Raw genomic sequence first — 41,077 nt, forward strand, 5'->3', positions numbered from 1 at the left:
CGGTGGGGGGGGGGCTGGGGGGGGGCCCGCGGGGCGGGGCCCCCCCCCCCCCCACGGCTCCTCAGCCCTCCGCGGGACCGGCCTGTGCGCCGTCCGCCCGCTCCAGCAGGGCCACCGGCAGCCGTTCGAACAGGTCCGCCACGGGCACGTGACCCTCGAACTCCCGGCCCGGCGTCAGCGCGTCCGTCCAGCGACCCGGCGGCAGCGGGAGCCGCGTGTCTCCCCAGCCGCCCGCCTCCGCGAGCCGCAGCGACAGCCGGGTCACCGCCGTGACCACCTCTCCGGAGCGGGCGAACGCCAGGCAGTGCTCCGCCGCCGGGCCCCGCGCCTCCAGCGGGGCGTACGACGCCTCGGCACCGAAGGCCCGGGGCCGCCGGGCGCGCACCCGCAGGGCCGCAGCCGTCACCGCGCCCTTGTCCGCGGGGTCCACGGGCGGGAACCGCACGGGCCGCCGGTTGTCCGGGTCCACCAGGGCCCGGTACTCGGCCTCCGTGCCCTGGTAGAGGTCCGGGACACCCGGCATCGTCAGATGGACCAGGGCCGTCCCCAGCACGTTCGCCCGGATGTGCGGCTCCAGCGCGGTGCGGAGGGCGGCCACCGCCTCGCCCGGCGCCCCGCACGGCCCCTCGGCGACGAACCGCGCCACCGCCTCCTCGTACGCGGGCTGCTGCTCGGTCCAGGTCGTGTGCAGACCCGCCTCGCGCACGTGCTTCAGCAGCGACTCCCGCACCCGCTCCTCGCCCGCCGGGCCGAGCCCGAACACCGTCTGCCAGGCCGCCCACGCCACCTGCGCGTCGGGCACGTCCCGCACGGCACCGCTCACCTCGGCCAGGACGTCCGCCCAGCGCCACGGGCACTCGCTGAGCACGGCCAGCGCCGCCCGCACGTCGGCGCTGCGCTTGGTGTCGTGCGTCGAGAGCACGGTCCCGGTCAGGGGCCAGTCGCGCTGCACCCGCGCGCAGTACGCGTGGAAGTCCTCCGGCGACACCGCCGGGCTGCCCGGGTCGCCGCCGACCTCGTTCGCCGACAGCAGCGGCATGTAGCGGTAGAAGGCGGTGTCCTCGACCGACTTGGCCCGCAGCGCGGACGCGGCCTGCGCGAACCGGGTGCGGAACTCCACGTGGCCGGGATCGTCGCCGTACCTGCCGAGGACGAGGTCGCGCACCACGCCGACGGCCTCGCCCTCCTCGGGCACGACGAACGCGCCCCGGGCCTCCCGGGCGGCCTCGTCGGTGACGACACGCGCGGCGTCGACGGACTCGTAGGGCCGGTAGACCTCCATGCGGACGAGCAGCTCCCGCAGCGCGGTGCGCAGCGCCCACGGTGCCCGGTCGCGCAGCGCCGGGTCCTGCGACGTGGCGCACACATGGTTCGCGACCCGGGTCAGCCGCTCCGTCTCGGCGGCCAGCTCGTGCGAGATCACCTCGTACGCGGCGCTGCGCACCGTCGCCTGCCAGTCGCCGCCGCGGTCCGCCTGCGGGGCCGCGAACTCCCGGTAGGCGTCGAGCAGGTCCCGCGCCCCGGCGGGGTCGGCGAAGAGGCCGTCGACGTGGCGCAGGGCGTCGTAGCCGGTGGTGCCGGCGACCGGCCAGGCCGGCGGCAGGTGCTCACCGTCGGCGAGGATCTTCTCGACGACCGTCCAGCGGCCGCCGGTGGCCGCGTGCAGCCGGGCCAGGTAGGTGTCGGGGTCGGCCAGCCCGTCGGGGTGGTCGACGCGCAGGCCGTCGACCACCCCCTCGTGGAGCAGTTCCAGGATCTTGGCGTGGGTGGCGTCGAAGACCTCAGGGTCCTCCACCCGCACCCCGATCAGCTCGGAGATGCTGAAGAAGCGCCGGTAGTTCAGCTCTGTGCGGGCGAGCCGCCACCACCCGAGGCGGTACCACTGCGCGTCCAGCAGTTCCGGCAGCGGCAGCGTCGCGGTGCCCTCACGCAGCGGGAAGACGTGGTCGTGGTAGCGCAGGACGTCGCCGTCGACCTTCAGATGGTCGAGCTCCTTGCCGAGCGGACCGCCGAGCACCGGCAGCAGCACCCGGTCGTCCTGCGCCTTCCAGTCGATGTCGAACCACCGCGCGTACGGCGACTCGGGACCCTCCCGCAGCACCTCCCACAGGGCGTGGTTGTGGCGGGGGGCCATGGCCATGTGGTTCGGCACGATGTCCAGCACCAGGCCGAGCCCGTGCTCCCGCGCGGTCCGCGCCAGCGCGCGCAGACCCTCCTCGCCGCCGAGCTCGCCGCGCACGCGCGCGGGGTCCACGATGTCGTAGCCGTGCAGGGAGCCCGGGACGGCCTCCAGGACGGGGGAGAGGTGCAGGTGCGAGACCCCGAGCGACGCCAGGTACGGGACGGCGGCCGCCGCGGCCGCGAAGGTGAAGCCGGGCTGGAGCTGGAGCCGGTAGGTGGCCGTCGGCACGACGGGGGCGGGTCGCTCACGTGTCATGGGAAGCTACGTACCCGCCCGGCGGCTTTTCGTGTCATCGGCTTCCCGGGAGCCGTCGGCGTCCGGCCGCCTGGGCCTCCCGGGAGCTGCGAGCGCCTGGCCGTCTGGGCTTCTCGGGGGCCGTGAGCGCCTGGCCGTCTGGGCTTCTCGGAGCCGCGCGTCCCCGGCTGCCTCGGCCTCTCGGAAGCCGTCAGCCGCAGTCCCGTCGGCCCCTCCGGAGCCGCGCGCCAGAGCCCCCTCGGCCCCGCCGGAGCCGCGCGCCTCGACCCTCCGCGATGCAGTGAGGCGCCCGCCCGGGCCCACCCGGACGGGCGCCTCACTCACCCGGCCGGGGTGAACGCCGCTCAGGCCGGGCGCCGCAGCACCACCAGGCTCCTGTCCCGCAGCGTCAGCCGCTCCCCGCCGGCCACCTCCGGTCCCGCGTCAGGATCGACCCCGTCCGTGCGGGCGGTGTCGACGACCACCTCCCACTGGCGCCCCTGATCGATCGGCACGACGAACTCGAGCGGCTCCGGCGAGGCGTTGAACATCAGCAGGAACGAGTCGTCGGTGATCCGCTCCCCTCGCGGGCCCGGTTCGGAGATCGCGTTGCCGTTCAGGAACACCGTCAGCGCGGACGCCTGGGCGGAGTCCCAGTCCTGCTGCGTCATCTCCTGGCCCTCCGGGGTGAACCAGCCGATGTCGGACAGCTCGTCGTGCGTGCCCTCCACCGGCCGCCCGTGGAAGAAGCGGCGGCGGCGGAAGACCGGGTGCTGCCGGCGCAGCTCGGCCATCGCCCGGACGAAGTCGGGCAGCTCGCCGCCGTCCTTCCCGTCGTCCGGCCAGCGCACCCAGGACAGCTCGTTGTCCTGGCAGTAGGCGTTGTTGTTGCCCTGCTGGGTCCGCGCGAACTCGTCGCCGTGACTGATCATGGGCACGCCCTGCGACAGCATCAGCGTCGCGAAGAAGTTCTTCATCTGGCGGACCCGCAGCCCGAGGACCTCCGGATCGTCCGTCTCGCCCTCGACCCCGCCGTTCCAGGACCGGTTGTGGCTCTCGCCGTCCCGGTTGTCCTCGCCGTTGGCCTCGTTGTGCTTCTCGTTGTACGACACCAGGTCGTGCAGCGTGAAGCCGTCGTGGCAGGTCACGAAGTTGATCGAGGCCAGCGGCCGGCGGCCGTCGTCCTGGTACAGGTCGGACGAGCCGGTCAGCCGGGAGGCGAACTCGGCGAGTGCCCGCGGTTCGCCCCGCCACAGGTCGCGGACGGTGTCGCGGTACTTGCCGTTCCACTCGGTCCACAGCGGCGGGAAGTTGCCCACCTGGTAGCCGCCCTCGCCGACGTCCCACGGTTCGGCGATCAGCTTCACCTGGGAGACCACCGGGTCCTGCTGCACCAGGTCGAAGAACGACGACAGCCGGTCCACCTCGTGGAACTGCCGGGCCAGGGTCGCCGCGAGGTCGAAGCGGAAGCCGTCGACGTGCATCTCGGTGACCCAGTACCGCAGCGAGTCCATGATCATCTGCAGCACGTGCGGGGACCGCATGAGCAGCGAGTTCCCGGTGCCGGTGGTGTCCATGTAGTACTGCGGGTCGTCCGTGAGGCGGTAGTACCGAGGGTTGTCGATGCCCTTGAAGGACAGCGTCGGCCCCAGGTGGTTGCCCTCGGCGGTGTGGTTGTAGACGACGTCGAGGATGACCTCGATGCCGGCCTCGTGCAGCGCCCGGACCGCCGACTTGAACTCCAGCACCTGCTGGCCGCGGTCGCCCCAGGAGGCGTACGCGTTGTGCGGGGCGAAGAAGCCGACCGTGTTGTAGCCCCAGTAGTTGTTCAGCCCCATGTCGACCAAGCGGTGGTCGTTCACGAACTGGTGCACCGGCATCAGCTCCAGCGCGGTGACTCCGAGCTCCGTCAGGTGCTCGATGATCGCCGGGTGGGCGAGCGCCGCGTAGGTCCCGCGCAGTTCGTCGGGCAGCCCCGGGTGCCGCATGGTCAGGCCCTTCACATGGGCCTCGTAGATCACCGTCTCGTGGTACCCGTGGCGCGGTGGCCGGTCGTCGCCCCAGTCGAAGTACGGGTTGACCACGACCGACGTCATGGTGTGGGGGGCCGAGTCGAGGTCGTTGCGCCTGTCCGGGTCGTCGAAGTGGTAGCCGTACACCTCCTCGCCCCACCGGATGTCACCGCTGATCGCCCGCGCGTACGGGTCGAGCAGCAGCTTCGCGGAGTTGCAGCGCAGCCCGCGCTCCGGGGCGTACGGACCGTGCACCCGGAATCCGTACCGTTGTCCCGGCATGATGCCCGGCACGTACGCGTGCCGGACGAACGCGTCGCTCTCCCGCATCTCCACGGCCGTCTCCGAGCCGTCGTCGTGCAGCAGACACAGCTCTACTCGGTCCGCGGCTTCCGTGAAGACCGCGAAGTTGGTGCCGGCGCCGTCGTACGTGGCACCGAGTGGATATGCCTCTCCAGGCCAGACCTGCATGGACACGACTCTTTCAGGTGAGTGGCGCCCCTGGTGGCACCTTCGTTCCGAGTGTTCCCGCGAGTGAGGGAACCACCTCTGACCTACCTCCCTCTTACCGCTCGACCAGTGCATACACGCTATGCCGAACCAGTGGGGCGAAACGTACTCCCGTGACCACGGGTGGTAGAGGGAAATGTGCGCACAGTTGTGCATCGACATCTGGGCAAGGTGGTGGCCGGTGCGGCCGTCGCGGTCGTGGCGACGGCCGCGATGGTCGCCGTCACCCTGCCGGGCACGGCGGGGGCCGGTGAGACAGGGAGGGCCGGGGGTCGCCCGGCGGCGGGTGCGGCGGCCGGGGGACAGGACACGCCGGCACCCGGCGTCGTCGCGCCGGCGCCGGCCGAGGGGACGAGGGGAGCGGGGCGCGACCCGCTGACCGACGACGAGATCGAGCGGGCCCGGGCGCTGGCCGTGCACCGCCGGCCGGCCGCCGGCGGTGAGAACGTCACGGGCGGGCGCGGCCCGCAGCGTCTCGGCGTCGAGCTCTCGCCGCCCGAGACGGCCGAGCTCGACGACCCGCGCGCGCCCCGGCGCGCCGACGTCACCTTCTACGACTACCAGGACGACGCCGTCGTCACCGCGACCGTCGACCTCGGCACCGGGGAGGTCGAGCACACCGGCAGGCAGCACGGGGTGCAGCCGCCGCTGAGCCGCGACGAGAGCGCCGAGGCCGCCCGCATCCTGATCGCCGACCCGCTGGGGGCCGGCCTGCGCGCGGACTACCACGACGCCACCGGCGGCAGGCTCACCTCGCCGGACCAGTTGCTGCTCGACAGCATGGTCTACCGGGCCGCCCCGGGCGCCCAGCCGGCGCTGCTCGACCGGTGCGGCGAGCACCGCTGCGCCCGGCTCTTCCCGAAGATCAGGAACGGGGCGTGGATCGACGCGCGCGCCTTCGTGATCGACCTCAGTGCACGCAAGGTCGGCCGCCTCGGCGCCTGAGCGGCCCCGCGAGCGGTCCGCCGACCCGTCGCTCGCCCTTCCACATGCTCCTTCCGACTTGATGCTCCTTCCGACTTGCTCCTTCCGACAGGGAGTCGCTTCCTCATGCCCGTGAACAGCAAGCCCGTGAACAGCGCGCCGTTGAACGGCGCGTCCAGGACCAGAACCGGCCGCGCCCGCAGGCGGGTGGCGCTCGGTCTCTGTCTGGCCGCCCTCGTCGCCGTCACGACCACCGGCGCCGGGCCGGCCACCGCGCAGCCGGGGACCACCGTGGCGCGGGCGGCGGCCGCCGCGGCCGCCGACTGCGGCGCGGCCCACCGCATCGAACAGAAGCTCGCCACCGGCACCGTCTGGCGGATGTGCTGGCGCTACGAGGGGACCGCCGGGCTCGTCCTCGAGCACGTCTCCTACCAGCCCCCCGGCGAGACCCGGCCGGTCAAGGTGCTGGCCACCGCCAAGCTCGCCCAGATCCACGTGCCCTACGACGACGGCGGGAACGAGTACAGCGACCTCACCCAGGCCGGCTTCGGCCAGGGGCTGATGGACCTGGCGCCCGCCGAGTGCCCCGGCGGCACCATAAGGACCGTCAAGGTGCCCGACCCCTACGACCCGCAGCACCAGAAGGGCAGGGGGCTGTGCGTCACGACCCGCTCCCGCGGCCACGCCTACCGCATGCAGACCGACGACCTGGCCGGAGTCCACCAGGCCCAGGGCAAGGACCTGCTGGTGTACACCGTGAACAAGGTGGGCTGGTACGAGTACATCACCGAGTGGCGGTTCCAGGACGACGGCACGATGCACATGAACGTCGGCGCCACCGGCAGCCTCTCGCCCTTCGACTACGACGCCGGTGACGGCCGGGGCTGGCCGCTCGGCAAGGGCGCCAAGGGGTACGCCACCAGCCACAGCCACAACGTCTTCTGGCGGCTCGACTTCGACCTGGACGGTTCCTCCAAGGGGCGGATCGAGCAGTACGACTCCGTCGCCGCCGCGCCCGGGCGCGGACAGCAGGGCCCGAGCGAGCGGACCACGCGCACCAAGGTCACCAGGGAACTCGCGGGCGACGCCAGGAACGGCCGCTGGTGGCGGATCGTCAGCGCCACCGGGAAGAACACGGACGGACACGCCCGTTCCTACGAGTTCGTCCCCGGCGCCACGACCACCTACGCCGGCCGGCCCTTCACGCGGCACGACATCTACTTCACCGAATACGCCAAGTGTGAGCAGTTCGCCAGCGACAACCTGCTCGACTGCGGTGCCGGGCACGGCACGTCCGTCGACCGGTGGGTCAACGGGCAGAACCTCACTCACCCTGTCGTGTGGGTGAACGTCGGATTCCACCATGTCGCGCGGGACGAGGACCAGCAGCCCATGCCCGTCCACTGGCAGGGATTCTCCCTGGTCCCACGCGACGTCACGGCCATGAATCCGCTCACGCCGTCCGCCCTCCGGGGGCAGAACGGACGGCCGAGAGAAGGTAGTTGAGTAGTGAGCTGCCCATCCGGCTGCACTGCGGACCGCTCCCGGAGTAGTCTTCCTTGATCGTTGGGACGGGGAGTGCTCGGGGGAGCGGAAGGCGGTGCACGGGTGGGCTCGGGAGGCCTGGAGCTGCCCCCTGGCGACGAGAGTCGCGAGGGGGACTCCACAGACGTCCCGCCCGGCGCGGTGTCCCTGGCCCGGCCGATGAACGCGGGTTCCATCGGGCCGGAGCTGGACTGGGGCGCGGACGCCTGGCACGAGGTGCGCACCCGGGCGCAGCGGGCGGGCCGGGCCTACATCTGGCTGAACCTCGTCGAGCAGCGGCTGCGCGCCGTCGTCTCCGCCGTGCTGCGCCCCGTCTACGAACCCGTCCACGGCGACGAGTGGGTGGTCGCCGCGGCCGGGCCCGCCGGCCAGGAGTGGGTGCAGCGCGCCGTCGCCGTCCGCGAAGTCAGCCGCCGCAAGGGCTACTTGCTCGATCCGGCCGACGACAACGTGATCAGCTTCCTGACGCTGCCGCAGCTGCGGGAGCTGATGGTGCAGCACTGGCCCTGCTTCGAGCCGTACGTCGACGAGCGCCGGGACCTCGAACTCGCCCTGGACGAGCTGGAGGTCACCCGGAACGTCGTCTCGCGCAACCGGGCTCTGTCCGAGGCCGTGCTGAACCAGGCCGAGCGGGCCTCCGCGCGGCTGCTGGGGATCCTCGGTGCCGACGGCGACGTGCCCTCGGCGCGGCGGCTGCCGATCGACGCGGTCGAGGACCTGGTCGGCGACCGGTACGCGGACGTGGTCGCCGTGCACCCCGACCGGGTGCGGCTGCTGCGCCGGTTCCCGGCCGAGGACATCTTCGGCGGCGCCCGGCGCCTGGACGCCATCGGCATCGGCCTGAACCTGCTGGTGCAGAACTTCTCCGGCCGCCGCCTGGTGCGTCTTGCCGAGTCGGGCAGCCGGGTGCGGCTGCTGTTCCTGAACCCGGCCTCCGGCGCGGTCAAGCGGCGCGAGCGCGAACTCGGGCTCAAGCGCGGCGAGCTCAGCCGCTCGGTGGAGATGAACATCCTGCACATGCGCCGGGTCCGCTCCCGGCTGCGCGACCCGGGCGCCTTCGAGATCCAGGTCTACGACGAGACACCCCGCGTGGCGGCGTACCTGGTCAACGGCGACGGCTCCGACGGCATCGCGGTCGTGCAGTCCTATCTGCGGCGCAGCCGGGGCATGGAGGCACCGGTGTTCGTCCTGCGGAACGGCACGCGTGTGGTCAAGTCGGACGAGGTGGACGAAGGGGGACTCTTCGGCACGTACCGCGAGGAGTTCGAAGTGATGTGGGCGGACGCGCGGCCCGTGTCCTGACCCGCCCGAGTCTGTCCGGACCCGTCTCGGACCGGTCCTGGACTCCCCTGACGTGTCGTGAGCCGACGGGACAGTCTCTCGCCGGCGGCGCGTCGGCGGGGCCACGAGGGGGCCGCGGCCCGAAGCGGATCGCGATCTGCTGATTGTCAGTGGCGCGTGCGAGGGTGAGGAGCACCGGGGGAGAGCATCACCGAGAAGGGGGGCCGCCATGGGCTGGTACCGGGAACTGCTGACCGGCTTCGACCTGGAGACGACCGGGACGGATCCGCGCGAGGCGCGCATCGTCACGGCAGCCGTGATCGAGGTCAGGGACGGGCAGCCGTTGGGACGCCGGGAGTGGCTGGCGGACCCGGGAGTGGAGATCCCGGCGGACGCGGTGGCCGTGCACGGCATCACCAACGAACGCGCGGTCGCCGAGGGAAGCCCGGCCGACCGCGTCGCGGACGCGATCGCCGACGTCCTGGTGGCGTACTGGCAGACGGGCGTGCCGGTCGTCGCGTACAACGCCGCCTTCGACCTGAGCCTGCTGGCCGCGGAACTGCGCCGCCACGGACTGCCGTCGCTCCGGGACCGTCTCGGCGGCGCGCCGCCGGGCCCGGTCGTCGACCCGTACACCATCGACCGCTGGGCCGACCGCTACCGCCGGGGCAAGCGCACGCTGGAGGCGGTCTGTGCGGAGTACGGCGTCGTGCTCGGCTCCGCCCACGACGCCTCGGCCGACGCCCTCGCCGCGGCGCGGCTGGCCTGTGCGATAGCCGCCCGCCACCCGAAGGTGGCGGCCCTCGGCGCGGCGGAGCTGCACAGCCGCCAGATCGAGTGGTACGCGGCCTGGGCGGCGGACTTCCAGGCCTTCCTGCGCGGCAAGGGCGACGCGGCCGCGGTGGTCGACGGGGCCTGGCCACTGCGCGAGCCCGCCGGCGAGACGGTCTGAGCGGCCGGGGGCGGTCCGAGGCGCGGCCGCCCGCGTCGAGCCCCCGGCCGGGCCTTGAGTCCTGTCACGCCGGCGTCGCGGGGTCTGTCCAAAGGCACCGCGCCGCACAGCCGGCCTGGTCCGCACGACAGGACCAGGACCTGCCCGACGGCGGGTCGGGCGGCCCAGTGGCCGGCCCCGTCGTCGGTCTCGTGCGGGCGCCACACGGTTCCTCGTCCTGGGGGTCATCCCTCGCGCCGGCGCCGCTCCCACCGCCCCGCCGAGGGGTTTCGGTCTGCCGTTCCACCCGAGCGGTTCGCCGGCATTCCGCTGCGGCGCTCCGGGCAGCGCTTCGCCGGCGGTTCGGTCAGAACGGGTACCAGCGCACCGTCTCGTCGCCGTCCCGCAGTGAGGCGACGCGGCGCTCGAACTCGGCGAGCGCCTTCGGGTTGCTGGGGGCGTGCTGGGCGACCCAGGCGCAGCTGGCCGTCTCCCGGGCGCCGCGCAGCACCGCGCAGCCCTCCCACTCGCGCACGTCCCAGCCGTAGGCCGCGGTGAAGGCCTCGTACGCCTCGGCGGGCAGGCCGTAGCGGTCGCGCGAGAGGGCCATCACCACCAGGTCGTGCTCGCGCAGATCGGCGGAGAAGGTCTCCAGGTCGACCAGGACCGGACCGTCCGGGCCGATGTGCACGTTGCGCGGCAGCGCGTCGCCGTGGATGGGGCCCGGCGGCAGGTGCGGGGTCAGCGCGGCCGCGGCCGCCGCGAAGCCGTCGCGCCGCTCGCGCAGGTACGCCGCGTCCGCGAGGTCGATCGCGTCGCCCGCGAGCCGCAGCCAGCGCTCCACGCCGCCCAGCAGCTCGCGCGGCGGCAGTCCGAAGGGAGGATGGGGCAGTGCGTGAACGACCCGCAGCAGGTCGGCCAGGTCCTGGGGCCCGGCCGGACGGACCGGGTCGGCCAGCCGGTGCCAGACGGTCACCGGGTGCCCGTCGACCAGCAGCGCCTCGGGGTCGGCCGCACGTACGGCGGGCACGCCCGCCTCGGCCAGCCACACCGCGGTCCGCAGCTCGCGCCGGGCCCGGTCCAGCAGTTCGGCGTCCCGGCCCACCTTGACGACCAGGTCCCCGGCGGCGAACACGGCGTTCTCGCCCAGGGCGAGGAGCCGCGCGTCCGGGGCCCGGCCGGGCAGCACTCCCGCAGCGGCCAGTACGTCCCGCGCCCGTGCCTCGTCCATCGCCCGCCTCCGTGTCCGTGTCCGTTCGGTACCTCGTGCCGGCCGGGCCGCCGTGGACGGGTCGCGCGTCCGTGGCGGCTCCACGCCCTGCCGTGCGCACGCCGGCGCGGCATCGCCATGCGACGGCCAGTCTCGCATCAGCACAGGCCGGAGCCGGTGGGCGGTCCTGGCGAGGCCGATGGTCGGCGGCTGCAGACTGCCGACTGCGCACCGCCGGCTGCCGACGGGGTGCACCGCCCACCAGGCGCCGGTCATCGCGTTGCACGAGACGTATCGTCTCGTTGGCGTCAGTGTCATGACCGCGCCCGCTCACATCGCCATCTTCTCCTTCGCCGCCCACGGCCACGTCAACCCCAGCCTGGAGGTGATCCGCGAGCTCGTCGCGCGCGGACACCGGGTCACGTACGCCATCCCGCCCGCCTTCGCCGACAAGGTCGCCCGGACCGGTGCCGAGGTGAAGCCGTGGCACTCCACCCTTCCCACGCCCGACGACGGCCCGTCGGCCTGGGGGACCACACTGCTCGACCACGTCGAACCGTGGCGCATGAGTGGTGGCGTGCCCGGCGCCGGGCTGCCGGAGCCGGGCCGGCCGCGTCCGGACGGCCACCGCGGCACGGCGCCGGTCCCCGCGGCCGCCCCTGCCGGGACACGTCACCCGGCGTGCGCCGGCTCGTTGAACACGTCACCACGTCAGTGGACAATGGGGGAAGCGCCGTGAGGGGCCGGGAGGGCGTGCGTCCGGCCGCACGGCCGGCGGCCGTCGTGCCCGCCCCCACGGGGCACGACGGCCGCTCTATGGTGTGGGCATGACGATGTACGCGGCGCTGCTGCGCGGGATCAACGTGGGCGGCAGCCGGAAGATGCCGATGGCCGGGCTGCGCACGCTCCTGGAGGACCTCGGTCACGACGGCGTCCGCACCTACCTGCAGAGCGGGCAGGCCGTCTTCGCCGCCCGCGGCGGCGACGAGGAGTCGCTGGCGGCGCGACTGACCGAGGCGATCGAGGAGCGGTTCGGCTTCGCGGTGGACGTGATCGTCCGTGACCACGCCTATCTGCGGGCGGTCGCCGAGGCGTGCCCGTTCCCGGCAGCCGAGCTGGAGGGCAGGCAGCTGCACGTCACCTACTTCTCCGCGCCGGTCGACGCCTCGCGCTTCGCGGAGATCGACCCGGCCGCACGTCTCCCCGAGGAGTTCCGCCTCGGCGACCGGGCGCTGTACCTGTACGCGCCGGACGGCCTCGGCCGCTCCCAGCTCGCCGCGGACCTGGCCGGGCGCCGGCTGACCAAGGGGCTGATCGCCACCACGCGCAACTGGAACACCGTCGTCAAGCTCGTCGAGCTGACGCGGGAGTGAGCTCGGGCGCGCGAGCGGCGGGGCAAGCGGACGGCTGACCAGCGCGTCGATCGGACCGTGGGCCCTGAGCCCGGGTCCGCGGCGCCGACGGCATGACCAATTTCGGCCACGATCACGGCGCGCCCACCGGACCGGCCGCGCGGCCACGAGGCCGGTGCCGGGCAGGGATCCGGCGGCTGTACGGCCACGCCCACCCTCCATGCCGAGCGCACGGTGCGGTCCGGACGCGTGCCGTCGGCTGCTGCCACGGGCCGCCCGCGCCGCCGGGCTCTTCGACGGCTTCCGGGCCCAGGCCACGTACCAGGACTGCTCCGCGCTCGAGCGGACCCGCACGGGAGCCCTCCGTTTCGGCTGACCGAATCACGACCCTCGAAGCCGGCGGCGAGTGACACGAGCGCCGCAGGCGGCGCAGAAGCAAGTGGCCGGCCCACGGCGGGTGGTGGGACGAGTGTCCCGCCGCGTGGGACCGCCCCGTGTCCGCGGTCCGGCATCGCAGGGGAGTGCCGGACCGCGGACACGGGTGCCCCGGCAACCAGGGCTCGCCTGCCCGCCACGGGGCCCCGGCCGCGGAGCTTCGTCCGCCCGCCGGCACGGGACAACCCGACCCGCACCGCGCCCCCTTCGGACCCTTCGGATTCCTCAGGCCCCGACGGCCCGGAGAGCCGGTGTCCGTGCGGCGTCGTAGCGCTCCAGCACCACCCGGGCCACCTCGGGCGCCGGGCCGAGCACGTCGGCGAGGAGGTCGGCTGCGGCCGCGCCCCGGGCGATGCGGTCCGGCAGGAAACCGGGGGCCAGCACGTACGGGGCGACCGCGACCCTCGCGCAGCCCAGCGCCCGCAGTGCGCGCACCGCGTCCTCGGTGCTCGGGAAGCCCTCGGCGGACACGGCGGAGGCGAACGCAGGCCGCACGGCGCACCAACCGGTGTGCCGCCACTCCCGCGCGATGTCAGCGATCACTGCGCCCGCCTCCGGATCGGTGGACCCCGCCGAGGCCAGCACGACCCCGGTCGAGGACTTGTCGGCGGGCGACAGTCCCGCCTCGTTCAGGCGCCGTTCCAGCGCCCGCATCAGCAGCGGCGAGGGACCGAGGACCTCCGCCTGTGTGATCCGCAGCCGCGACGGCGCCTCCCGCAGCACCGCGGGGATGTCCGCCTTCGCGTGGAAGGCGCGCGTCAGCAGCAGCGGCAGCGCCACCACGTCCCGCACGCCCCGCGCGGCCAGCGACTCCAGTACCCCGGGCACGGACGGGACGTTGAAGTCCAGGAAGCCGGTCTCCACGCGCAGCCCGGGCCGCAGCGACCGCACCCGCCCGACGAGGGCGTGCACGGTCGCGGCGTGCCGCGGGTCACGGCTGCCGTGGGCGACGACGACAAGCACCGGTTCAGGCATGGGCCCTCAGCTCCGCGCCAGCAGACCGCGGCTGCGCAGCACCCACCGCTCCAGCGGGCTGAAGATCAGCAGGTCGATCGCGATGCCGACGGCCAGGATGAGCAGGATGGCCTCGAAGACCATGGCCATGTCGCTGGCGTTGCGGCCGTTCTCCAGGAGCTGGCCGAGTCCCACCCCGAGGTCGGGGAACGACGCGATGATCTCCGCGGCCATCAGCGACCGCCACGAGAACGCCCAGCCCTGCTTCAGGCCCGCCACATAGCCGGGCAGCGCGGCCGGCAGCGTGATGTGCCAGGTGCCCTTCAGGCCGGTCGCGCCCATGGTGCGGCCCGCCCGCAGGAACAGCGGCGGCACCTGGTCGACGCCGGACACCAGCCCGTTGGCGATCGACGGGACCGCGCCGAGCAGGATCACCGCGTACATCATCGAGTTGTCCAGGCCCAGCCAGATCACGGCCGGGGGCACCCACGCCACCGACGGCAGCGACTGCAGCCCGGACAGGATCGGTCCGATCGCCGCGCGCACGAACTTCACCCGGGCCACCAGCAGACCCAGCGGAGTGCCGATCAGCAGCGCGAAGAGGAAGCCGAGCAGACCGCGCGAGACGCTCGTCCAGATGTAGCCGAGCAGCGTGCCCTGCAGCCACGCCTCACGCACCGTGTCCCAGACCGCGGCGGGCGGGGGCAGCTTGGTCGGGTCGGTGACGACCCCGAACGACACCAGCCCCTGCCACACCACCAGCACGACCGCGACGGCGACGACCGGCGGCAGGATCTTGTTCACGAGGGTCTGCCGGAAGGACGGACGGCTGACCGTCCCGGCCTCCAGCGCGTCGAGGCCCGCCTCGACGCTCCCGGCGTCCTGTGGCGTCTTCGTCTCAGTGCTGGCCATGGCGCCGGATCTCTCCCCGCAGTACTTCGGTGATCTCGATGGACAGTTCCGCCACGGGCGCGTCCTCGATGCGACGCGGCTGGGGGATGTCGACCGTCCACTCGCGCGCCACCCGGCCCGGGCGGGAGGACAGCAGGACGACCCGCTGCGCGAGACGCACCGCCTCGCGCACGTTGTGCGTGACGAACAGCACCGACACTCCGGTCTCCGCCCAGATCCGGGTCAGCTCGTCGTGCAGCACGTCCCGGGTGATCGCGTCCAGGGCCGCGAACGGCTCGTCCATCAGCAGCAGGCCGCTCTCCTGCGCCAGCGCCCGGGCCATGGCCACGCGCTGCCGCATACCGCCCGACAGTTCGTGCACCCGCTTGCCGTAGGCGCCCTTCAGCCGCACGAGTTCGAGCAGTTCCTCGGCCTTGCCGCGCCGGTCGGCCTTGGGCACGCCCCGCAGCCTCAGGGCCAGTTCGATGTTCTTGCCCGCGGTCAGCCACGGGAACAGGGCGTGCTCCTGGAACATCAGCGCCGGCCGGCCGTCCGTGGTGATGGAGCCGGTGGTGGGCCTGTCCAGGCCCGCCACGAGGTTCAGCAGCGTCGACTTGCCGCAGCCCGAGGCCCCCAGGAGGGTCACGAACTCGCCCGGCGCGACGTCGAGACTGACGTCGTCCAGGACGAGCTGCCGCCCACCCGGTCCTGCGAAGGACTTCGAGACGTGCTCGAGGCGGGCCGCCTGATCGAGCGACTCGCCGGCCTTGGCGAGGATCGTGGTGGCCATGGTCGTCACCTCCTGGGGACTGATCGGGATCGTGGGTCAGCCGACGCCGAGACCGGCGTCGGACACCGGACCCCGGCCGGCGGCCTTGAGCACCTTGTTGAGGATCGTGAGGTCGTAGATCCCCTTGAGGTCGGGCTTCTCCAGCAGTCCGGCCTTGACCGCGTGGTCCGCCTGGGTGCCGAGGGTGACGGCCAGCGGGTCGTCGGTGATCTGGATCGACTCCCACGCCGGGTCCAGCACCTGCGCGGGCAGCGCCTTGCCGGAGCCGGCCCGCAGCTGCTCGTTGGCCGCGGCCTTCGCCTCGGCGGGGTGGGCGTTGATCCACTCGTTCGTCGCGACCGAGGCCCTCAGCACCGCCTCGACGGCCTTCGGGTGGGCCTCGAGGAACTGCCGGCGCACGACGACGTTCGTGATCACGAACTTCTTGCCCGGCCACAGCGAGGCCTCGTCGAGCAGCACCTTGCCGCCCTCGGCGACCAGCTTGGACGCCGTCGGCTCCGGCACCCACGCGCCGTCGATCGAACCGGCCCTGAAGGCGTCCGGCGTGACCTTGTTGTCGCTGCGGACGACCGTGACGTCGCCCTTGCCGCTCTGCGGGTCGACCTTCCAGCCCTGCTCGGCGATCCAGTTCAGGAACGCCACGTCCTGGGTGTTGCCGAGCTGTGGAGTGGCGATCCGCTTGCCTTTGACGTCCTCCGGGGACGTGATTTTCCTGGGGTCGACGACCAGCTTCACCCCGCCGGACGCCGAACCGCCGATGATCCTCAGGCCCTTGCCGTCGGACCTGGTGTAGCCGTTGACTGCCGGGGACGGGCCGATCCAGCCGATGTCGATGGAGCCGGAGTTGAGTGCCTCGATCTCCGACGGGCCCGCGTTGAAGGTCGCGTACCGCGCCTTGGTGGCGCCGAGCTCCTTCTGGAAGAAACCCTTCCGGTTGCCGACGAGCGCGGTCGCGTGTGTCAGGTTGCCGAAGTAGCCGATCGTGACGGTGTCGAGGCCGTCGGTCTTCTCGGCGCCGGCCGCCACCTTGGCGGTGCCGTCGTCCTTGGCCTCGGAGCCGTAACCACAGGCGGCGAGGGAGAGCAGCGGGAGCGCGGCCAGCACCGCGGCGGCGCGGCGCAGGAAGGGTGTGGAAGGCACGGGAGGTCATTCCTCTCGGAGGCCCGGCGGTCACGATCTCTCAGGTCGTGGCCGGGAGGTCGGCATGTCTTCGGTGCCGCGGACGGTGGCGGACCCGGGCACGCGGGGCGTGCGCGCGCCCCCGGCCCGCCGGCGGCGTCAGACGGCACATCGCGCCACTCCGCCCTGTCCTCCGCCGACCCCCGTTCGGGGGGACCCCCAGCCGAGGGCGCCGCTGCCGACCCGGCCGCCCTCCGTGGCGAACGTCGCGTACGCGTCGGTGCGGTTCACGTCAGAAGTCCCATCCGTCGTCCTGCGCCTCGTCCTTGACGGGCTCCGGGGCGGCGAACGACTCGCCGACCATGCCCGCGGTCAGCGTGGTGCCGTCGTTCGGGTCGATGAGGATGAACGAGCCGGTGCGGCGCGAGTCGGCGTAGGAGTCGGCCGGCAGCGGCTGGGCGGTGCGGATCTTCACCCGGCCGATGTCGTTGGCGGCCAGCCGGCCCGGGTGCGGGTGCAGGGACAGGTCGTCCAGGGTCAGCCGGGAGGGGATGTCCTTGACGATCGCCTTGACCGTGCGGGTGCCGTGCTTGAGCAGTACCCGGTGTCCGACGGTCAGCGGCTGGTCGGCGACGTGGCACACCGTCGCCTCCACGTCCTGCGTGGTGGCGGGCGCGTCCTTGGCCGGCACGATCAGGTCGCCGCGCGAGATGTCGATGTCGTCCTCGAGCAGCAGCGTCACCGACTGCGGCGTCCAGGCCGCGTCGACCGGCTCCCCGAGCAGGTCGATCCCGGTGACCTTCGTGGTCCGTCCCGACGGCAGGACGGTGACCTCGTCGCCGACCCGGAAGGTGCCGGCGGCGATCTGGCCTGCGTAGCCGCGGTAGTCCGGGTGCTCGGCGGTCTGCGGACGGATCACGTACTGCACGGGCAGCCGGGCGTGGCAGTGCGCCAGGTCGTGGCTGACCGGCACCGTCTCCAGGTGCTCCAGCACCGTCGGGCCGCCGTACCAGTCCATGTGCGCGGACGGCTCCACGACGTTGTCGCCGAGGAGCGCCGAGATGGGGATCGCGGTGACCTCCGGGACGCCCAGCTCGGTCGCGTACGCCGTGAACTCCTCGGCGATCGCGGCGAACACGGGCTCCCGGTAGTCCACCAGGTCCATCTTGTTGACGGCCAGGACCACGTGCGGCACACGCAGCAGCGCGGCGATCGCCGCGTGCCGGCGGGTCTGCTCGACGACGCCGTTGCGGGCGTCGACGAGGACCACCGTCAGCTCGGCGGTCGAGGCGCCGGTGACCATGTTCCGGGTGTACTGCACATGGCCCGGGGTGTCGGCGAGGATGAACCGGCGGCGGGGCGTGGCGAAGTAGCGGTAGGCCACGTCGATGGTGATGCCCTGCTCGCGCTCGGCACGCAGGCCGTCCGTCAGCAGCGCCAGGTCGGGGCCCTCCTGGCCGCGGCCGGCCGAGGCGCGTTCCACGGCCTCCAGCTGGTCGGTGAGGACCGACTTGGAGTCGTGCAGCAGGCGGCCCACCAGGGTGGACTTGCCGTCGTCGACGGAGCCGGCGGTGGCGAACCGCAGCAGGGTCGTGGCCGACAGTTGGTCGACCGACAGCGGCTCGGCGGGTTCGGTGGTGCTGGTCATGGCTAGAAGTACCCCTCGCGCTTGCGGTCTTCCATCGCGGCCTCGGAGAGCTTGTCGTCGGCGCGGGTCGCGCCCCGCTCGGTCAGCCGGGAGGCGGTGATCTCGGCGATCACCTGCTCCAGCGTCACCGCCTCGGAGTCGACGGCACCGGTGCAGGACATGTCGCCGACGGTGCGGTAGCGCACGAGCCGCTTCTCCACGGACTCGTCGTCGCGGGGGCCGCCCCAGTCGCCGGCCGTCAGCCACATGCCGCCCCGCCGGAAGACCTCGCGCTCGTGCGCGAAGTAGATCTCCGGCAGCTCTATGCCCTCGCGGGCGATGTACTGCCACACGTCCAGCTCGGTCCAGTTGGACAGCGGGAAGACCCGCACGTGCTCACCGGGGGCGTGCCGCCCGTTGTACAGGTTCCACAGCTCGGGCCGCTGCCGGCGCGGGTCCCACTGGGAGAACTCGTCGCGCAGGGAGAACACCCGCTCCTTGGCCCGCGCCTTCTCCTCGTCGCGGCGTCCGCCGCCGAACACCGCGTCGAACCGCTCCGAGGCGATCTTCTCCGTCAGGGGGAGGGTCTGCAGCGGGTTGCGGGTGCCGTCCGGGCGCTCCTTCAGCACCCCGCGGTCGATGTAGTCCTGCACGGACGCCACGTGGAGGCGCAGTCCGTGCCGGGCCACCGCGCGGTCGCGGTGGTCGAGGACCTCGGGGAAGTTGTGCCCGGTGTCCACGTGCAGCAGCGCGAACGGCACCGCCGCCGGCGCGAACGCCTTCAGCGCCAGGTGCAGCATGACGATGGAGTCCTTGCCGCCGGAGAACAGGATCACCGGGTTCTCGAACTCGCCCGCCACCTCGCGGAAGATGTGCACCGCCTCGGACTCCAGCGCGTCCAGGTGGGAGAGGGCGTACGGGGTGCCCGTGCCCTCGCCGCCCTTCCCGGTCCTGCCGGTCTCGGCGACGGTCGTCATGCCAGTCCCCTCTCGCTGAGCAGCGTGTGGACGGACGCCGCGGACTCCTGCACGGTCTGGTGCTGCGACTCGATGCGCAGCTCGGGCGTCCGGGGTTCCTCGTACGGGTCGTCGACCCCCGTCAGGCCGGTCAGCTCGCCGGCGGCCTGCCGGGCGTACAGGCCCTTCACGTCGCGCTCGGAGCACACCTCGACGGGGGTGGCCACGTGCACCTCCACGTACGCGGTCCCGTTCTCCTCGTGCCGCTTGCGCACCGCGTCCCGGCTGTCGGCGTACGGGGCGATCACCGGGACCAGCACCTTGACGCCGTTGCGGGCGAGCAGTTCGGCGACGAAGCCGATGCGCTGCACGTTGGTGTGCCGGTCCTCGCGGCTGAAGCCGAGCCCCGCCGAGAGGAACTCCCGGGTCTCGTCGCCGTCGAGCACCTCGACGCGGTGGCCCTCCGCGCGCAGCCGGCCGGCCAGCTCGTAGGCGATGGTGGTCTTGCCGGCGCTCGGCAGACCGGTGAGCCAGACGGTGGCTCCGGTGGTCACGTGGGGCTCCTGGTTCCTTGGGTTCGTCGGAAGCACGGTCATGGTCAGCCGTGCAGCCCGCACTCGGTCTTGGCTCGCCCGGCCCAGCGGCCGGCGCGCGGGTCCTCGCCCGCGAGGACCCGGCGGGTGCAGGGCGCGCAGCCCACGGAGGCGTAGCCGTCCGTCAGCAGCGGATTGGTCAGCACGCCGTGTTCGGCGACGTAGGCGTCCACGTCGTCCTGCGTCCAGCGGGCGATGGGGGAGATCTTCACCTTCCGCCGCTTGTCGTCCCAGCCGACGACCGGGGTGTTCGCCCGGGTCGGGGACTCGTCGCGGCGCAGCCCGGTCGCCCACGCCTGGTAGCTCCTGAGCCCTTCCTCCAGGGGCTGCACCTTGCGCAGCGCGCAGCACAGGTCGGGGTCGCGGTCGTGCAGCCTGGGGCCGTACTCGGCGTCCTGCTCGGCGACCGTCTGCCGCGGCGTCAGCGTGATGACGTTGACGTCCATCACGGCCTCGACCGCGTCACGGGTGCCGATCGTCTCCGGGAAGTGGTAGCCGGTGTCGAGGAACACGACGTCGACGCGGCTGCCGCCGGGCACGGCCCGGGAGGCGAGGTGGGCCACCACCGCGTCCTCCATGGAGGAGGTGACGCAGAACCGGTCGCCGAAGGTCCGGGCCGCCCACTGGAGGATCTCCAGCGCGGAGGCGTCCTCCAGATCGCGGCCGGCCTGCTCGGCCAGTGCCTTCAGCTCCTCAGCCGTACGGTCCCGCTGAGTGGTCGTCATGTCCGCTTCTCCCCTCCGTCGTCCCCTCGCCTCAGTCCCTGGGACAGCAGCCCGAGGAACGTCAGCCGAAAAGCCCGGTTGCAGTCCGCGCACTCCCAGGCGCCTCCCCCGTGCCCGGCCCCGCCCGCGCGGGGGGACCGCTCCCCGTGCTCGCTCGGACGCAGGTCCTCCTCGCCGCAGTAGGGGCAGTAGAAGGGCGCGGCACGCTCGCTCACGACAGCGCCTCTTCGGAGGCGCGGCCGACCCAGGTGGCGAACCGCTCGCCGTCCTCGCGCTCCGCCTGGAAGCGTCTGAGGACCCGCTCGACGTAGTCGGGCAGCTCCTCCGAGGTGACCTTCAGACCGCGGACCTTGCGGCCGAACCCGGCGTCCAGGCCGAGCGCGCCGCCGAGGTGCACCTGGAAGCCCTCGACCTGCTCGCCCCGGTCGTTGAGGACCAGCTGACCCTTGAGACCGATGTCCGCGACCTGGATACGGGCGCAGGCGTTCGGGCAGCCGTTGAGGTTGATGGTGATCGGCTCGTCGAACTCGGGGAGGCGGCGCTCCAGTTCGTCGATCAGCCGGGAGCCGCGCGCCTTGGTCTCGACGATGGCGAGCTTGCAGAACTCGATGCCCGTGCAGGCCATCGTGCCGCGCCGGAACGGGGACGGCTCGGCGGTCAGGTCGAGGGCCGCGAGACCAGCGACCAAGGTGTCGACCTGCGCCTCCGCGACGTCGAGAATGATCATCTTCTGCTCGACGGTGGTGCGGACCCGGCCCGATCCGTGCGCCTCGGCGAGGTCGGCGATCTTGGTGAGGGTGGCGCCGTCGACGCGGCCGACGCGCGGGGCGAACCCGACGTAGAAGCGGCCGTCCTTCTGGCGGTGGACGCCGATGTGGTCGCGCCACTGCTGGACGGGCTGCTCGGGAGCGGGACCGTCGAGCAGCCTGCGGCCCAGGTACTCGTCCTCCAGCACCCGGCGGAACTTCTCGGCCCCCCAGTCGGCGACGAGGAACTTCAGCCGGGCCCGGTTGCGCAGCCGTCGGTAGCCGTGGTCGCGGAAGATCGACAGGACACCCTCGTAGACGTCCGGGACCTCCTCCAGCGGGACCCAGGCGCCCAGCCGCACGCCCAGCTTGGGGTTGGTGGACAGGCCGCCGCCCACCCACAGGTCGAAGCCCGGCCCGTGCTCGGGGTGGCGGACGCCCACGAACGCGACGTCGTTGATCTCGTGCACCACGTCCAGCACGGGCGAGCCCGAGATGGCCGTCTTGAACTTCCGCGGGAGGTTCGAGTACGCCTTGTTGCCCAGGACCCGGCGCTTCATCTCCTCCAGCGCCGGGGTGCCGTCGATGATCTCGTCCTCGGCGATGCCGGCGACGGGGGAGCCGATCATCACACGCGGGGTGTCGCCGCAGGCGGTCACCGTGGACAGGCCCACGGCCTCCAGCCGCTCCCAGATCCGGGGCACGTCCTCGATCCGGATCCAGTGGTACTGGACGTTCTGCCGGTCGGTGATGTCGGCCGTGCCGCGGGCGAACTCCTGCGACACCTCGCCGATCACCCGCAGCTGGCGGGTGGTCAGGGCCCCGCCGTCGATGCGGACCCGCATCATGAAGTAGCTGTCGTCCAGTTCCTCAGGGTCCAGGATCGCGGTCTTGCCGCCGTCGATGCCCGGCTTGCGCTGGGTGTAGAGGCCCCACCAGCGCATCCGGCCGCGCAGGTCGTTGGGGTCGATGGAGTCGAAGCCCTGCCGGGAGTAGATCGTCTCAATGCGTGTCCGCACATTGAGACCGTCGTCGTCCTTCTTGAACTGCTCGTTGCCGTTGAGCGGGGTGAAGTGACCCGCGGCCCACTGACCCTCGCCACGGTGACGGCTCACCTTGCGGCGGGAAGTCGCGGCAGCGGGGTTCTGCGGGTTGGCGGCCATGGTTGACACGTCCTTCGGGACAGACGGAAGCGGCTCCGACCTGCGTCTCGACGCGCGCGAAGGCGCGCGTGCGCGTCATCGCGCAGCAGGCGGCGAAAAGGGGGTGCGGCGGTGCTGTTCGCGGCCGTGGGCCACGGATGGGTGCGGTCAGCTCGCCGGACAGATGGCGCTGGACATGCGGCCGAGGTCGACGTGCCGTCGACTCACCAGGGCGACTCCAGTTCCAGACATGACCGCAGCGTGGCACGGCCGTCTCGGCGGAGTCCAGCTTTATCCATCATGCGGACATCCTGGTCCCGAAATGTGGGACGAGAGAGGCGTGGCTCACATGCGCGACGCGGTGCCGCGTCGGCCCGGTCAGGCCGGGTAGGCCCCCGGCCAAGGGCCCGGAGTGGCAACCTGCGGTTCTTCCTCGACGCTGGTGTCGAACAGCTTGAAGCCGCGACGCAGGTAGTTGGCCATCGCGTGCTCGCCGTCCTTGCTGCACGTGTGCAGCCAGACCCGCTTGGTCGTGGCCAGCCCCGGCCAGCGGTCGGCCAGGTCCCAGGCGCGCGCGACACCGTACGACAGCAGGTGCCCGCCGATCCGCCGGCCGCGGAAGGCCGGGATCAGACCAAAGTAGACGATCTCCACCACACCGTCGTCCTGGGCCTCCAGCTCGACGTAGCCGGCCGGCGTGCCCCGGTCGTGGGCGACCCACGTCTCGACACCCGGACGCTCCAGGTGCTCCCGCCACCGGGCGTACGTCCAGCCGAGCCGGTCGGTCCACAGGATGTCGCCGCCGACCGACGCGTACAGGAAGCGGCTGAACTCGGGCGAGGCCACCTCGGCACGGACGACCCGGACGTCGCCCTCGGGCGCGGTGGCGGGCAGGAGATCGGCCGGGGCGGTCTGCTCCAGGGACCAGGTGGTCACGGCGATGTTCGTCATGCCGGTCAGAAAATCATCCGCTCAGGCGTTCTGTCGATCGAGGCGGGAGCCGTTCCGAGGGGTGGGAGGCAGCAGGCGGGGCCGGCCCGGACCCGGACCGGCGGCCGACTCGGCGGGTCGTACGCCCGGACCCGGACCGGCGGCGGGCTCCGCGGGTGGCGCGCGCGGCGCCGGAGCGGCGGGGGACTCCGCCCGCGGTGTGCCTCGTCCCGGGGTGCCGCCCGCGCGTCAGCCCAGCGCCCGCTCGATCGAGGACAGCGGCAGGGCGAAGAGCATCCGGCCCGACAGCGACCACACCTCGCCCGTCTCCTGCCAGTAGGAGAGGGAGCCGCTGCCGTCGCCCCAGCAGCCGTGCTTGCCCCCGGAGCCGCACTCGGCGGCCTTCGCCCCGTGCGTGTCCTGCCGCCACAGCGTCCCGTGCCCGCCGCGCTCGCCGGCGGACCGGCCCAGGTACCAGTCGGCCCGAGCGGACGGCGTGGCCCGGTGCGACAGCACGCCCCGGATGTCGCGGGCCTTCGTCTCGTACGCCTCGTCCGCGGTCACGGTCCCGCCGGCGTCGGCGGCCAGGAGGCCGGAGCGAGCGGGGTCGGCGTCGAAGGAGTAACGCCACAGACGCGTGTGCCGGTCGCCGTCCGCGGGCATCGCGGCGCCGGCCACCAGGCTGTCGGGAGCGGTGCTGCGGTCCAGGGAGAGACCCTGCGGGCACAGGGCGGCGGAGCGGGCCGCCCGGTCGCATCCGCCGCCGCTGGGGCGGTAGGAGGCGACGGCGGGCAGTACCCACCGGTACCCGTGCGCGGACCAGCCGCCGGGCACCCGGCCGACCGCGTCGCCGGTGACGTTCGCGCGCTGGACCCGGTGCAGGTCGTACACGTACAGCGCGTCGCGTTCGCCTCCGGAAGTGGTCACCAGCAGTTTGTCCTGGTACCAGACCATGCCCGTCACACGGGAGACGAGGCCGCGGTAGTCGCGTCCGCCGTCGACCGGGACGGCGAGCAGGGCCCAGGTGTAGGTCAGGCGGCGGGAGTCGTCGGCGTTCACGAAGGCCACCCTCGCCAGGCCGCGCTCGGCGGCGGTGCCGCCGTGGTGCGTCCAGCCGGAGAGGATCACCCGGTGCGGGCCCCAGCGGCCGTCGTCGTCGGCATCGCCCGAGGTGGTCACCGACGACGGCGTCCACGCGGAGGCGGCTGTGTCGGCGCGGTCCCAGCAGTAGGCGCGGGTGGCCGCCGGCTCGACGGGCAGCGCCTCCTTCTCGGCGGGCGTGCAGTCGGCCGCGCCGCGCAGCGTGCGGTCGGCGCCGGCCAGGACCGCGCTCACGCCGACCGGCCGGCCCATCGCGGCGGCCAGCCTGTCCAGCGACCGCTCGGGGACGCGGTGTTCGGTCAGCCGCAGACGGCCCAGCTCGGCGGGGGAGGCGAGCGGCTTCAGGGACCCGGGGTCGTCCACGACCGTGGCCTGCGAGACGCTGATCATGGTGGCGGCGGCGGTCAGCGCGAGGGCGGTCGCCGACAGGACGGCGCGCAGCGCCCTTCCCCGTCTGCGTCGGCGGTGTCGGCCGCGGTGCTTCATACAACCTCCCCAAGCCGGGTCAACTGCGCCGCTCGATCCGTGCGTTGGTCGAGGAGCAGGTGGGGCGACCCGTACGGGATGCTACGGCAGTCGGGCGCGCCGCAGGACGAAGACCCGGCAAATATGCGGAACAAACCCCCGTGAGGTGGTTCCGCCCGACTCCCGTCGGCTGCCGCGGGCGCGTCCGCCGCCGAGCACCCCCGGTGTCACCCCCGGCGCCGTCGTCGGGACCCGCCCCAGTCGGGACGCTGCCGCCGTCGGGAGGTCGTCGTCGGGAGGCCGCCGTCGTCGGGCACCGGCCCTCAGGCGACCGGTCGCGCCCGCTCCACCAGCGACGCCAGGTCGAGGGTGTGCGGCAGCGTCCCGAAGGCCGCTCCCCAGTCGCCGCCCAGCCGTGAGGCGCAGAACGCGTCGGCCACCTCCGGCGGCGCGTACCGCACCAGCAGCGACCCCTGCAGGACGAGCGCCAGCCGTTCCACCAGCCGCCGGGCGCGCGCCTCGACCCCGTCCAGGTCGGCGAGTTCGGTGAGCAGGTTCTTGATCGCACCGTCGAGGCGGTGGTCCGCGCCGCGCGCCCGGCCCACCTCCCGCAGGTACGCGTTGAGCGCCTGCGGCTCCCGCTGCAGCGCCCGCAGCACGTCCAGGGCCTGGATGTTGCCGGCGCCCTCCCAGATCGAGTTGAGCGGCGACTCCCGCACCAGCCGGGGCATGCCGGACTCCTCGACGTACCCGTTGCCGCCCAGGCACTCGGCGGCCTCCACCGTGACCGGCGCGCACCGTTTGGTCACCCAGTACTTCGCGGCCGGCACCGCGATCCGCAGGAACGCCCGCTCCTGCTCGCCGCCGTCGTCGTAGGCGGCCGCGAGCCGGAGCGCCAGCACCGTCGCCGCCTCCGACTCCAGCGCGAGATCGGCCAGGACGTTGCGCATCAGCGGCTTGTCGGCCAGCCTGCCGCCGAACGCCTCGCGGTGGGCGCAGTGGTGCACCGCCTGCGCGACGGCCTGCCGCATCAGCCCCGCCGAGCCGAGCACGCAGTCCAGACGGGTCGCCGCCACCATCTCGATGATGGTGCGCACGCCCCGCCCCTCCTCGCCGACCCGCCGCGCCCAGGTGCCGTCGAACTCCACCTCGGCGGAGGCGTTGGACCGGTTGCCCAGCTTGTCCTTGAGTCGCTGGACCAGGAACACGTTGCGTGTGCCGTCCTCCAGCACCCGGGGCACGAGGAAGCACGTCAGGCCCCCTGAGCCGGCGGCGGAGGGCACCTGCGCCAGGACCAGGAAGCCGTCCGACATCGGCGCCGAGCAGAACCACTTGTGGCCGGTCAGCTCGTAGGCCCCGTCCTCGGCCAGCGGCCGGGCGGAGGTGGTGTTGGCGCGTACGTCGCTGCCGCCCTGCTTCTCGGTCATGCCCATCCCGAACAGCGCACCGGCCTTCAGCCGGGCGGGCCGCAGCTCGCGGTCGTAGATCATGGACGTCAGCCGCGGCTCCCACTCGGCGGCCAGCGCGGGGTCGGTGCGCAGCGCGGGCACGGCCGCGTGCGTCATCGACAGAGGACAGCCGGTGCCGGCCTCGACCTGCGTCCACACCAGGAAGGCGGCGGCCCGGCGGACATGGCCGGCCGGGCGGGTCCAGGCCGCGGTCAGGCCCGCGGAGACTCCCTTGCCGAGCAGCCGGTGCCAGGCGGGGTGGAAGTCGACCTCGTCGACGCGGTGCCCGTAGCGGTCGTGGGTGCGCAGCGTCGGCGGGTTCTCGTTGGCCTGGGCTCCCCACTCCTGCAGCTGCGCCGATCCCGCGGCCCGCCCCAGCGCCGCCAGCTCGCCCCGCACCTCGTCGGCCAGGTCCGGTGCGACATGCCGCCCGACCGCCTCGGCCAGGGCCCGGTCGGCGGTGAAGACGTCGTAGCCGACCAGCGGCGGCGCCTGGTTGGTCACGGTGTGCGTACTGGCTGCCATGCACGGAACCTACCCCCCGGCCGCGCATGCTCACCCCCCCCGGACCCCCGCCCGCCCGGCGTCCGCCGTCCTGCCTGGCCGGCCCGCCCGGGGGATGACGGGGACCGGACAGGACGGAGATACCTTTGATTCGTGCAGCCAGCAAGCGAACCCCTCGACGAGCCGTCCGGCCGACTCCACCGGGCCAGGGCCCTGTACCGCAACGTCTCCAAACGCAGGATCGCCTGGCTGCTGCTGAAGGACACCGTCAACTCGTGCATGGAGTACCGGATCCTCGGTCTGGCGGCCGAGGCGGCGTTCTTCTCCCTGCTGTCCGTGCCGCCGCTGCTGCTCAGCCTGATCGGGCTGCTCTACTACGTCGACACCTGGACCGGCGCGAACACCATCGAGAGCCTCGAGCGGAACATCCTCGACGCCTCCCGCACGGTCCTGTCCGACCAGGGCGTGAAGGAGATCGCGGAGCCGATCCTGCGGGACGTCACGAAGGGCGGGCGGCCCGACGTGATCTCCATCGGGTTCGTGATCGCCCTGTGGTCCGGGTCGCGGGCGGTGAACGTCTTCATCGAGACCATCACCGTGATGTACGGCCTCGACGGCGTCCGCGGCATCGTCAGGACCCGGCTGCTGGCCTTCGGCCTGTTCGTCGTGGCGCTGCTCGTCGGCTCGATCGCGCTGCCGCTGATGGTGGCGGGCCCGGACGCGGTGGTGCGGATCGTGCCGTGGTCCGCGACCGTCGTACAGGTCCTGTACTGGCCTGTCGTCATCCTGCTCTCGGTGGCCTTCCTGACGACGCTCTACCACGTGTCCGTGCCGGTGCGCTCGCCGTGGATCGAGGACGTGCCGGGCGCGCTGGTCGCCCTGGCCATGTGGGTGGTGTGCAGTTTCCTGCTGCGCATCTACCTCACCAGCACCGTCGAGGGGCCCACCATCTACGGCTCGCTGGCCGCGCCCGTCGCCGTGCTGCTGTGGATCGGTGTGTCCGCGTTCGCCGTGCTCGTCGGGGCCGCGGTCAACGCCGCCATCGACCGTGTCTGGCCGGCCGCCGCCACCGCCGCGGCCCGTGCGGCCAACGAGCGGGTGCGCCAGGCGCAGATCGCCGAGTACGTCGCCCTTGCCGTCGTGGCCAGCGAGGCCGACCCCGACGACCCCGACATGCCCTCCGAGTTCCCGGAGCGCTGGTCGCGGTTCCTGCCGCCCGAGGACGTCACGGCGCGGCTGCGGACGCAGGTGAGGAGCATGCACGTGAAGAGCCCGCACAAGGCGGACGAGGAAGGGCCGTCGGCCCGGAAGTGACAGCTCCGTGGCCGGCCGCCGCCGTCGGCGGGGTCACGTCGCCGACGGCGTGACCGCCCACGGCGGCGGGCGCCCGCCCGTGCCGCCCGGCGACTCGGCCCGTGCCGCCCGGCGACTCGGCCCGTGCCGCCCGGTGGCTCCGCCCGTGCCGCCCGGTGGCTGGAGTGCGGGCCGGCCGCGGGCACGGCCGGTGCCGGTCCCGGCGTCTCCCCGGCCGGCTGCGGCGTAGCCTGCCGTCCATGGACGGGGAACCACGTGCGTCCGGGTACACCGAACGGCCGTCCCGGCTGGCCGGCGCGGTGGTCTGGCGGAAGGTACCGGTGGCGTCCGGGGCGGGGCTGGTGCTGCCGGACGGGTGCATGGACCTGCTGTGGAGCGAGGGGCGGCTGCTCGTCGCGGGACCGGACACCCGCGCGTACGGCCCCGCGGGACCGCCCGCGCACTGGGCCGGCGTGCGTTTCTTCCCCGGCACGGCGCACGCCCTCCTCGGCGTGCCCGCGCACGAGCTGCGCGACCGGCGCGTCGACCTCGCCGAGCTGTGGCCGGCCGCCGTGGTCCGGCGGCTGCGCGGGCGGATCGGCGCCGCCGCCGACCCCGCCGCCGCGCTGGAGGAGGTGGCCCTGGAGCGCGCGGCCGACGCCGGGCCGCCGGATCCTCTGCCGGGCCGGATGGTCGCCGCCCTGGCGGCCGGCCGCCCGGTCGCCGCGACCGCCGACGAACTGGGTGTCGGCGCGCGTCAGCTGCACCGCCGGTGCCTGACCGCCTTCGGCTACGGCCCCAAGACGCTGGCCCGCGTGCTGCGGCTGCAGCGGGCCCTCGCCCTGGCCCGGGACGGCGTGCCGTTCGCGGAGACGGCGGCCCGGGCCGGTTTCGCCGACCAGGCGCATCTCGCCAGGGACGTGCGGGAGCTGGCGGGCACGACCCTCGGGACCCTACTCGGCGGCCGCCGGTAGCGGCGCGAACAGGTCGACGCCGTTGCCGTCGGGGTCGTGCACGACGGCGTACCGCATCCCCCAGAAGGCGTCCCACGGCTTCAGCTCGCCGTGGTGACCGGCGCCGGTCAGGTCCGCGTAGAGGGCGTCCACACCGGCGGGCGTGTCGCACCGGAAGGCGAGGGAGACCCGGCCGCCACCGGCCGGCGGCCGCCACGCGGGGTGGAAGGAGCGGACGGTCTCCTCGGTGTCCAGGGCGAGGACCAGCCCGCCGGGCAGCTCCGCCTCGACGTGCGGCTGCTGCTCGGCGCCCTCGGGGAAGACCAGCCCGAGGCGGCGGTAGAAGGCGAGCGAGGCGGCCAGATCGGAGGAGACCAGGCCGATCACGGCGAATCGTGGAGTCATGCCGCCACCGTAGGGCCGTCCGCGCGGCCGGTCTTGAACGAATCGGACGGTCCCCTGGCCGAAGGCTCCCGCCCGGCGGGCGTCCCCCGGACGGCCGTCCCCCCGGCGCCGCGCCGCGGACCAGCGCGGGACCATGGGGGATGAGCGCGTGCGGTGCACGAGCGCGGCGAAGGGCTGGTGGGCGGCCGATGGCGGCAGACCGCAGGGACACGGCGGACCGCGGGGATCCCGTGGTGACGACGCCCCACGGGGCGGTCCGCGGCCGGTACGAGCACGGGGTGGCGGTGTTCCGGGGCATCCCGTACGCGGCACCGCCCTTCGGCTCCCGGCGTTTCCGGTCACCGCAGCCGCCCGAGCCGTGGGACGGCCTGCGCGACGCGGGCTCCTTCGGGCCGACCGCGCCGAAACCGCCCTACTCCGCGGCCTTCGCACGGTACCTGGCCGATCCGGTCGTCCGCGGCGACGACTTCCTCAACCTGAACGTGTGGACGCCGGACCCGGGCCCGGGCGCCCGGCTCCCCGTCATGGTGTGGCTGCACGGCGGGGCACTGACCCGCGGTTCGGCGGCCGTGCCGGTGTACGACGGCCGCGCGTTCGCCAGGGACGGAGTCGTCCTCGTCTCGGTCAACTACCGGCTGGGCGTCGAGGGGTACGGCCTCTTCCCGGACGCCCCCGCCAACCGCGGCCTGCGTGACCAGCTGGCCGCCCTGGCCTGGGTGCACGAGTCGATCGCGGCCTTCGGCGGCGACCCGGGCCGGGTCACCGTCTTCGGCCAGTCGGCCGGGGCGATCAGCGCCGGAGCGCTCATCGCCGCCCCGCAGGCACGGGGGCTGGTGCGCCGCGCGGTGCTCCAGAGCGGCCCGCCCGAGACGTCCGGCCGGGACGCGGTGCGGCGCGTCGTGCGCCGTATGGCGGCCAGGCTGAAGATCCCGGCCACCGCCGAGGCGTTCGCGGCCGTCGACCGGGACCTGCTGCTGCGCACCCAGGCCGAGGTCGGCAGGCTCAGCACCCCGGTGCTCGGCGGCCCGGCGTTCGGCATCGTCGTGGACGGGGACGTCGTCCCGCGCGACCCCCTGGAGGCGCTGGCCGACGGTGGGGCGGCCCCAGGCGTCGAGCTGCTGGCGGGCTGGACCCGTGACGAGTACCGGCTGTGGCTGGTGCCGGGCGGACTGCTGGAGCGGGTGGACCGGCTCGGTGCGGTGGCCCTGGCCGGCGCCATGGCCCGCTGCCACTGCGGACACGAGGTCGTGCGCGGCTACCGCGCCCTGCACCCCGGCGCCGGCACGGCCGAGATCGTCGGCCAGCTCGTCACCGACCACCTGCTGCGGGTCCCGCTGCACCGCCTGGCCGACGCGCGCCCCGGCTCCTCGTACCTCTACGAGTTCGCCTGGCCCTCACTGCTGCCGGGCCTCGGCGCCTGCCACGCCCTGGAGCTGGGCTTCGTCTTCGACACCGGGCACGTGCCGGAGTCCCGGGCCCTGGCCGGGGACGGCGCCCCGCAGGAGCTGGCCGACGCGATGCACGCGGCCTGGGTCCGCTTCGCGGCCGGGGACGGCCCCGGGTGGGCACCGTGGGACGCGACGCACCCGGTGCGGATCTTCGGCGACGGCGGGCCGCGCACCGTGCACGGCCCGCGCGACGCGGCGCTCGCGCTGTGGAGGGCGGACGACGCCGGTGCCACGAAGCGCGTCCCCGCGGCGGCCACGGCGGCCGACGGCACCGCAGCGTCCCCACCCGTACGCGGCACGAACCCGCCGCGGTGGGCCGTACGCCGGCTCAGGCGGTCGGGGAGGACGCGCCAGGAATGACGCCGCGTCGGCCCGCGTCGGCGAGGCACCCGGCACCCCGGGATGAACCCCCGTCCGCCTGCCGTCCGCTCGCCGGCACGTCTGCCGGCCCCGCCTCAGGCGGCCGTCAGGGTCCGGGCCATCGCTCGGATCGTCTCCGGTCCCACCCGGCAGCAGCCGCCGATCAGCCGGGCGCCGCGGGCGCGCCAGTGCTGGACCCGGTCGGGGGAGAAGGATCCACGGCCCTTCCAGGCCCGCGCGCCCGCGTCCCAGACCTCACCGCTGTTGGGGTACACGACGACCGGCCTGCCGGTGACCCGGGCGGCGATCTCGACGGCGGCGTCGGCGTCCTCGGGGGCGCAGCAGTTGACCCCGACCGCGATCACCTCGTCGGCGTCCGCGGCCAGGGCGAACGCCTCCTCCAGCGGCTGCCCGGCGCGGGTGCGCCCGCCCGCGACGGTGTAGGACAGCCAGGCCGGCACCCCCAGCCCGCGCACCGCCCGCAGGAGGGCCGCGGCCTCGTCGGTGTCCGGGACCGTCTCCAGGGCGAGGACGTCGGGCCGGGTGGCCGCCAGCACCTCCAGGCGCGGGCGGTGGAAGCGTTCCAGTTCCCCGACCGTGAGACCGTAGCGGCCCCGGTACTCGGAGCCGTCGGCGAGCATCGCCCCGTAGGGGCCCGCCGACGCCGCGGTCCACAGCGGTCGCGTGACGCCCCGCGCCCGCGCCCGCCGCTCCGCCTCGCGCGCCGACCGCACACTGACGGTCATGAGGGCGGCCGCCCGCTCGCGGCCGATCCCCCGCCGGGCGAACCCCTCGAACGTGGCCTGGTAGCTCGCGGTGATCGCGACGTCCGCGCCCGCCAGGAAGTAGGCGAGGTGCGCCTGGGTGAGCGCCTCGGGCCGTTCGGCGAGCAGCCGGGCCGACCAGAGCCCGCCGCTCAGGTCGTGCCCGGCCGCTTCGAGCTGGTTGGACAGCCCGCCGTCGAGAACGACCGCCCCGGCGGCGAGCGCTTCGGCGAGGGAGGGTGACGGGGTACCACTGGTCATACCCACGACGCTAAGGGCTGTCGCGTAATCCGCGGTGGATCGGCGGGCGGCGTCGGATGCGGTGCATCGCACGGCGGAGGGGCGTCCTCGTGCTGGGTGTATCCGGGCGATCCGGCAACGCGGCGAGGTGCCGTAGCTGTCGTCGTGCGCCCGCCGGGGATCGCGGGACAGTCGTTGGGCCCTGTCGTCGACCTCGCGTCGCCGCCGTTCCGAGCGAGCGGGGCCGGCGCCGCGGTCCGCGGGCTGCGGTCCGCGGGCTGCGCAGGCGGGCGCAGCGCTGTTGACTGCCTGGTATGCGCAGGCGCAGGACACCTTCGGGTGCTGACCGTCGCCGGTCCGCCCGCCCGACCGGGCCGGTCGGAAACCGGCGCGCGTGGGCCGGACGCTTCGCGGCAAGCGCGGGGGGACGGCTGTGGGCCCGTCTGCGCGCGGCGGACTTCTTCGGACACTCGTTCCAGCTCGCGGCGCTCGCCTTCCTCTGCTTCTTCCCCTTCCTGATCCTTCTCACGGCCGCGGTCGGCCAGGACGCGGCCGAGGTCCTGGCGGGCTGGCTCGGACTGGACGAGCAGGCCGCCGAGGCCGTGTCCGCCCTCTTCAGACCCGGTTCCGGCTCGGGCACCCTGACCCTGGTGAGTGCGGTGCTGCTGATCGCGGGGGCGATCGCCGTGGCCGGCACCCTGCAGAGCTGGTACCAGTTCCTCTTCGACGTCCGTCCACGCCGGTGGCGGGACCTCGGGGCTCAGCTCGTGTGGCTGGCGCTCCTGGTCGCGTACGGCGCCGCACAGGCCAGGGCCGGCGCGGTACTCGCGTCCCCTCCCCTGACGGGCCTGCTCGGCTTCGTCATGGCGCTGCTCTTCTGGTGGGGGACCATGCGGCTGCTGCTCACCGGCACGGTCGCCTGGCGGTTCCTGCTCCCGGCGGCGCTGGCCACGGACATCGGCTGGACCGGCCTCGGGGTGTTCTCCTCCCGGTACTTCTCCGCGACGATCGTGGCCAACAACCAGAGGTACGGCCCGGTGGGCGTGGTCATGGTCATCATGTCGTGGCTGGTGGCAGTCGGTGTGGTGGTCCACCTCGGTGCCGTCGTGGGCCGTGCGTACGCCGAACACCGCGCCGCTAGCTCACCGCGCGGCCGGCCGTGAGCGGGCCCGGTGCGTGACGGTCGGTCGCTGGACGACGCCGGCGCCGGGCCCTCACCCGGGACGGGTGAGGGCCCGGGCCGTCGGGGGAGACCAGGACCGCACTGGGCCCGCCTCGCCGTCCCGCACGAGGGTGCCGGTCCCGGGGCGAAGGCGAGGACGACCGGGCGTCTCCCCGCAGCGGTCCGCCGGTTCGCCCGCCGCGGGTGAGGCGCCGGACGGGAGCTTCGGATCCCATGGGCGAGGGGCCGGGCAGGTCCCGGTCGCTGCCCGGCCGTCTCCGCCGGCGTGCGGAAGCCGACTCGGCGAGGTGGACACCGTGGCACACTGGCGCGCTCTGATCGTCCTGGGGACCGCCCAGTTCCTGATGGTCCTGGACACCTCCGTCATGAACGTCTCCATCAGCCGGCTGGTCGACGACTTCGACACCGAGGTCACCGCCATCCAGGCCGTCATCACGCTGTACGCGCTGGTCATGGCGGCCTTCATGGTCACAGGCGGCCGGGTCGGGGACATCCTCGGCCGACGCCGCGTCTTTCTCCTGGGCCTCGCCCTCTACGGCACCGGATCGGCTCTGACCGCCGTGGCCCCCACCTTGTGGGCCCTGACACTGGGCTGGTCGGTCGTCGAAGGACTCGGCGCCGCGCTGGTCCTGCCGGCCATGGCGGCCCTCGTCGCCGAGTCCTACCGCGGGCAGGACCGGGCCGTCGCGTACGGCGTCATCGGCGGGCTGGCCGGTGCCGGGATCGCGGTCGGCCCGCTGCTGGGCGGCTGGATGACGACGTACCTCACCTGGCGGCTGGTCTTCGCGGGCGAGGTGGTGGTCGTCGTGGCCGTCCTGCTCTTCCGCCGGGTGATCCCGCAGTCGCCCCGGACCGGTCCGCGCTCCAGGCTGGACGGGGTCGGCGCCGTCCTCTCGGCGGCCGGTCTGGGGCTCGGCGTGCTCGGTGTCCTGCAGAGCAGCACATGGGGATGGGTGCGGCCCCGCAACCCGCCCTTCACCGTCCTGGGGTTCGCGCCCACACTCTTCGTCATCGGAGCGGGGGTGGCGGTACTGGCCGGCTTCGCGCGCTGGGAGCGGTACAGGGAGGCCCGCGGCAGGGACCCCTTGGTGCACCTGTCCCTGCTGCGCGAACCCGCTCTGCGCTCCGGCCTGATGTCCTTGCTGAGCCAGAACCTCGTCCTGCTGGGCCTGTTCTTCGCCATCCCGCTGTATCTGCAGGTCGTCCAGGGGTTCGACGCGTTCCAGACGGGGCTGCGGCTGGTACCGGTGTCCGTCACCATGCTCGCGTCGTCCGCGGTCGCCGCCCGGCTGGGGCGGGTGGTGGGACCACGCCGGATGGTCCGGACGGCGCTGGCCGCCCTGACCGGCGCGATCGTGTGGCTGTTGGCCACCATCGAACCGGTCATCGACGACGCGCAGTTCGCCGGAGCCATGGCCCTGCTCGGTGTGGGGCTGGGCACACTCGCCTCCCAACTGGGCAACGTGGTCCAGTCCGCCGTGGGCGAGGAGGAACGCAGCGAGGCCGGCGGACTGCAGTTCACGGCCCAGAATCTGGGCTCCGCACTGGGCACGGCGCTCATCGGGTCGATCCTCGTCGGCGGCCTGGCACACGCCTTCACCGCGTATGTGAAGGACGACCCGCGGCTGAGCGAGGAGACCCGCACGCAGACGGGAATCGCCCTCGAAGCCGGGATCTCCTTCGTCCCCACCGACCAGGTGCGCTCGGCAGCCGAGCGCGCCGGTCTGCCCCCGTCCGAGGTCGACGCCATCAGCGACTCCTACGCCTCCGCCCAGCTGGACGGCCTGAAGGCGGCCTTCCTCGCCACCGGCGGCATCACGCTCGCCAGTTACGCCGTCACACCGCACCTGCCGCCTGGGAGGGCGAGGAGGGACGGACAACCGGACACCGACGCCCCGGTCGGACCGGCGGGGCCGGCACGCCGAGGATGACGGGGCGCCGTCGAGAGGCCCCGAGCGGGTCAGGAGAGCCAGTCGGTGTAGCGGGTGGGGGCGAGACGGGCGTTGGTGTCGGTGAGGACGTCGCCCCTGACGGCGGCGAACATGCCGGCGGTGGGGTCGGTGACGACGGTGCGGTGGTCGCCCTTGTGGGAGAGGGTGATGCGGCCCAGTTCGTCCAGCGGGAAGACCTCGGGGCCGGCGACGGCGCGGATGCCGCCCAGCGGGGCGCCCGCGGCCACCTCGGCCACCGCGGCGGCGACGTCCCTGGCGGCGATCGGCTGGACGGGGGTGGCGGGAAGCCGGACGGTGTCGCCGTCGGAGGTCCAGGACAGGACGGCGTCCATGAACTCCATGAACTGCGTCGCCCGGACGATCGAGTAGGGGATCGGCCCGGCGGCCAGGATCTGCTCCTGGAGCACCTTGGCGCGGTAGTAGTCCAGCTCGGGCACCTGGTCCGCGCCGACGATCGAGAGGATGACGAAGTGGCCGACACCGCCCTTGCGGGCCGCGGCCAGGAGGTTGTCCATCGAGGTCCGGAAGAAGGCGGGGGAGGCTTCGTCGAAGGTCGGGGAGTTGGTCAGGTTCACAACCACATCCGCTCCTGCCACCGCCTCGTCCAGTCCCCGGCCGCTGAGCACGTCGACCCCGGTGGACAGCGAGTGCGGTACCGCCTCGTGACCGGCGGCGTTCAGGTCCCTGACGACCTGCGACCCGATCAGGCCGGTACCGCCGATGACTGCGATCTTCATGACATGCCTTTCGTCTGGAACGTGTCCGTAACAGGACCTATCCCCCCGTCGCTGTGTCGGCATATCGGTACGCCGACGTATTGACAGGTGTGCCCGGGCCGGAGGGGCTGCCCGCCCCGCACGATCCGGGGCCGCGGCCGAGGCCCGAACCGGCGGCCACCGTCGCCGGGACAGGGCGGGCCGTCGCGGACGCGAGCGGCTGACCGGCCGGTGCCGGTCCCGTATCGTCGCCCGCCGGACGTCCGTCCGCGCCGGCACCACCGCCGGAGCGCATACCACCGGGGGATGTGGAGATGACCTCGCAGCCGTACCTCGCCGGCCTCTTCTCGCTCGAGGGCCGGGTGGCCCTCGTCACCGGCGGGAGTTCCGGGATCGGCCGGGCCGTCGCCGGTGCTCTGGCGCGCGCCGGGGCGAGTGTCGTGGTCGTCGCACGCACCCGGGCGGCTCTGGAAGCCACGGCCGGTGAACTGGAGGCGGACGGCTGCCGGGCGGCCTGGGTGAGCGCCGATCTGGCGACCCGCGAAGGCGTGCGGGCCGCGGCCGAGGAGGCGGCCGCGGTCTTCGGGGAGCCGGACATCCTCGTCAACTCCGCGGGCGTCAACCTGCGGCCACCGATGGGCGAGCTCACGGACGACGTGTGGGACACCACCATGGCGGTGAACCTGGAGGCGCCCTACCTTCTCGGCCAGCGCTTCGGCCCCGGGATGGCCGAGCGGGGCTTCGGGCGGATCATCCACATCACCTCCCAGCAGGCGCACCGGGCCTTCGTCCGGAGCGGCGCGTACGGCGTGTCCAAGGGGGGCCTGGAATCACTGGCCCGCTCGCAGGCGGAGGCGTGGTCCCCGTTCGGCGTCACCTGCAACACCCTCGTCCCCGGCTTCGTGCCGACCCCGCTGAACCGGAGGCTGTCCGCCGATCCGGCCAAGGTGGCCGAGCTCGCCGCCCGCACCATGATCGGGCGCAACGGCCTCGTGGAGGACTTCGCGGGCGCGGCGGTGTTCCTGGCGAGCCCCTCCTCCGCCTACGTCACCGGCCAGTCGATCTTCGTGGACGGCGGGCTCTCGGTCCACTGACCCGGCCCGCAGGCACCGATGGGCGCGCGGACCCGGCCCACGGCCCCGGTCCGCGGACGCCGAGCGGGGGCACGGGCATCGAATACGTGCGGATTCCTCACGCTTCCCCGGTGCAGCCACAGTTCGATATGGGTATAGCCATCGAACTCGGGGTGCCCGAGGGGGCGGATGCGACGGGGGCGGAGCGGAGTGCCGAGAGAGGTGTGGAGCGGCAGCGCCGGGATCGAGGCTGCCGACTCGGTTTTCGAGCTGATGAGACGGCTGATCGACAGGTTCCGGGACAATCCCCCGGTGACGCCGCTGGTGGTCCTGCAGGCCACGGAGGAGGACGGCACCGGCAGTCTCGACCGGCGGGTCGCGCAGGTCGTGGAGTTCGTCCGGCAGGGGCACCAGCCGCGGGGGCTGATCGCCAAGCGGCTGGAGGGCGGAGGCGGCCCGGACGCCTACTCCTCCGCGATCGACATGGTGCGCCAACTGTGCGAGCACCGGTGGGACAATCAGAGCCAGTCGCAGTACAAGCCGTTCACCTTCCCGCGTTCACGGCTGCTGCGCGCCATCGAGCAGGCCGCCCCGGAGGTCGGCGGAGAGGTGACCACGGTGTGGTCCGCCGCCGAGCGCCGCGAACGCCTGATGCGGCGGCTGGCCGAACTGCGCTGGCGGCCGGGAGGCGACCTCGACGGCGGCGACGGCGGCGGCAGGTCCTCGGCGCTGGCCGAGACGATCAGCGCGGTGGCGAACCCGTCCGGTTTCGTCGGGGCGTTGTTCATCGCGTGCCTGAGCGGGCTGCTGGGCGAGGGCGGCTGGCGGACGGCCGTGTGGGGCGGTGCCCTGGCCCTGGCCTTCATCGGTGTGGCGCACCTGCTGGCGCGCAGCGCGCCGCCGCTGCTGTGGCTGCGCAGAGCCAGCCGGTGGTTCGCGACCACCACGTTCCTGGCCCCGTCGAGCGACCGGCCCGAGGCCGCCGAGTGGGCCCGGTGGCGGCCGGCGAAGTCCTGGGAGACCATCCGCGGTCGGGCCTTCGCCGTCGCCCAGCAGGTCGTCGCCGCCCAGGCGGGCGATTCCACGGCCCGTCAGTTCCACCTCGAACTGCGGGTCCTGGCGCTGCTGGAGGACCTGCGCGACTGCTTCGGGCCGCGCACCCTGGACATGCGACACCGCAAGCGCACGGTCCCCCCGGTGGTGTACCTCCCGCGGGCCACGGAGGACGACGGCGGTCTTCTGCTGCTGCGGGCGATCAGCAACGTGCGCAGCCGCCGCAGCGAGGTGGACCCGCTGCTGGTGCTGGCCGCCGTACCGGCCGCGGAACGGCTGCGGCCGCCCGGCTCCGAGGACCCGGTGCCGCCCACCGCGCCGCCGCCCGGCGCGCCCGGCGACCGCGAGGAGCGCCTCCACGGACCGGACGCCAGGTACCAGGAGTGGGTCACCCACCTCAACGTCGGCCAGTCACCCGGCCGTGCGAGCGCGCTGCCGTGGATCCTGCGGATACCGCTGACGGCCGACACGCTGCGCCGGCAGCACTCCGCCCAGCACGCGACGAACAGGATCCGCCGTACGCCGGCCTGGCTGCTGTGGTCCAGGCCCTGCCTGGCGGTGGTGCTGGCCATCGCGCTGAGCGGGGTCTTCCTCGGCAACCGGTGGATGGCCGAGCGCTACTGCCAGGGCCGGCTGCTGGGCTCCAACACGGACTCCGTGCTGATCGGCGGGGAGTGCGTCGGCGTCGCCACCGGGGACGTGCGACTGGCCGCGGGCAACGGCCTCCAGCTGTACGGTGCCGGCAAGGGCGTCACCTTCGACGCCGTCGAGCAGGCGATCCGGGCGGAGAACAGGGCGATAGGCCCCGAGGACAAGTACGTCACCGTCGTCTACGCGGGCCCGGTCACCGCGGCGCACGAGTCCGACACCCGCAAGGGGCTGGAGGAGATCACCGGCGTCTACCTCTACCAGCACTACACCAACGTCAGCACCCACCAGCCGACGAAGATAAGGGTGCTGCTCGCCAACGCCGGCGAGAACATGCTGCAGGTCCTGCCCATGGCGCGGCACATCGCGGACCTGGCGCGGCACGACCGCTCCGTCGTCGGCGTCGTCGGCCTGGGACGCGACACGACGGAGAGCGACGACGCGACCGAGATCCTGAAGGGCGCGGGCCTGCCGGTGGTGAGCACCACCAACTCCGGCAGCCATCTGGCGCGCCGGCTGTCGAACTGGTTCGGCCTGGCCGCCACCGACGAGGAGGAGGCGAACGCGCTGCTCGTCGTGGCCCGGCAGCTCGCCCACCGCGAGCCCGGGGCCCGGGCGGTGGTGCTCGCCCGCAAGGGCGGCAGCGAGAAGGACTTCTACACCACCGAACAGGCCCGGGTCGGCCGGCTCATGCTGGGCCGTGCCGGCTTCACCGCACTGCCCGGCCGCACCTACCGGCTGAGCCCGAACGGCGAACCGGAACTGACCACGCCGGTCACGTCGATCTGTGCGAGCAGCCCGGTGCCGAAGGCCCTGTACTTCGCGGGCCGGGTCGAGGACGTGCCCAACCTGATGGCCCAGCTCGGTTCCACCCCCGGCTGCTCCGGCGAGAAGATCACCGTGTTCACGGGCGACGACCTGGCGAAGAGCAACTACGAGGAGGGCCAGGCGCTGCGCATCCCCGCCGAAGTCACCCTGTACCACTTCGGGCTGGCTCCGATGGACCTCGTCGGCGCGACCGACTTCTACCTGGAAGCCCAGCGGACGATCGCCGCACTGCTCCCGGCGGGGACGACGGCGACCGCCCTCGCCGACGCCGCCCGGCCCTGGGACGACGCGCTGTTCTCCAGCGGCCAGTCCGTGCTCGCCTACAGCGCGACCGCCGTGCTGTACCGGGCCGCCAGGAACGGCGACGCCCCGCAGACCGCCGCCGAGACCTGGGCCGACCTGCGCTGGCACTCGAACCCCAGTCTGCCGGTCGGCACGGTCTCCTTCGCCGGCAGCGGGCCCTACGCGGACCAGCGGGGCCACGGCTACGCCATCGTGCGCGTGACCTACCGGGGCAGCACGGTGCAGTCGGTGACGGTGTGCGGGCGGCCGGCGGGCAGCGACCAGCCGCTGACCCCGCCCCCGGGCCGCCAGGGCGCCGACCCGCACACGGTGTGCCGCGTCGAGTGATCCCCGTACGCGCCGCGGCGTCCCGGCGGCCGGCGCACGGCCCGCCGGGCAGTTCCGTCCAGACGGTCCGCGAACGCCACCGGACGCTCGGCCGCGCCGACGTGCCCGTCAGGGACCCCGGCGAACACGCCCCCGGCGCGCTCGCCGGGCGACGTGGCCGTGCGGTGCGGCGGCCGCCCGCGCGACGCGGCGCCGTCGGCCGGGAAGACGCCGTGGTGCGGGTCAGTCGTTGGCGCCGCCCTCCCGGGGCCAGTGGGTCAGGGCGGCGTGCAGGGCGTCGACGGCCTTGTCCCACGACTGCCGCACGTCCCGCGGCGCGCCGAAGCCGCCGGCGGCCTCCAGGGCGCAGTAGCCGTGGAAGGTGCTGCGCAGCAGGCGCACGGCGTCGGTGAGGTCGGGTTCCGCCAGGCCGTAGGCGCGGAGCACCCCGTAGGTGATCTCCGCGGTGCGCCTGAGGGCGGGCGCGTCGGCGACGAGGGCCTGGTCGATGCGGATCTGGGTGGCCGCGTACCGTCCCGGATGCGCGAGGGCGTACGCCCGGTAGGCGCCGGCGAACGCGGTCAGCGCGTCCTTGCCGGCACGGCCGGCGACGGCGGCGGCGATCCGGTCGATCATCTCGCCGCCGGCCAGGAAAGCGAGCCGGGTGCGCAGGTCCTCCAGGTTCCGGACGTGCGAGTAGAGGCTGGCGTCCCTCACCCCGAACCGTCGCGCCAGCGCGGACAGCGTGACGTTCTCGAAGCCGGCCTCGTCGGCCAGTTCGGCGGCGGCCGCGACGAGCCGGTCCGCGGTCAGCCCGGCACGAGCCATGACGGACCTCCCCTCCTGTCACCTAGTGCCGCGGCAGGCAACGTTTGCCCGTCAAGGAGCGGCGTCCGGTGCGTGCTCTCGGCGTGCCGGCCGGACGCCCTCGTACTGGATGTACTC

At 73.7% G+C, this 41,077-nt stretch carries 33 protein-coding genes and 1 pseudogene; 13 read left to right on the forward strand and 21 right to left on the reverse strand.

What is annotated here, in order from left to right:
• Positions 1 to 61 precede the first annotated feature (61 nt).
• Complete coding sequence (gene treY / locus ACWDNY_RS22585; protein ID WP_451647599.1) at positions 62 to 2,437, reverse strand: malto-oligosyltrehalose synthase; 2,376 nt, start codon at positions 2,435 to 2,437, stop codon at positions 62 to 64.
• Between the two features lie 344 nt (positions 2,438 to 2,781).
• Complete coding sequence (gene glgX, locus ACWDNY_RS22590; protein WP_451647600.1) at positions 2,782 to 4,899, reverse strand: glycogen debranching protein GlgX; 2,118 nt, start codon at positions 4,897 to 4,899, stop codon at positions 2,782 to 2,784.
• Between the two features lie 177 nt (positions 4,900 to 5,076).
• On the opposite strand from glgX, the gene ACWDNY_RS22595 reads away from it, so the two are divergent.
• The 4 genes from ACWDNY_RS22595 (at position 5,077) to ACWDNY_RS22610 (ending at position 9,640) form a co-directional block, all read left to right on the forward strand.
• A complete protein-coding gene (locus ACWDNY_RS22595) occupies positions 5,077 to 5,883 on the forward strand; it encodes a Tat pathway signal sequence domain protein (RefSeq protein ID WP_451647601.1) in 807 nt (268 codons plus the stop codon).
• A 105-nt stretch (positions 5,884 to 5,988) separates the two neighbouring features.
• On the forward strand, positions 5,989 to 7,368 hold the full coding sequence (locus tag ACWDNY_RS22600; RefSeq protein ID WP_451647602.1) for a copper amine oxidase: 1,380 nt from the start codon (positions 5,989 to 5,991) through the stop codon (positions 7,366 to 7,368).
• A 102-nt stretch (positions 7,369 to 7,470) separates the two neighbouring features.
• On the forward strand, positions 7,471 to 8,709 hold the full coding sequence (locus ACWDNY_RS22605) for an SAV2148 family HEPN domain-containing protein (protein WP_451647603.1): 1,239 nt from the start codon (positions 7,471 to 7,473) through the stop codon (positions 8,707 to 8,709).
• A 208-nt stretch (positions 8,710 to 8,917) separates the two neighbouring features.
• The gene (locus ACWDNY_RS22610; protein WP_451647604.1) at positions 8,918 to 9,640 is read left to right on the forward strand and encodes an exonuclease domain-containing protein; all 723 of its coding nucleotides are present in this window, start codon (positions 8,918 to 8,920) and stop codon (positions 9,638 to 9,640) included.
• Between the two features lie 346 nt (positions 9,641 to 9,986).
• Here the strand turns inward: ACWDNY_RS22610 and ACWDNY_RS22615 are convergent, their stop codons facing one another.
• Positions 9,987 to 10,850 (reverse strand): phosphotransferase enzyme family protein, encoded by an 864-nt coding sequence (locus tag ACWDNY_RS22615; RefSeq protein ID WP_451647605.1) that lies wholly within the window; start codon positions 10,848 to 10,850, stop codon positions 9,987 to 9,989.
• A 295-nt stretch (positions 10,851 to 11,145) separates the two neighbouring features.
• Between ACWDNY_RS22615 and ACWDNY_RS22620 the strand changes: the two are divergent.
• Together ACWDNY_RS22620 and ACWDNY_RS22625 are read left to right on the forward strand one after the other, a co-directional pair.
• Positions 11,146 to 11,391 (forward strand): annotated as a pseudogene (locus ACWDNY_RS22620) (glycosyl transferase); the annotation flags it as partial.
• Positions 11,392 to 11,656: 265 nt separating this feature from the next.
• Entirely contained in the window at positions 11,657 to 12,202 is a 546-nt protein-coding gene (locus tag ACWDNY_RS22625) for a DUF1697 domain-containing protein (protein ID WP_451647606.1), read from the forward strand.
• A 639-nt stretch (positions 12,203 to 12,841) separates the two neighbouring features.
• On the opposite strand, the gene ACWDNY_RS22630 is transcribed toward ACWDNY_RS22625, so the two are convergent.
• The 14 genes from ACWDNY_RS22630 to ACWDNY_RS22695 all read right to left on the reverse strand — a co-directional run bounded on the left by ACWDNY_RS22630 (position 12,842) and on the right by ACWDNY_RS22695 (position 26,628).
• On the reverse strand, positions 12,842 to 13,591 hold the full coding sequence (locus ACWDNY_RS22630) for a sirohydrochlorin chelatase (protein ID WP_451647607.1): 750 nt from the start codon (positions 13,589 to 13,591) through the stop codon (positions 12,842 to 12,844).
• A 6-nt stretch (positions 13,592 to 13,597) separates the two neighbouring features.
• A complete protein-coding gene (locus tag ACWDNY_RS22635; protein ID WP_451647608.1) occupies positions 13,598 to 14,482 on the reverse strand; it encodes an ABC transporter permease in 885 nt (294 codons plus the stop codon).
• Entirely contained in the window at positions 14,469 to 15,251 is a 783-nt protein-coding gene (locus ACWDNY_RS22640; protein WP_451647609.1) for an ABC transporter ATP-binding protein, read from the reverse strand. The genes ACWDNY_RS22635 and ACWDNY_RS22640 overlap by 14 nt, the downstream gene beginning before the upstream one ends.
• Before the next feature lie 36 nt (positions 15,252 to 15,287).
• Complete coding sequence (locus ACWDNY_RS22645) at positions 15,288 to 16,391, reverse strand: aliphatic sulfonate ABC transporter substrate-binding protein (protein WP_451647610.1); 1,104 nt, start codon at positions 16,389 to 16,391, stop codon at positions 15,288 to 15,290.
• A gap of 271 nt (positions 16,392 to 16,662) precedes the next feature.
• The gene (locus ACWDNY_RS22650) at positions 16,663 to 18,018 is read right to left on the reverse strand and encodes a sulfate adenylyltransferase subunit 1 (RefSeq protein ID WP_451647611.1); all 1,356 of its coding nucleotides are present in this window, start codon (positions 18,016 to 18,018) and stop codon (positions 16,663 to 16,665) included.
• 2 nt (positions 18,019 to 18,020) lie between these two features.
• On the reverse strand, positions 18,021 to 18,974 hold the full coding sequence (gene cysD, locus ACWDNY_RS22655; protein WP_451647612.1) for a sulfate adenylyltransferase subunit CysD: 954 nt from the start codon (positions 18,972 to 18,974) through the stop codon (positions 18,021 to 18,023).
• The gene (cysC, locus tag ACWDNY_RS22660; protein WP_451647613.1) at positions 18,971 to 19,507 is read right to left on the reverse strand and encodes an adenylyl-sulfate kinase; all 537 of its coding nucleotides are present in this window, start codon (positions 19,505 to 19,507) and stop codon (positions 18,971 to 18,973) included. The genes cysD and cysC overlap by 4 nt, the downstream gene beginning before the upstream one ends.
• Positions 19,508 to 19,551: 44 nt before the next feature.
• Positions 19,552 to 20,271 (reverse strand): phosphoadenylyl-sulfate reductase, encoded by a 720-nt coding sequence (locus ACWDNY_RS22665; RefSeq protein ID WP_451647614.1) that lies wholly within the window; start codon positions 20,269 to 20,271, stop codon positions 19,552 to 19,554.
• On the reverse strand, positions 20,268 to 20,486 hold the full coding sequence (locus ACWDNY_RS22670; RefSeq protein ID WP_451647615.1) for a hypothetical protein: 219 nt from the start codon (positions 20,484 to 20,486) through the stop codon (positions 20,268 to 20,270). Before ACWDNY_RS22670 ends, ACWDNY_RS22665 begins: the two co-directional genes overlap by 4 nt.
• Positions 20,483 to 22,180 (reverse strand): nitrite/sulfite reductase, encoded by a 1,698-nt coding sequence (locus ACWDNY_RS22675; protein WP_451647616.1) that lies wholly within the window; start codon positions 22,178 to 22,180, stop codon positions 20,483 to 20,485. Before ACWDNY_RS22675 ends, ACWDNY_RS22670 begins: the two co-directional genes overlap by 4 nt.
• 147 nt (positions 22,181 to 22,327) lie before the next feature.
• Complete coding sequence (locus ACWDNY_RS22680; RefSeq protein ID WP_345942706.1) at positions 22,328 to 22,411, reverse strand: putative leader peptide; 84 nt, start codon at positions 22,409 to 22,411, stop codon at positions 22,328 to 22,330.
• A gap of 126 nt (positions 22,412 to 22,537) precedes the next feature.
• A complete protein-coding gene (locus tag ACWDNY_RS22685) occupies positions 22,538 to 23,110 on the reverse strand; it encodes a GNAT family N-acetyltransferase (protein ID WP_451647617.1) in 573 nt (190 codons plus the stop codon).
• A gap of 228 nt (positions 23,111 to 23,338) precedes the next feature.
• Entirely contained in the window at positions 23,339 to 24,676 is a 1,338-nt protein-coding gene (locus ACWDNY_RS22690; RefSeq protein ID WP_451647618.1) for a hypothetical protein, read from the reverse strand.
• Positions 24,677 to 24,978: 302 nt separating this feature from the next.
• Positions 24,979 to 26,628: an acyl-CoA dehydrogenase family protein gene (locus ACWDNY_RS22695; RefSeq protein ID WP_451647619.1), complete on the reverse strand. Its 1,650-nt coding sequence runs from the start codon at positions 26,626 to 26,628 to the stop codon at positions 24,979 to 24,981.
• A gap of 132 nt (positions 26,629 to 26,760) precedes the next feature.
• Between ACWDNY_RS22695 and ACWDNY_RS22700 the strand changes: the two genes are divergently transcribed.
• Both ACWDNY_RS22700 and ACWDNY_RS22705 read left to right on the forward strand, forming a co-directional pair.
• Positions 26,761 to 27,921, forward strand: coding sequence for a YihY/virulence factor BrkB family protein (locus ACWDNY_RS22700; protein ID WP_451647620.1), 1,161 nt, complete (start codon positions 26,761 to 26,763; stop codon positions 27,919 to 27,921).
• A gap of 239 nt (positions 27,922 to 28,160) precedes the next feature.
• The gene (locus ACWDNY_RS22705; protein WP_451647621.1) at positions 28,161 to 28,874 is read left to right on the forward strand and encodes a helix-turn-helix domain-containing protein; all 714 of its coding nucleotides are present in this window, start codon (positions 28,161 to 28,163) and stop codon (positions 28,872 to 28,874) included.
• Here ACWDNY_RS22705 and ACWDNY_RS22710 read toward each other — a convergent pair.
• Positions 28,854 to 29,258: a VOC family protein gene (locus tag ACWDNY_RS22710; RefSeq protein WP_451647622.1), complete on the reverse strand. Its 405-nt coding sequence runs from the start codon at positions 29,256 to 29,258 to the stop codon at positions 28,854 to 28,856. The two genes, ACWDNY_RS22705 and ACWDNY_RS22710, sit on opposite strands and share 21 nt — an antisense overlap.
• 188 nt (positions 29,259 to 29,446) lie before the next feature.
• Here ACWDNY_RS22710 and ACWDNY_RS22715 point away from each other — a divergent pair, with 188 nt between their 5' ends.
• Positions 29,447 to 31,066, forward strand: coding sequence for a carboxylesterase/lipase family protein (locus tag ACWDNY_RS22715; RefSeq protein ID WP_451647623.1), 1,620 nt, complete (start codon positions 29,447 to 29,449; stop codon positions 31,064 to 31,066).
• Between the two features lie 95 nt (positions 31,067 to 31,161).
• Here the strand turns inward: ACWDNY_RS22715 and mmuM are convergent, their stop codons facing one another.
• Entirely contained in the window at positions 31,162 to 32,091 is a 930-nt protein-coding gene (mmuM, locus tag ACWDNY_RS22720) for a homocysteine S-methyltransferase (protein ID WP_451647624.1), read from the reverse strand.
• Positions 32,092 to 32,384: 293 nt separating this feature from the next.
• Between mmuM and ACWDNY_RS22725 the strand changes: the two genes are divergently transcribed.
• Both ACWDNY_RS22725 and ACWDNY_RS22730 read left to right on the forward strand, forming a co-directional pair.
• Positions 32,385 to 33,233: a YhjD/YihY/BrkB family envelope integrity protein gene (locus tag ACWDNY_RS22725; RefSeq protein ID WP_451647625.1), complete on the forward strand. Its 849-nt coding sequence runs from the start codon at positions 32,385 to 32,387 to the stop codon at positions 33,231 to 33,233.
• Between the two features lie 316 nt (positions 33,234 to 33,549).
• Positions 33,550 to 35,184, forward strand: a complete 1,635-nt coding sequence (locus ACWDNY_RS22730) for an MFS transporter (protein ID WP_451647626.1) — start codon at positions 33,550 to 33,552, stop codon at positions 35,182 to 35,184.
• 29 nt (positions 35,185 to 35,213) lie between these two features.
• Here ACWDNY_RS22730 and ACWDNY_RS22735 read toward each other — a convergent pair whose 3' ends face one another.
• Positions 35,214 to 35,942 carry an SDR family oxidoreductase gene (locus ACWDNY_RS22735; RefSeq protein ID WP_451647627.1) on the reverse strand — a complete coding sequence of 243 codons (729 nt, stop codon included), beginning with the start codon at positions 35,940 to 35,942 and terminating at the stop codon, positions 35,214 to 35,216.
• A 293-nt stretch (positions 35,943 to 36,235) separates the two neighbouring features.
• Here ACWDNY_RS22735 and ACWDNY_RS22740 point away from each other — a divergent pair, with 293 nt between their 5' ends.
• Both ACWDNY_RS22740 and ACWDNY_RS22745 read left to right on the forward strand, forming a co-directional pair.
• Positions 36,236 to 37,015 (forward strand): SDR family NAD(P)-dependent oxidoreductase, encoded by a 780-nt coding sequence (locus ACWDNY_RS22740; protein WP_451647628.1) that lies wholly within the window; start codon positions 36,236 to 36,238, stop codon positions 37,013 to 37,015.
• Between the two features lie 189 nt (positions 37,016 to 37,204).
• Positions 37,205 to 40,153, forward strand: a complete 2,949-nt coding sequence (locus ACWDNY_RS22745) for a hypothetical protein (protein ID WP_451647629.1) — start codon at positions 37,205 to 37,207, stop codon at positions 40,151 to 40,153.
• A 222-nt stretch (positions 40,154 to 40,375) separates the two neighbouring features.
• Here ACWDNY_RS22745 and ACWDNY_RS22750 read toward each other — a convergent pair whose 3' ends face one another.
• Positions 40,376 to 40,960 (reverse strand): TetR/AcrR family transcriptional regulator, encoded by a 585-nt coding sequence (locus ACWDNY_RS22750; protein ID WP_451647630.1) that lies wholly within the window; start codon positions 40,958 to 40,960, stop codon positions 40,376 to 40,378.
• Positions 40,961 to 41,077: the final 117 nt, after the last annotated feature.

It is taken from the genome of Streptomyces sp. NPDC003697, from assembly GCF_053587115.1.

Coding starts and splice junctions, on each gene's coding strand:
- ACWDNY_RS22705 (WP_451647621.1), top strand. CDS start 28,161: ATGGACGGGGAACCACGTGCGTCCGGGTACACCGAACGGCCGTCCCGG.
- ACWDNY_RS22685 (WP_451647617.1), bottom strand. CDS start 23,110: ATGACGAACATCGCCGTGACCACCTGGTCCCTGGAGCAGACCGCCCCG.
- ACWDNY_RS22615 (WP_451647605.1), bottom strand. CDS start 10,850: ATGGACGAGGCACGGGCGCGGGACGTACTGGCCGCTGCGGGAGTGCTG.
- ACWDNY_RS22625 (WP_451647606.1), top strand. CDS start 11,657: ATGACGATGTACGCGGCGCTGCTGCGCGGGATCAACGTGGGCGGCAGC.
- ACWDNY_RS22735 (WP_451647627.1), bottom strand. CDS start 35,942: ATGAAGATCGCAGTCATCGGCGGTACCGGCCTGATCGGGTCGCAGGTC.
- ACWDNY_RS22695 (WP_451647619.1), bottom strand. CDS start 26,628: ATGGCAGCCAGTACGCACACCGTGACCAACCAGGCGCCGCCGCTGGTC.
- ACWDNY_RS22675 (WP_451647616.1), bottom strand. CDS start 22,180: ATGGCCGCCAACCCGCAGAACCCCGCTGCCGCGACTTCCCGCCGCAAG.
- ACWDNY_RS22610 (WP_451647604.1), top strand. CDS start 8,918: ATGGGCTGGTACCGGGAACTGCTGACCGGCTTCGACCTGGAGACGACC.
- ACWDNY_RS22680 (WP_345942706.1), bottom strand. CDS start 22,411: ATGTCTGGAACTGGAGTCGCCCTGGTGAGTCGACGGCACGTCGACCTC.
- ACWDNY_RS22710 (WP_451647622.1), bottom strand. CDS start 29,258: ATGACTCCACGATTCGCCGTGATCGGCCTGGTCTCCTCCGATCTGGCC.
- ACWDNY_RS22665 (WP_451647614.1), bottom strand. CDS start 20,271: ATGACGACCACTCAGCGGGACCGTACGGCTGAGGAGCTGAAGGCACTG.
- treY (WP_451647599.1), bottom strand. CDS start 2,437: ATGACACGTGAGCGACCCGCCCCCGTCGTGCCGACGGCCACCTACCGG.
- mmuM (WP_451647624.1), bottom strand. CDS start 32,091: ATGACCAGTGGTACCCCGTCACCCTCCCTCGCCGAAGCGCTCGCCGCC.
- ACWDNY_RS22715 (WP_451647623.1), top strand. CDS start 29,447: ATGGCGGCAGACCGCAGGGACACGGCGGACCGCGGGGATCCCGTGGTG.
- glgX (WP_451647600.1), bottom strand. CDS start 4,899: ATGCAGGTCTGGCCTGGAGAGGCATATCCACTCGGTGCCACGTACGAC.
- ACWDNY_RS22630 (WP_451647607.1), bottom strand. CDS start 13,591: ATGCCTGAACCGGTGCTTGTCGTCGTCGCCCACGGCAGCCGTGACCCG.
- ACWDNY_RS22690 (WP_451647618.1), bottom strand. CDS start 24,676: ATGAAGCACCGCGGCCGACACCGCCGACGCAGACGGGGAAGGGCGCTG.
- cysD (WP_451647612.1), bottom strand. CDS start 18,974: ATGACGACCGTCGCCGAGACCGGCAGGACCGGGAAGGGCGGCGAGGGC.
- ACWDNY_RS22740 (WP_451647628.1), top strand. CDS start 36,236: ATGACCTCGCAGCCGTACCTCGCCGGCCTCTTCTCGCTCGAGGGCCGG.
- ACWDNY_RS22635 (WP_451647608.1), bottom strand. CDS start 14,482: ATGGCCAGCACTGAGACGAAGACGCCACAGGACGCCGGGAGCGTCGAG.
- ACWDNY_RS22640 (WP_451647609.1), bottom strand. CDS start 15,251: ATGGCCACCACGATCCTCGCCAAGGCCGGCGAGTCGCTCGATCAGGCG.
- ACWDNY_RS22750 (WP_451647630.1), bottom strand. CDS start 40,960: ATGGCTCGTGCCGGGCTGACCGCGGACCGGCTCGTCGCGGCCGCCGCC.
- ACWDNY_RS22725 (WP_451647625.1), top strand. CDS start 32,385: ATGCGCAGGCGCAGGACACCTTCGGGTGCTGACCGTCGCCGGTCCGCC.
- ACWDNY_RS22650 (WP_451647611.1), bottom strand. CDS start 18,018: ATGACCAGCACCACCGAACCCGCCGAGCCGCTGTCGGTCGACCAACTG.
- ACWDNY_RS22600 (WP_451647602.1), top strand. CDS start 5,989: ATGCCCGTGAACAGCAAGCCCGTGAACAGCGCGCCGTTGAACGGCGCG.